Below are 57,671 nucleotides of genomic sequence, written 5' to 3'. Positions count from 1 at the left end.
GCTGCTGCCCCCGATCAGGAACCAGGGCGCGCACCGCCGGTTCGGCCCCGAGGAGCTCGCCGCCGTCGCCCAGAGCCTGGAACTGGAGAGGCGGTTCGACGTCTCCCCGGCCGAGCTGGCGTTCGCGTTGCGCGTGCTGAGCGAACCCGCGGTCGCCCAGGCCGTACGGGACCTGGGGCTGCGGATCGGACGCCTGCAGGTTCCCCGCAGGGCCCTGGACTTCGAGAAGGAGAAGGCGCTGCGCCTGCTCCAGGGCGGCCCCGGCGCCCCCCGCGGCGGCATTCCCGGGGCCTCCCGCGGTGGCACTTCCGTGGCCTCCCGCGGCGGCGTCCCGGGGACCTCCCGCGACGGGCGGCCCTGACGCCCGCGACGGGCGCCCCGAGGAGAACAAGGCCCGTCGGGGCGGCCGGACGGCGTCGGCCGGTCACCGTCCGGTGACCGGCCGGGGTACGGCGGGACGTGCGGTCAGACGGCGCCGGAGGAGGGCGCCGACACGTCGGACCGGTACAGGTCGGGCTCCAGGTAGATGACCCGGGCCGTGGGGACGGCGGCGCGGATGCGCTTCTCGGCCTCGTCGATGCCGCGGGCCACGTCCGCGGCCGTGTCGTCGTGGTCGACCGCGATCTTGGCCGCGACCAGGACCTCCTCGGGGCCCAGGTGCAGCGTGCGCATGTGGATGACCCGGGTCACCTCGGGGGCGCTCTCCAGCGCCTGCATGATGGCGACCTCGACCTCCGGGCCCGCGCCCTCGCCGAGCAGCAGCGACTTGGTCTCGATCGCCAGGATGATCGCGATCACCGCGAGCAGAACGCCGATCATGATGGTGCCGATGCCGTCCCAGATCGGGTTGTCGGTCACCACGGCCATCGTCACGCCGAAGAGCGCGAAGATCAGGCCCAGCAGCGCGCCGAGGTCCTCCAGCACGATGACCGGCAGCTCGGGCGACTTGGAACGGCGGATGAACTGCACCCAGGACTGGTTGCCCCGGACGTGGTTGGACTCGATGATCGCCGTCCTGAACGAGAACGACTCGGCGATGATCGCGAAGATCAGCACGCCGAAGGCCCACTGCGGGGAGGTGAGCTTCTCGGGATGCTGGAGCTTGTGGATGCCCTCGTAGAGGGAGAACACCGCGCCGATGGTGAACAGCACCACCGCCACGACGAACGCGTAGAAGTAGCGCTCCCGGCCGTACCCGAAGGGGTGCTGGGGCGTGCGCTCGCGCTGCGCGCGCTTGCCGCCCAGCAGTAGCAGTGCCTGGTTGCCCGAGTCGGCCACCGAGTGGACCGATTCGGCGATCATCGATGACGAACCGGTGAACAGGAACGCCACGAATTTGGCCACGGCGATCGCCAGGTTGGCGACCAATGCCGCGATGATTGCCTTAGTACCGCCGCCCGCGCTCACGGCAGCCTCCGCTCAGCTCGTATGGTCGAAAGACGAGACAGGAATCCTATTGGGAAATTCTCGCCCTGAGTTCGGTGATGGCCGATACAGGGGTCGGGTCGAGCCCGTACCCGAGTGCGAGGTATGTACTCGCGAAATCTCCGAGCGCGATCAGCGTGGCCAGTCGCTCCAGCGGGTGCAGCCCCTCCGCGGCGATCTGGGTGACCGGGACACCGCGTCCCTCGGCCAGCCGGACCGACGCCTCCCTGCGCCGTAGCAGCCGGGGGTCCTCCTCCACGTCGCGCAGCAGGAACAGCCGGAGCGACCTGCCGCTCTCGTCGGCGAAGATGTCGCGCTGGGCGAGCGGGCCGTCAAGGGCGGCGACCTGGTTGTGGCCGGTCTCCGACAGCTCCCCCCACATCGCCGGGTACCTGCCGGTCGCGCCGAACTGGCAGGCCCACCGGTGGGCCGCGACGGTCGCCACCGGCGAGGACCCCCAGATCATCGGCACGGTCTCGGCGACGTCCATGGCCAGCGACTTGCCGGGGTTGATGAAGGACTCGCTGGCCGGGCGGCAGCGGTTGGCCAGGTCCTCCAGCCGGCCGGCGACCCCTTCGAAGATCTCCTCCCCGGCCTCGACCAGGCCGAGCTCGGCCGCGGCGACCACCAGGGGGACCGCCAGCGCCCACAGCGCGGCACGCGGACGCGTCCCCTCGGCGACGGGCACGAACGGCGCCCCCGCCTGCCTGGCGATCGCCTGGAGCGGCGAGCCGGGCGCGGCGACGGCGAGCAGGCGGCACCCGCGCCGGACGGCCTCGGTGGCCGCCGTGAGGGTCTCCTCGGTCCCGCCGGAGCGGGAGACGGCGATCACCAGGTCGGTCGCGCCGATCCAGCCTGGAAGCCGATGGGACCTGACGGTCACGATCGGCAGCGGGGCGCCGGGGCCGCACACCACGTTGAGGATGTCACCGGCGGTGCCCGAACCCCCCATGCCCGCGACCACGATCGCCCGGGGGCGGCCCTGGCCGGTGAGCGAGGACAGGCCCGCCTCCACGGCGGCCCTGCGGGAGGTACGGATCTGCGCGGCCGAGTCGGCCACGGCTCGCAGCATGCCCGAGGGGTCGCCCTCGGTCAGCCACTTCTGGTCGTCGAGCCGATCCGGCTCCCAGTTCACGACTTCCGGGCCTCGTCGACCAGCAGGACCGGAATGTCGTCGCGGACCGGGTAGACCAGGCCGCAGGAGGCGGAGGTGCAGGACAGCTCGTCCACGGCGGGCTCGGCCCGCAGCGGGGACTTGCAGTTGGGGCAGGCCAGGATCTCCAGCAGCCAGTCGTCGATCTTCACGTGTTCAGCTCCTCACGAGGGCAAGGACCTCGTCCCTGATCGCTGCCATCTGGGTCTCGTCGGCCGCTTCGGCGTTCAGCCGGAGCAGCGGCTCGGTGTTGGACGGACGGAGGTTGAACCACCATCCGGGGCCGGAGACGGTCATGCCGTCCAGCTCGTCGAAGGCGACGCCGTCGCGGGAGGCGAACGCGGCGCGGACCCGCTCGGTCGCGGCCGCCTGGTCGGCGACCGTGCTGTTGATCTCCCCGGAGGCCGCGTAGCGGGAGTACTCCGCCAGGACCTGCGACAGGGGCCGCTCCTGCTCGCCCAGCGCGGCCAGCACGTGCAGCGCGGCCAGCATGCCGGAGTCGGCGAACCAGAAGTCCCGGAAGTAGTAGTGGGCGGAATGCTCGCCGCCGAAGACCGCACCGGTCCTGGCCATCTCGGCCTTGATGAACGAGTGGCCCACCCGGGTGCGGATCGCCCTGCCGCCGTGCTCGGCGACGATCTCCGGGACCCCACGGGAGGTGATCAGGTTGTGGATGATCGCGGCTCCCGGGTGCCTGCCCAGCTCGCGGACCGCGACCAGCGCGGTGATCGTGGACGGGGAGACCGACTCCCCGCGCTCGTCCACCACCCAGCAGCGGTCGGCGTCGCCGTCGAAGGCCAGCCCGAGGTCGGCGCCCACGTCCAGCACGGCCTTCTGCAGGTCGCGCAGGTTGTCGGGCTCGATGGGGTTGGCCTCGTGGTTGGGGAAGGTCCCGTCCAGCTCGAAGTACAGGGCGGTCAGCTCGACCGGAAGCCTCGCCAGCACCGTCGGGACCGTGTGCCCGCCCATCCCGTTGCCGGCGTCCACCACGACCCGCAGCGGCCGGATGCCGGACAGGTCGACCAGGGTGCGCAGGTATTCGGCGTAACCGGCCAGCAGGTCGCGCTCGGAGACCGTGCCGCCCCCGGGGCCGCCCAGGGAGCCGGAGGCGAGGATCTCGGCCGCCCGGTCGCGGATCTCGACGAGCCCGGTGGCGCCGCCGATCGGCACGGCACCGGCCCTGCACATCTTCATGCCGTTGTAGCGGGCCGGGTTGTGGCTGGCGGTGAACATCACGCCGGGGAGCCCGAGGCTGCCGCTCGCGTAGTAGAGCATGTCCGTGGAGCCCAGGCCCGCGTTGATCACGTCCGCCCCGCGGGAGACGACCCCTCGGACGAAGGCCGCCGTCAGCGGCACCGAGGAGGCCCGCATGTCGTGCGCCACGACCGCGGTCCTCGCGCCCGTCACCTCGGCGAAGGCCGCGCCCACCGCCTCGGCGGTCGCCTCGTCGAACTCGTCCGGCACGACGCCACGAACGTCGTACGCCTTGAAGATCTTGGCGAGGTCGCCCACTCCAGCTCCACCCTTTGCGTCGTGTCCGGCGCCCCCCAGCCTAGTAGGGTCAGCGGTCACGCTGGGGCTGAGCCGAGCGGAGCACCCTCAGGTGCCCCCTGCGGCCGACCTCGACCCCCTGGCCGACCGGCTCGGTGCCGCCGCTCGGCGCGGGTCTGGCGGCCTCGCGGACCGCGTTCGCCAGGGCCTCCAGGTCGTCCGTGCTGGGCGGGGTGCCGTCGGTCGGAAGGCGGACCACCTCCCAGCCGCGGGGGGCGGTGAGCCGCTCGGCATGCTCGGCACACAGGTCGTAACAGTGCGGCTCGGCGTACGTCGCCAAGGGCCCGAGAACAGCGGTCGAATCGGCGTAGACGTACGTGAGCGTGAAAACGGCAGGCTGACTGCACGCGGTGCGGGAACAGCGGCGGACGGGGCTCACGGTGGGACCGTATCCGGTAAGCGTCCGGGGCGCCACTATCTGAGCGCTCTTAACGAGCGTGTCGCCACAATTCGGACACGTGTCCTGGCTTCCACCCGCCTGTACGGCTTCACCCCCTGTCCGCACGCCCCCGGATCCCCCGGATCCCCCCGGGATCTCCCTCGGATCTCCCCGGGAGGTCCCGCCGTCCACGACCGGCGCCCTCCCGTGCCCGCCCGGGTCGCGTCTAAGCTGGGGCCGTGAGCCCGGCACCCGGCAGACCTCGTTCTCCCCGCAGGCGCGACAGGCACGGCCGCGGCCTGCGCGGCCCGCTGGCGCCCTCGCACGTGCCGATCGCCAAGGCCCGCAGCGAGCGGTTCGACGACCTGGTGCTGGACGCGGTCGACCGGCTCAAGCCCCGCTGGGGCAAGCAGCTGGCGGCCGTGGAGTTCGCGGTCGAGGAGGTCCCGCCGATCAGCGAGCTGGGCGACGGGCCGGGCCTGCTGACCGGGGAGCCGATCCCGTTCGGACGGTCCGAACCGGCCGCGGGGAGCCGCCCGGCCGTCGTGATCATCTACCGCCGCCCCCTGGAGAGCCGGTCGCGCGACCGCGACCACCTGGGCGCGATGGTGCACGAGGCCGTGGTGGAACAGGTCGCGGGCCTGCTGGGGCTCTCCCCCGAGTCGGTCGACCCCGGCTTCGACGACCACGACTGACCCCCGGCACGACCGCCACCGGCATGGCCACGGGCTCAGGGACGCGCGGGCTCAGGACGGCCCGGCACGGCTCAGGGCAGCACGGTCGCGGCGGACTCGGCGATCGGCGGGACCAGCGCCCACATCCGGGCCGCGGCCAGGGGTTGCACGGTCAGCGCCGTCCCCCCCTTGAGCCGCTCCTCCATCACGCGCCCGCCGTGGACCGGCCCCGAGCCGGGCAGCGGCTGCACGACCACCGCGAAGGCCCCCTTGATCTTGGGAAGGTCCACCTGCCGGGTGCGTTCCGCGGAGATGTCCACCTGGAACGGCTCGGGCGCCTCGTCCGTACCGGTCACCACCTGCACGCTCACCGAGCCCGCGGTCTCCGGCGCGGTCAGCAGCAGCCGGGAGGCCGTCTTGCCGCCCGTACGGTTCTCGGCCACGACGCTGCCCAGGTCGATGGGGGCCGACCCGGCGGTGAACGCCACGTCCGGCCGCGCGCCGGTGCCGGTGGCGACGAGCCCGGCGACGACCGGGCTGTCCGAGGTGAGCAGCAGCGCGGCGGGCTGGCCGCCGACCCCGGTGGACAGGTCCAGGGTGGCGACGGAACCCGCGGGCACCTCCACCAGCTCGCGGCCCTTGAGAGCGTAGGTCCCGTCGGGGGTGAGCGCCCTGATCTCGACCAGCGTGTCCGCCTCCTCGGGGGAGGCCACGAGCAGCTCCCGCTTCCCGCCCCCGCCGGGGATGGCGGGCACCACGACGCGGGTGGCGGGGGCGGCGGAGACCGGCAGCCAGTCCACGCCGCGCCCGTCGTTCATCAGCGCGCGGGCCGCCGCGGTGACCCGCCCCGAGGTGGTACGTACCTGGATCGCCATGACCAGCGCCGAGGGCGCCAGATCGGCGACCTTGACCGTGCGGCTCTCACCGGGCTTGAGGGTGAACACGCTCCCGCGGTCGGTGATCACCGGGCCCTCACCGGAGTAGACCATGACCTCGGCGATGGCCGCGGCCGGATCGGCGTTGGACAGGTACAGCGTGACGTCGGCCGCGGCCGGTCCCGGCCCGACCAGCCAGGTGCTCGCCGCGGGCTCGGCGCAGCGCACCCCGGCCAGCCCCCGCTGCCCGCCCGAGGTCTCCTTCCGGGTCTGTGACGCCTCCAGGCCCGCGGCCATGCTCCCGGAGGCCGTGACGACGAGGGACGGCGACGAGGCGGGCACCTCCTCGCGCCAGAGGCGTCCCGGGGTGTCCAGGGTGGCCAGGGTCTTCTCCCCGGTGACGAGCGAGGCGGCGCCCGCCTGTCTGCTTCCCGGGGGCGCGAGCACGCCGACGGCGGCCTCGCCGGGCGCCGGGCAGACGGCCGTCACCGAGGCGACGGGCACCCTCTCGGGGCGGGGCACCGGGGTGGCGGCGACCTGTGGCCGGCTCGCGGCGGCCGTCCCGTACAGGGCGAGCAGGGCCACCAGCACCAGGGCCAGCAGGCCGAATCGGTTCTCGATCAGGGATCTCACCGGGCGACCGGCTCTCTACGGGGTTCGGGCAGGTCCACGGGGACCGCGGGTTCGTCGTTCTCGCCGCGGCCGGGCGCCGCCAGCACCATGACGACGATCACCAGCACGGTCTGGACCAGGAGCCAGCGGCCGTGCCAGGGATCACCGGGCGGGGCGGGCGGGACGGCCACGGGCCGGGTCAGCCGCCACACGCCGACCGAACGGGACAGGCTCATCCTCGCCAGCGAGGGCTGCGAGTCGAGCGCGGCGCTGACCTCAGGATCGACGGGCGCGGTCACCACGACGAAACGGACGCCGTGGGCGGCGAGCACGCGGGCGTCGTCCCCGCCCCTGCCGGACACCAGCCCGGCGGCTGCCAGGCGGACCCGCTCCCTGGGACCCTCCGGGACGGGGATGTCGGCCTCGCCGACGATCGGCGTGCGCCCGCTCAGCACGGTGAAGAGCAGCCGGTCCGGCGAGGCGCGCAGCAGCAGGGTCCGCTCGCCGCCCGCGGAGTTCACCGCGGCCAGGGCGGGGACGACGTCGCGCACGGTCCCGCGGATCGGGCCGTCCGCGCCCCTGGCGATCCACATGCCCGCGGCGAGCAGCGGCGTGGAGAACGCCACCACGACGACGCCGAACGCGACGAGCCTGCGCGTCCCCCCGGCGGCCCGGAACTCGGTGATCCGCCCGGCGGTGAGCGCGGCCACCACCAGCATGCCGGTGGCCGCGAAGGCCAGCGGCACCCCCGGCCAGGCCGGGGCCTCCACGTCGCCGTTGATCGAGGTGACCCAGGTCCTGCTGACCAGGATCGCCGTCAGCAGCCCGAAGAGCGCGACGCCCCAGCCGACCGCGATGACCATCCGGTTGCGCCGCATCAGCAGCGCGAGCAGGCAGGCCACGATGAGACCGGCCGTCACCCAGAGCGGCGGCATGCCCGGCCCTCCCGGGCTCAGCAGCAGCAGCGACTCGGCGCTCAGCGCGGGATCGACCAGGGAGGGCTGGTGCAGACCGGCCTCCAGCAGCAGCCGTCCCGGGGCCACGGCCATCTGGACCAGCCAGGGCAGCAGCAGGGCCACCGGCACGGCGAACGCCACCAGCATCGAGACCGCGACGCCCCGGCGCGGGAAGGCCAGCGCCGCCAGCGCGCCGAGCACCGCGGCGAGCGGGTAGACCAGCGGCGCGAAGGCCGTGCCGACCGCCAGCAGGAGTCCCAGGGCCCAGGCGGCGCGACGGGCCCGGCGCCGTTCCCCGGCGAGCACGACCGTGGCCAGCGCCGCGTAGACGGGCAGCAGGACGAACACCACCGCGGTGCCCAGCCGCCCCGCTGCGACGGCGCCGGTGGCCACCGGCAGCAGGGCGTACGACGAGCCCAGCCAGACCCGGGTCCAGCGGCCCGGGATCATCCACCGGGTGGCCGCGTAGGCGGAGATCCCGGCCAGCGGCACGCAGCCGAGCAGCAGCACCGAGACCGCGAGCCAGGTCTTGCCGAACAGCACCGTGGACAGCGCGGCCAGCACCGCCACGTACGGCGGGGCCCAGGCGTCGGTGCCCAGGCCGGTCCGGTGGTAGCCCTCGCGGTAGAGGTCCCACAGGTCCGAGGCGCCGCCGATCGCCGGGACGAGCGCGCCGCCGCCCAGCCGGGCACCGCCGTTCAGGGCCCGCTCGGCGATCAGCGTGACCAGGGTGAGCGCCAGGAAGAGCAGCACCCCCGGGTTGCCGAAGACGCGCTGCATCACCCCGGTGTCGGCGAGCAGTTCCTCGCCGTCCTCCTGCGGGCGCTGGGCGGCCACGGCGTGGTGGCGGCCCGCGGACTCCACGAACCCGGCCCCGGCCAGGTAGTTGCGGGCCCGGTCCACGAGCCTGCGGTAGCCCGCGCCCGCGGGGGTGAGCAGCCTGGCGGCCGCCACGGCCCCAGATCCACGTCCCCTGGACCGGGCCCGCCTGGCCTTGACCATCCGTACCGGGTGGCCGAAGACCGAGCCGAAGGCCAGGAACTCGTCCAGGGCGTTGGCCGGCTGCTTGGCCACCAGGAACAGCACCGTGCGCAGCAGCGACCCGAACAGGTTGCGGACCAGCGCCCACGGCAGCGCCCGCGGGGGCAGGTTCACCATGACGACGAACAGGGCGTTGCGGCGGTCCAGGCGGCGGGGATGGTCGCCGCTGGCGGTGATGCGGCGCCTGCGCCGGGTGGCGGCCTCGGCGTGCCAGGCGACCGCCCGGGTGACGTTCTGCACGCGGTACCCGGCGGCCCTGACCCGCCAGCACAGGTCGAGGTCGTCGCGGAAGAGCGGCAGGGCGGGGTCGAGCCCGCCCACCTCCTCCCAGACGTCCCTGCGGACGAGCATGCCCGCGGTGGAGACCGCGAGCACGTCCCTGGTGCCGTCGTACTGTCCCTGGTCGAACTCTCGGGCCTCCAGCCCGGTGTCCCTGCGGCCGGTCCGGTCGACGGTGAAGCCGACCTCCAGCAGCAGCCGCCGGTCCACCCAGTCGCGGAGCTTGGGGCCGAGCACCGCCGCCTTGGGATCGGAGTCCGCGGCCTCCAGCAGGGTCTGCAGGGCGTGGGCGTCCGGGGCGCAGTCGTCGTGCAGCAGCCAGATCCACTCCCGGCCGCCGCCGGGCCCGAGCCGGTCGAGCACCTCGGTGACGGCCTCGCCGAACCCGGTCGAGCGAGGCAGGGTCAGGACGGCACGGGGGCCGAGGGATCGGGTCAGCAGGTCGGCGCTGCCGTCCCTGCTGCCGTTGTCCACCCCGACGACCCGGTCCACCGGGCGGGTCTGCCGGAGCAGGGCTTCCAGGGTCTCCCCCAGCCAGCGGGAACCGTCGTGGGAGACGACGATCGCGGTGACCGTGTGCTGGGGGCGAGGGGGGCGCTGGGGGTCGTTGATGGACATACGTCCCGTGTTCAGGAGGGGGTGATGATCGGCGCGACCACGATACGGCACCCTATGTCGGTGTATGTCTTACACCTGATGACGCCCAGGAAAAAGGGCCACGCGACCGACGTCACGTGGCCCCGTGGGCATATTCGTCAAGCCCCCGTGAGGGCGTCACGTGTTCTCTGTCGGACCGTCCGGACCTTTCCGGTGGCCTTGCGGCACCCGCACGGTGCCCTGCACGGCACCCGTTCGGTACCGGTCGGATGTTGTCAGGTGTTCATCGGTGCTCGGACTCGCGTACCGTCCGGATCCTCGGTGTGCTCCGGCCTGCCGGCCGGCCCTCGTCCGGACGGGTCAGACGGCCTCGCGCTTGATCCGGCGGCGTTCACGCTCGGACAGTCCACCCCAGATGCCGAACCGCTCGTCATGTTCCAGTGCGTACTCAAGACACTCGGCACGCACCTCGCAGGAGCGGCAAACCTTCTTGGCCTCGCGGGTGGAGCCTCCCTTCTCCGGGAAGAACGCCTCCGGGTCGGTCTGCGCGCACAAGGCACGCTCCTGCCAGCCAAGCTGCTCTTCAGCGATGCTCTCCTGTGCGATGACCAGGTCGGCCACTGCACACCTCCCTGCCGCACGCCCGCAAAATGGAGCCCCCCTATGAACGCCTGCCCCTTACCCACCCAGAGGAAGGCGTAACAACACGTGTGTAATTACACGCGCGTGCCCGGTGTGACGTCAAGCGGCATGCTGGTATCCGGGGAAAGACCTGCTCTCCCCGGTTGTGGGTCGTCTGCCTGCCACGACGGCAATTGCACCAGGTGATCGCTGTCACCGCCAGGGGCTCAGCGCTCTCGGCGGTCGGAACCGTACCAGGAGATGTTCTGATCCTGACCGGGGCCCACCTTCTCTGTATCCGGCGTTTCCTCATCCGTGACCTGTCCCCGGCGTTGCTCGGGACGATAGATCGCGGTGGGATCTATCGGCTTCGAGTCCCACGTCTCGGGGGCGTGGGCGGGGGCCGCCGGGGGCGGGGCCGGGGCGCCCAGCGGGTCGTCCCGGTAGGCGGCCGGGTCGAACCGGAGCGTCGCCTCGGACTCGGGCTCCCACCGCTGCTCATCACGCGGCGGGTACTGCTGCGCCGGGTCGTACGGGGGCTGCTGCGCCTGGGAGTACCGGTCCTGCGACGACGGGTCGTACGGGGGCCGGGCCTGCGAGTACTGGTCCTGGGAGGGCTGGTCCTGGGAGTACCGGTCCTGGGGGGACTGCGGCTGGAAGGGCTGTGCCTGCGGGTACTGCTCCTGGGGGGCCTGAGGGGACGGGGTCTGCGGGTACCGGTCCTGGGAGGGCTGCGGGTGCTGGGACGCCTGCGGGGTCTGCGGGTGCCCGAGCGGGTCGCCGTGGCCCGGGGCCCCGTACTCCGGAAGACGGAGCGGTGACTCGTTGCCGTGCGCCTGCTGGTAGTTCTTCGCCTGCTGGTAGGCCTGGGCCATCTGCTGGGACCTCAGGTCCACCGGGTCGGGCGTCGGGTAGTGCAGGTCCGGCGCGGTCGAGTAGGCGGGGTCCGCACCCGGGTGGCCGGCGACCGGCCCGCCGTAGTTCTCCGGAGGCGTGGGGAAACCGTGCGGCGCCCGGTCCTCGAAGGGGGAAGGACGGTCCTCGAACGGGGAGGGACGGTCCTCGAACGGCGACGCGGAGACGTCGTCGGGCGCGAGAGGCACCCCGGCCTGACCACCGGGAACCTGCCGCTCCGGCCGGTGCGCCCGGGGGGCGGCCTGAAGGTCGGGGGTGTACGGGCCCTGCTGCCCGAACCCCTGCGGGTCCTGCCGGTACTCGGATCCCTGGGATCCGGGGTGCGGCCGGTCCTCCGGCTCCGGCCGGAGGTAGCCCTGCGGCTCCGGGAATCCGTGCGCCTGCGGCTCGGACCCGTGACCCTGCTCGGGACCCCCGCGGGCCCACTGCTCGGACCGGTCGGCACCCGGCGCCTGGGAGTCGGTGTACCAGCCCGAGGGCTCGGCGGGCGAGGGCTCCTGCCGCCCGTACGACTCCTGCGGTCCCTGGTCGCGCGGCTCGGGCCGCCCGTACGCCGACTCGGAGGAGAGCGGGTCCGGCAGCCGCGGGTTCGAGGTGAACGACTCGGACGAGAGCGGGTCCGGCAGCCGTGGGCTGGAGGTGAACGACTCCGGAAGCGGGTCCGGCAGTCGCGGGTTCGAGGTGAACGACTCGGACGAGAGCGGATCGGGCAGCCGCGGGCTGGAGTGGTGCTGCCCGTACCCGGACCGGCGGGACTCGGCTCGCCGTCCCTGCTCCTGCTCCTGTGCCTCGGTCCGTCGCCGGTCGTCCGGCCCGGTCTGCGCGTACCCCTGGGTCTCCGGCTGCGCATACCCCGCCGTCGCCCACTGCTCGGTGCGCGGGTCCGCCTGCTGCTCGGCCTGCGGGTACGAGCCCTGCTCGGTCCGTCCGGTGCCCTGCGTCTCGGAGTGACGGCCGGAGGATCCCGGCGAGGTCGCCTCCTGCCACCCGTAGGCCGGGGCGTCGCTCCGGTGCCCGGGATCCTGGGGGTCGGGCCGCCCGTAGGCCGGGTCGGAGGACGACTGCCCGTACGCCGGGTCGGGCCGCCCGTGCGAGGGGTCCGGGGAGTACGACGGGTCGAAGGAGAGCGGGTCGGGCAGGCGCGGTTCCGTCCGGTCCTGCTGCTCCGCCGGCGCGGAGGAGGCGGAGGAGAGGGACGGCGCGTCGTACGGCGTGGCCGGGGGCGGGGCGTCCGCGGTGGTGTACGGGCTCGGGGCGTGCCCCACGGGGGGAGCCGACAGCGGGACGGACTCCTGGGCGGGCCGCTGCGACGCCTGCTGCTCCGGCGTCCGCGACCGTCCCGGCCAGGTCTGGTCCTCGGCCTGCTGCCGGTTCTCCGCCTGCCGGGGGTGACCGGCCTGGGAGTGGTGCCCGTCCCCGGCCTGCGCGGAGGAGTGCCCGTCGTACCCCCCGGAGGGGACGTTCTGGGCGGTGTTCTCGGCGGGGGTGCCGGTGGAGGCGTGCGCGGGGGCGGGCGGGAGGGCCGGGCGGCCGTACGGGACGTGCGGAGGCGGGGACTGCGCGGGCTGCATCTCCTGCGCGGGCCGGTCCTGCGGGTGGAACCCCTGCTGGGGAAGGTGCTGCCCGGTGTGGGGCCCCTGTCCGGGGGCGCCCTGGAAGTGCGGGCCCTGGGAGTGAGGACCCTGGCCGGGGGCGCCCTGGGGGTGAGCGTAGCCGTCCCCGCTCTGGGGTTGGGGGTAGCGGTCCCCGTCCTGGGGATAGCCGTCGCGCGGGCCCCGGCCGTCCGGAGCGCCCTGGAACGGGGCGTGCTCGCGGGAGGGACCCTGCCCCTGGCCCTGCCCCTGGCCCTGCCCCTGGAAGGGACCCTGCCCGCCCGCCGGGCCGTACCCGGGGACGGGACCGTGTCCCTGCCCCCCGAACAGCGGGCCGGACACGCCACCGGCCCGGGAGGCGGCCGGGATCGCCCTGGGCAGCACGTACAGCAACGCGACCGCGGCGAGCGCGAGGGAGGGCAGGTGGACCAGGAGGAGCTCGATCTTCTCCCGGGCGCTCGTCGCGCCGCCCAGCACCCCGGCCAGCAGGGCGATCAGGCCGAACAGCACGCAGAGCCCGAGGGTGACCGTCACCAGCAGCGCCAGCGGGCGCAGCCGCGCGATCACCGGGCCGAGGTGGGTGGCCAGCACCACGGCCCCGACGAGCAGGGCGACGGTCACCGGCGAGGTGAAGGTGCCCAGGCGGGCCGCGGCGCGCGCGGCGAAGGACGAGTCCCCGAACGCGGACCCTCCGAACAGCAGGCGTTCGATGCCGACGAGAACGATCGCGGACGCGACGGCGGCCATGAGCCACGCCGCCGGTTCCCGAAGCCGGCTCGCTTCGACATTGATCACAACTACCCCCATAGGGTCTTTAGGTAAACCCGGGTCAGTTTTGCACATGGCTGACTTTGCCGCCGGTGGTCCCAGGAAGCCCACCACCCCCATAAGTGCTCCATTGTCCCCCATACATGCATATTTCCGACAGGCAACTCGCACGTACCGGCGGTGTGACGGCCCGCCCGGACGGCCCCCGGGCGCCCCGCCCGGACACCCCCGAACGCCCCGCGCGACACCCCGCCCGCGCCCGTGACGACCTAGTGGAACACTGGACGGCATGCGCATCGTGTCCCTCGCCGGTGGAATCGGCGGCGCCCGCTTCCTGCGGGGTCTCCGCACCACCGCCCCCGACTCCGAGATCACCGTCATCGGCAACACCGGTGACGACATCAGCCTCTTCGGCCTGCGGGTCTGCCCCGACCTGGACACCGTGATGTACACGCTGGGCGGCGGCATCAACGAGGAGCAGGGCTGGGGGCGGCGGGAGGAGTCCCACGTCGTCAAGGAGGAGCTGGCCGCCTACGGCGTGGAGCCGCAGTGGTTCGGCCTCGGCGACCGCGACTTCGCCACCCACATCGTGCGCACCCAGATGCTCGACGCGGGATACCCGCTCTCGGCCGTCACCGAGGCGCTGTGCGCGCGCTGGCAGCCGGGCGTCCGCCTGATCCCGATGAGCGACGACCGTACCGAGACCCACGTGGTCATCTCCGACGAGCGCGGCCGGCGCGCCGTCCACTTCCAGGAGTGGTGGGTACGGCTGCGCGCCTCGGTGCCCGCCGAGCAGATCATCCTGGTGGGCGCGGAGCAGGCCGTCCCCGCCCCCGGGGTGCTGGACGCCGTCGCCGCGGCCGACGTGGTCCTGCTGCCGCCGTCCAACCCGGTCGTCAGCATCGGCACGATCCTGCAGATCAAGGGCATCCGCGAGGCCCTGGAGGGCAGGACGGTCGTGGGCGTCTCGCCCATCGTCGGCGGGGCCCCGGTCCGGGGCATGGCCGACGCCTGCCTGACCGCGATCGGCGTCCCCACGACCGCGCAGGCCGTCCTGGAGCTGTACGGACCGGCGCTGGTGGACGGCTGGCTGGTCGCCGAGGAGGACGCCGGGGTCGCCCTCGACGGCGTGGAGGTGGAGGCCCGCCCGCTGATCATGCACGACCTCGACTCCGCCGCGGCCCTGGCCCGCGCCGCCCTGGACATGGCCGTCCGGCTCGCCTCGCCCGCCACCTCGCCCGCCGCCTCGGCCACCGCCGCGGCCCCCGCCACCTCGTCCGGCGCCGCGGCCCCCTCCCCCGCGGGCGCCCCCGGCGCGGACAGCCCCGCCACGGACGCCTCCCCCGGGGAGGGGGCGTGACGGGCCGGGCCGGGCGCGGGCCCGGACGGGCCGGACGCGAGCCCGGGGACGTCAAGGTGGAGATCTTCGCCGTACCCGGGATGCCCGAGGTCCGCGAGGGCGACGACCTCGGCGAGCTGATCGCCACGGCCCTGCCCGGCCTGCGCGACGGCGACATCCTGGTGGTCACCTCCAAGATCGCGAGCAAGGCCGAGGGCCGGGTCCTGCACGGCGTGACCCGCGCCGAGGCCGTCGAGGCCGAGACCAGGCGGGTGGTCGCCCGCAGGGGTGAGACCGTGATCGCCGAGACCGCGCACGGGTTCGTCATGGCCGCCGCCGGGGTCGACGCCTCCAACACCCGGCCGGGCACGGTGGTGCTGCTCCCGGCCGACCCGGACGCCTCGGCGTCGGCGATCCGGGCACGCCTGGCCGAGCTGCTCGGCGTCTCGGTCGGCGTGGTGGTCTCCGACACCTTCGGCCGGCCGTGGCGCAACGGCCAGACCGACATGGCGGTCGGCCTGGCCGGGGTCACGCCCGCCCTCGACTACCGGGGCATGTCCGACGACCACGGCAACCCCCTGGAGGTCACCCTGACCGCCGTCGCCGACGAGTTCGCCGCGGCCGGGGACCTGGTGAAGGGCAAGGTCGCCCAGACGCCGGTCGCGGTGATCAGGGGCCTGGCCGAGTACACCACCGAGGAGGACGGGCCGGGCGTCGGCGAGCTGGTCCGCCCGTCGGCCGAGGACATGTTCCGGTACGGCTCGCGCGACGTGGTCTTCGCCCGCAGGACGATCCGGGAGTTCTCCGCCGCTCCGGTGGACGGCGCCGCGGTCCGCAGGGCCGTCGAGGCCGCGATCGCCGCGCCCGCCCCGCACCACACGACCCCCTGGCGGTTCGTCCTGCTGGAGTCGGCCGCGATCCGCGAGAAACTGCTCGACGCCATGCGCGAGGCCTGGATCGCCGACCTGCGCGGCGACGGTTTCTCCGAGGAGTCGGTGGCCAGGCGCGTCAGGCGGGGCGACGTGCTGCGGGCGGCCCCGTACCTGGCGGTGCCGTGCCTGGTCGCGGACGGCGCGCACACCTACCGCGACGACCGGCGCAACGCCGCCGAACGGGAGATGTTCGTGGTCGCGGCCGGTGCCGGGGTGCAGAACTTCCTGGTCCAGCTCGCGGTGGAGGGCCTGGGCTCGGCCTGGGTGTCGTCCACGATGTTCTGCCGCGACGTGGTCCGCGAGGTGCTCGACCTGCCGTCCGGCTGGGACCCGATGGGCGCCGTCGCGATCGGCCACCCCGCCGCCCCGCCCCGCGACCGCGCCCCTCGGCACGCGGCCGACTTCATCGCCGTGCGCTGAGCCGCCGCACCCGCCACCTCCGCGCTCCTGACCACCGCGCACCGGGCCACCGAGCCCGGGACCGTTCGGACACGACCGATCGGCCGGGACCGTTCGGACACGACCCGGACGGTCCCGGCCGGACGGGACCGGTCAGGCCGGGGTGCGGCAGGTCGGGTGGCACAGCCGCCGGGCCAGCGCCGACAGGAAGACGTCGATGATCTCCTCGGGACGCCGGGCGACGTGCAGGGAGCCGTTGGTGACGGCGGCGACCCGGCTCAGGCCGTCCCGGTCAAGGTCGGTGCCGAAGGCCAGGACGACCACCTGGACCGGCGCCTCGGGGTCCCACTCCTCGCGCAGCGCCTTCTCCAGCTCCCCGGCGGAGATGCCCTTGCCGTCGTCCCTGCCCGCGGTGATGACGAGCAGGGTGTTGTTCATGCTCTCGTCGTAGGCGCCGGTCAGCTCGCGGAACCCGGCGAGGATCGAGTCGTGCAGGGCGCTGGGCCGCCGGGTGTCGGCGCGCAGGGTCCGGCTCACCTCCTCCAGGCGGCCGCGCCGGACGAGCCGCCCGCCGTCGGGCTCGGTGATCGGGCCCAGCCGCACCCGCTCCCGCTGGTCCGGCCCCTCGGCCGAGGAGAACTCCCACATGCCCATGTGGGTGGAGTCGGGGAAGAGCTGCAGGCCCAGCCGGGCGGCCTCCAGGGCGACGGTCAGCCTGGTCCTCCCCTTCCTGCCGCTGATCGGCTCGGCCATGTGCCTGCCGGTGTCGGCCAGCACCAGGATGTTGGTCGGCGGGGCGAGCCTGCTCCAGGCCTCCAGCGCCTCGTCGATCCGGGCGGGCAGGATGCTCGGGCGGGTGCGGGGCGCCTCGGCCGGGATCCCCGGGCCCGGCGCGTACGGCCCCTGGGAGCCGTCGGCCGAGCGGAAGCCCGCCCGGCGGACCGCCTCCTGGATCTGCGGGGAGCGCAGCCACGCCGCGAAGGCCCGCGACCCGCTCGCCCTGACCTCGTCGGAGGAGGTCACCACGTACGGGTAGTCGAGGTTGACGGTTCCCTCGCGGGGATGCAGGGCGACCACCGGGTCGTCGGACGGGAGGCGGTTGTGCTGCCAGACCGACTGCTCGGGCACGATCACGACCGGCCGCCGCCAGAAGGACCGGTCGTCCACGGCCGCGAGCATGCTGCGGTAGTCGGGCGCCGACCCGGCCTGCGCCCAGCGGACGAACGCGGTCAGCGCGCGGTCGGCCTCGGCCCCGGTGCCCACCACGTCCCTGGCCGCGGCCACGGTGGCGATCCCGGCCCCGGCGAGCGACGGGTCGGGGACGCGGACCACGTCGGGTTCCTTCTCGGTCGGCCGGATCCGGCCGCGGGTGGTCGCCGGGAAGACCATCCGCCAGTTCATGTCGGTCCTGCCGACGGCGAAGCGCCGGGCGAGGGAGGTGCGGGTGGCGAAGACCAGCGGCGAGGTCGCCATCACGGTCTCGGTGGCGGCCAGGTCCGCGGCCCCCTGCTTGCGGGCCAGCCTGATCCACGCCGAGGAGTCGGAGATCCAGCCGTCGGGGCGGCCGGCGAGCACCCCCGCGGTGCCGCCCAGCAGGGTGCGGAGCACGGTGGCGGGCGGCTGCTCGGTCACCTGCACCAGCACGCACCTGCCTTCGACCCCCGTCCGGTCCCGGTTGAACCTCAGGGCGGCCTCCATGACGGCCGGGGCGATGTCGACGGCCGCGGCGACGTCGACCAGCACCGGGTCGCGGGTGGAGCACGGGCCCCCCGTCCGGCCGGTCACCAGCACGAAGGTCCCGGTCAGGGCGACGGTGATCGCGACCGCCGCCAGGGACAGCCGCAGACGGACCTGCCGCCGGCGCCGGGCGGCGCCGGCGGCCACACGGTGCCGGCCGGAGGAGGACACGCGGACACCTCTCGTCGGAGGGGGATGACGATTCTCCCAAGCGGCCCCGCCCGGGCGGCAAGGAAATATAGAACTTGTTATGACTTCGCAGACGGCTCCGGCATGAGCAACGGCAGACCGGCCCCGCGCACGCTGCGGCAGACGCCGTCGCTGGCCGCGGCTGCGGCCAGGCGCTCGGCGTCCGGCACGCCGTAGGAGGTGGTCCGCTGGCGCACCGGCCTTCCGGTGTGGGCGACCATGGCCTCCAGCTCGCTGATCGTCTTGAACGAGCCGTTCTCCGACCCGGCCATCCTGCTGATCGTCTCCTCCATCAGCGTGCCGCCCAGGTCGTTGACCCCGCCCCGCAGCACCTCGCGGCAGAGGTCGTCCTGGAGCTTCACCCAGGAGCACTGGATGTTGGCGATCGCCCCGTGCAGCAGGATGCGGGCCAGCGCGTGCACGGCCCGGTTCTCCCGTGCCGTCGGCCCGGGCCGGGCGATCCCCGCCAGGTAGATGGGCGCGCTGTGGTGGACGAACGGCAGCAGCACGAACTCGGAGAACCCGCCGGTCTCCTCCTGGATGCGGCGGATCAGCCGGATGTGCGCCACCCAGTGGGCGTGGGTGTCCACGTGGCCGTACATCATCGTGGAGGTCGTGGGGATGCCGGTCCGGTGCGCGGTCGAGATGACCTCGACCCACTCGGCGGTGGGCAGCTTGCCCTTGGTCAGCACCCAGCGCACGTCGTCGTCGAGGATCTCGGCCGCGGTGCCCGGGAGCGAGTCCACGCCCGCCTCCCTGGCGGCGACCAGCCAGTCCTCGATGGACAGGCCGGTGCGGCTGGCGCCGTTGATGACCTCCATCGGCGAGAACGCGTGGACGTGCATCCCGGGCACCCTCGCCTTGACCGCCCTGGCGATGTCGAAGTACGCCGTACCGGGCATGTCCGGGTGGATGCCGCCCTGCATGCACACCTCGGTCGCCCCGGCCTGCCACCCCTCCCAGGCGCGGTCGGCGACCTGCTCCAGCGAGAGCGTGTAGGCGTCGGCGTCGGTACGGCGCTGCGCGAAGGCGCAGAAGCGGCAGCCGGTGTAGCAGACGTTGGTGAAGTTGATGTTCCGGTTCACCACGTAGGTGACCTCGTCCCCGGCCGCCTGCCGGCGCAGGCCGTCGGCGATCCGGCACAGCTCGTCCAGCGCGGCGTCGTCGGCGCCCGCGCCGCGCTGGTCCCCGGCCAGGCCAAGCAGGACGAGCGCCTGGGCGTCGCTCAGCCCGGCCGGGTCGGTCTCGGCCGCGCGCAGGGCCTCCCGCACGTCCGCCGCGACCCGGCCCGCCGTGCCGGTGGCGCCGGCGGCCCCGATGGCACCGGCGGCGGTCCCGGCGCCCGCCGAGGGCAGCCGTTCCCTGATCGCCTCCCAGTCGCCGTAGACGTCGTCGAAGTCGGCGCGGCGGTCGGCGCTGCGCCCCTCGGTGTCGACGGCCGTGTGCAGGTCGACCCGGCCCAGTGAGACGAAGCCGCCGTCCGGCTCCTGCCAGGGACGGCCGGTCACGACCGCGTCCTCGCGGGCCAGGCCGGTCCGCGGGTCGGCCAGCGCGGCCACGTGCGCGTTCAGCCTCGGGTCCAGCCAGGGCTCCCCGGCCAGCACGTACTCGGGGTAGATGGTCAGCCGCTCGCGCAGCGCGAACCCGGCGGCGGCCGTACGGGCGGCCAGGTCGTCGATCTGCGGCCAGGGGCGCTCGGGGTTGACGTGGTCGGGCGTCAGCGGCGAGACGCCGCCCCAGTCGTCGATGCCCGCGGCGATCATCAGTTCGTACTCGGAGTCGACCAGGTTCGGCGGGGCCTGCACCCGCATCCTCGGCCCCATCACCAGCCGGGTCACCGCGATGGTGGCGGCCAGTTCCTGCAGGTCGGCGTCGGGCATGCCGCGCATCGCGGTGTCCGGCTTGGCGCGGAAGTTCTGGACGATGATCTCCTGGAGGCCGCCGTACTCGCGCGCCACCCTGCGCAGCGCGAACAGCGAGTCGGCGCGCTCGGCGACGGTCTCGCCGATGCCGATCAGGATGCCGCTGGTGAACGGCACGTTCGTCCGCCCGGCGTCCTCCAGCACCCGCAGCCGCACGGCGGGGTCCTTGTCGGGCGAGCCGTGGTGGGCCTGTCCCTTCTCCTCGAACAACCGCCGCGAGGTCGTCTCCAGCATCATGCCCATCGAGGGCGCCACCGGCTTGAGGCGCTGCAGGTCCTGCCAGGTCATGACGCCCGGGTTCAGGTGCGGCAGCAGCCCGGTCTCCTCCAGCACCCGCACGGCCATCGCGCGCACGTAGGAGAGCGTGTTGTCGTAGCCGTGCGCGTCCAGCCACTCGCGGGCCTGGTGCCAGCGGTCCTCGGGCCGGTCGCCGAGGGTGAACAGCGCCTCCTTGCACCCCATCGCCGCGCCCTGCCGGGCGATCTCGAGCACCTCGTCGGGGCTGAGGAACATGCTCTCCAGCTTGTGCGGGGCGGTGGCGAACGTGCAGTACCCGCAGCGGTCGCGGCACAGCCGGGTCAGCGGGATGAAGACCTTGCGGCTGTAGGTGACGACCCCCGGGCGGCCGGCCGCCTCCAGCCCGGCGTCCCGGACCCGGCCGGCGTGGCCGAGCAGGGTCTGCAGATGGTCGTCCCGCGCGTGCAGCAGAACGGTCGCTTCGGTCATATCAAGAGCTTTGCCGTCGCGGGCCCTGGCCAGAGCCCGGCGCATCGCGGTGTCGGTGGGGTTGGAGCTCATGACCGCACAGTACGGCGCGGCGGGCACCCGCGGGGCGGCGGGTGCCCGCCACCCGGGCCGACACTTCAGGATCCCTAAAGTGTCGCGCAAGCAGATCTCGATAGACATAAATGCTTGCAGCTACATAGATTAGAGGCATCACCCCGGCCCGCACCCGCGGGAACCGGCCGGACAGACGGGGCACCCGCCCCGGACCTCGACCCAGGAGCCGACAATGATCTGGTTTCTTCTCGCCCTCGTCGCCGTCGCCGTCCTCGCCCCGATGATCGGGGCCGACACCCGCGACGGGCGCGACTGGCAGAGCCACGAGCCCTCCCCCGAGGAAGGCGAGCTCAGAACCACCGATGATCGCGTACGGGTGCCCGCGGCCCGCGAGCGGGTGGCCGCGCACCGCCCAACCGCAGTAACCGGCTGACCCGGTGCCGGTGCCCCCGGTAGGGAGCGAGCAGCGTGAGCATCCGCGCGTCGTCCGCCCGTTCCCCGCTCAGCGACCAGCCGACCAGCGACGGCAGGTGGAAGTCCCCGACCGAGACGGCGTCCGCGTCGCCGTGCGAACGCTGTCGCACCTCGGCGGACGTCCACACCCCGATCCCGGGCAGCGCCCGTAGCAGCCTGTCCAGCTCGGCGCTGCCCCCGGCCGCCTCCAGCTTCGCGGCGTGCCCGGCCGCGTTCACGATCGTCCTGGCCCGTACGGCCTCCGCGCCGGCACGGTGCCAGTCCCACGACGGGATCGACCGCCACACCTCGGGGCCCGGGAAGACGCGCATCCCCTCGGGCGCGGGCCCCGGCGCGGGATCCCCGTAACGGCCCAGCAGCCACCGCCACGCCCGCCTGGCCTCGGCGACGACCACCTTCTGCTCCAGGACGGCCGGCACCAGCGCCTCCAGCACCCGCGACGTCCGCCCGATCCGCAGCCCCGGATAGCGCCTGGCCGCGTCCCGCACCACCTCGTGCCCGGGGACGAACCCCGAGACGTCGTCGTCGGCGCCGAGCAGCGCCGGAAGCGTCGCCAGCATCCACTCCGCCCCCGGCCCCCACGCCGTGGCCGCCACCCGGCCGGACACCCCCGCCACCCGCAGCGTCCCCGGCCCGTCCGGGGTGCGCGAGGTGCGCCAGAAGGCCCCGCCGGGCTCCGCCCTCATCGTGGGATCCCCCGGGCCGCGCCGGTACGGGCCCAGCACCAGCGCCGGGTCCACCGGCCACGGGGCACTCCACCGGCGTTCCCGCACCGCGGACCGGCCGGAGGTGACCATCGACGACCCCGCCGTCCGCGCCGTGACCGTCAGATGTCGCTGGAGAAGCGGATCGCGGACTCGGGGAGCACGACCCCGGGCCAGACGCGGCTCCCGGCGAGCAGCTCGTTCCCCGGGCCGACCACGGCCCCGTCGCCGACCACCACGTCCCTCAGGACCGCTCCACACTCGATCCGCGCGCCGATGCCGACCACCGAGTCGACCACGACGGCCGCCGAGTGCACCTCGCAGTCGTCCCCGAGCACGCTGCCGCTGACCTGCGCCCCGGACTCCACGAGCGCGCGGGCACCGATCACCGATCCGCCGGAGACCTTCGCCTCGGGAGAGATCATCGCTCCGGGCAGGGCCAGGAAGTCGCCGGTGGGGCCCGGCAGGGCGGGCGAGGCCAGGCGGCCCAGCACCAGGTCGCGGGAGCCCTGCACGAAGGCGGCGGGCGTGCCCACGTCGAGCCAGTAGGACGCGTCGGCGTACCCGAGCACCAGGGCGCCGTCCTCGATCAGCCCGGGGAACGTCTGGCGCTCGACCGAGACGACCTCGCCCGCCGGGATCGTGTCGATCACCGAGCGGGTGAAGACGTAGCACCCGGCGTTGATCCGGTTGGTGACCGGGTTGGGGGTCTTCTCCAAAAAGGCCGTCACCCGTCCCTGCTCGTCGGTCGGCACGCAGCCGAAGCGCGAGGGGTCGTCCACCTCGGTCAGGTGCAGGGTGACGGCGGCCCGGCGGGCGACGTGCGTGGCGACCTGGTCGCCGATGTCGTGGCCGGAGAGCACGTCGCCGTTGAGCACCAGCACCGGATCGTCCGGGCCCGCGGTCAGCGCCCGGGAGGCGTTGCGGATCGCGCCGCCGGTGCCGAGCGGGAGGTCCTCGGTCACGTACTCCAGGGCGAGGCCGAACGCCTCGCCGTCGCCGAACGCCTCGGAGAACATCTCCGCCCGGTAGGAGGTGGCGAACACGATGCGCCGGACGCCGAACGCCCTGGCACGGGCGATCTGGTGCGCCAGGAAGGGCACTCCCGCCGTGGGCAGGAGCGGTTTCGGCGTGCCCAGCGTCAGGGGACGCAGGCGCGTTCCCTGCCCACCGACGAGAAGGATCGCCTCAAGATCCGGCAAAGGGGTCTCCGTCATTCCGCGAGGTTAACTCACTGCTCGGCCGCACGCTGGTAGGAGAGCATATGCGCCTCCGCCGACGCCTCCCAGGTGAACTCCTTGGCACGGGCGATCCCGGCCGCGGACAGCGCCTTCCTGCGCTCGGGCGAGGACAGCAGCGTACGCAGCGCGTCCGCGATGCTCTCGGCGTCCGGCTCGGTGTAGGCGACCGCGTCGCCGCCCACTTCGGGCAGCGAGGTGCGGTGTGTGGTCAGCACGGGCGCGCCGCAGGCCATGGCCTCCAGCACCGGAAGGCCGAAGCCCTCGCCCCGGGAGGGGAACGCCGCGACCGTCGCCCCGCCGAGGAAGCCGCACAGGTCGGCGAAGGACAGGAATCCGGGGCGCAGCACCCGCACGGTCGCGGGGACCTCCTCCACCGCGGCGTCGACCTGGGCGTCACGGACGCCCCCGGCGAGCACCAGGGCGGGCGGGTCGGCGAGGTCCTCGACGGCGCGGACGAAGCCGCGGATCAGGTTCGGCACGTTCTTGCGGGGCTCCAGCGGGCCCAGGAAGGCCACGTACGGGGCGCCGTGCAGGCCGAGCCGGTCGGAGGCGTGCTCGATCTCGCGCTCGGACGGCGGGTGGAACAGCGCCGGGTCGACCCCGTGGTAGGCGACGTCGATGCGGGTCGGGTCGGCCGACAGCAGCCGGATCAGCTCGTCCCTGGTGGCCTTGGAGGGCACGATCACCCGGGTGGCGTGCCGGACCGCGGTGCGGGTCGCCGCCCGGAAGAACGCCGCCTTGACCGCGTCGTGCTGCAGGGGCTCGGTGAAGGAGGTCAGGTCGTGCACGGTGGCGACGGTCGGCAGGCCCGGGCTCAGCGGGATCGAGTAGAAGGGGGCGTGGATGACCTCGGCCCCGGCATGGCGGGCCAGGAACGGCAGCCCCGTCTGCTCCCACGTCAGGCGCGCGGCCCGGTTGGTGATCCCGTGGGGCCCCGGCACGATCCGGGCCGAGGGCGCCAGCGCGGCGTAGCGGGCCGCGTCGGCACGCTGGCAGACGACCGCGAGATCGGCGCCCGCCCGGTCCAGGGCGGCGACGAGCCCGTCGACGTACCGGATCAGCGCACCGCGATCGGCCGGGACCGCGGCCGCGTCGACGAGCACTCTGGGCGACAAGAAGGATCGCTCCCCTCATGATCCACTCGGGACGACAGTCCCCTTCTTCTGCTCACTCTATTGCCCGCAGCTCCGGAAACGTGGGGGAAATCACACGGCTTTTCCCGAAGCGTGGTCCTTCCGGGACCCCCCGGCGCGGCGCACGGCCAGACCGGCCAGACCGGCGCAGAGAAGATCACCGACGATGATCACGATCCTGGAGCAGAGCGCCACCGCGATGGCCGGTCCCCGGTCCAGGACCGGCGCCAGGACGGCCACCATCGCGACCTCCCGCACCCCCGCCCCGGCCGGGACGACGAACGTCATGATGCCCAGGCACCAGGAGAGCGCGAACGCCCCCACGCAGAACACGGCCACCGACAGGGCGGAGAACCCCGGGGACCCCCCGGAGTCGAGGTCCGCGACGATCGCCGCCAGGTGCAGCCCGTAGGCGACCCAGCCGGCCAGCGCCCAGCCCAGTGCGGTGAGCAGGCCCCTGCGGGTGAGCGGGCGCTCCAGCGGCTCGCGTCCCAGCCTGCGCAGCCCGAACCCCAGGACGGCGTTGACCACCCTCGGCTGGAACGCCACCGCCAGCACCGGGATCAGCAGGAACGCCCACGCGTACGGCGCGACCGAGCCCGGCAGGGTCGCCGACAGCGTCACCCCGGCCACCACCAGCCCGCTGCCGAGCTGTACCGGCAGGGTCAGGAAGAACGCGGCGGCGCTGCGCGAGCGCGGCACGCCCAGCTCCCGGCCCATCTCCATCTGGGCGATCACCGGCCAGAGCGAGCCCGGGATGTACTTGCCGAGCTGCCCCACGAAGAAGACCCTGGCCCCGGCCCGCAGCGGCAGCGGCGAGCCCAGGTCGGCCAGGAGCGCCCGCCAGGTCATCATCCCGCCGCACAGCGCGGCGACCACCGCGACCAGGGACAGCGTCAGCGACGTCCAGGACAGCAGGGCGAACCCGTCGCGGATCTCGTCCCACTGCCTCACCACCACCCAGGCGCCGAATCCCAGCGCGAGGGCCAGGAAGGCGATGCGGGCCAGCCGCTTCACCGCGGGCGCACCGGCTCCGGCGGCCGGGGCAGGGACGGCCCGGCCGGGCGGCGTCCCCCCTTGGTCGCCACCCACAGGTAGGTGGGCACCACCGGCAGCAGCGCCCGCAGCACCGGCCGCGGCAGCCGCGAGAGCACGGCCCCGGCCACCCGCCCCACCGGGCCGGGGAAGAGCTCGTTCCCGGCGAAGGCCGCCGGGGTGACCAGCACCGGGAAGGTGTAGTCCCACACCCTCAGGCCCCGCACCATCAGGCGCAGGCCGCGCCGGGTGCGGTAACGCTCGTAGTAGCTGTCGGCGCGGCCGAAGAGCCGCACGTAGCGGTCGGCCAGCGCGGGCGGCAGGTAGGACAGGAACGGCAGTCTGTAGTGCGGCTCCATCACCCCGAGCCGGTTGCCCAGCCCCAGGTACAGGACGCCGTCGTCGGAGAGCACCCGGCGCATCTCCGCCATGATCGCGTCCGGGTCGACCACGTGCTCGTAGATGTGGTTGAACACCAGCACGTCGATCGAGCCGTCCGGGAAGGGCAGCGCGGTGCCGTCGGCGCAGACGAACTCGACCCGCTCGCCGAACCGCCGGGCCGCCTTGCGCAGCCCCGGCACGTCGATGTCGACGCCGAACGTCCGGTGGGCGCCCGCCGCGGCCAGCTCGTCGGCGATGAAGCCCGCCGAGCAGCCGATGTCGGCGACCGTCAGACCGGCCAGCACGTCGGTGTCGCGGCCGAGGAAGTGGCCGAGCACCGCGACGATCTTCGCGGCCTTCCTGCGGCGCTTCTCCTCGTCCAGCATCGCCGCCTGGAACTCGGAGTACTCCAGCTGCGCGACCCGCTCGGCGCTCATCACTGCCTCACCGCTCCTGTTCTCCCGTCCGGGCGGCGCCGGGGCGCCACGCCGCACAAGAGTACCGGTGGCCCGCCGCCCTACCGCCGTGTGACAACGCCGTCGTACCCTGGGCGGATGCTCAGCCGACTGCGGTCAAGCCGCCTGCTCCGCGTGCTGCTCGCGCTGGTCGCGCTGGGTTTCCTCGGGTACGGCCTGGCCGGGAACCGCGAGCAGACGGCCGCGGCGGTGGCACAGCTGTCGGTGTGGACGCTGGTGGGCTCCTACCTGTCGGTGATGGTCGGGATCGCCGTGATGGTGCTGGCCTGGCGGACCGTGCTGGCCGGCATGGGCTCGCCGCTGCCGCTCGGTGCCGCCGCGCGGGTGTTCTTCGTCGGCCAGCTCGGCAAGTACGTGCCGGGCAGCGTCTGGGCGTACGCCGCGATGATCGAGCTGGGCCGCGACCACCGCGTCCCGCCCCGGCGGATGTTCGGCTCGATCTCCCTGGCGCTGCTGATCTCCCTGGGCTGCGCCCTGCTGGTGGCGGCGGTGACCCTGCGCGAGACCATGGCCCAGGCGTGGTACCTGACGGCGCTGATCCCCGTCATCGCCGTCTGCCTGCACCCCAGGGTGCTCACGTTCGGGCTGGAGACGGCCCTGCGCGTCGCCCGCCAGGAGCCGCTCGGCCAGGGCCGGCTGCTCGGCGGCAGGACCGTGCTGGCCGCGGTCGCCCTCACGGTCACCGGCTGGCTGGCGTACGGCCCGCACCTGCTGCTCCCCCTGGCCGACCTGGGCGCCCTGGGAGAGGCGGGCTCGCTGTACGCGGTGGCCACCGGCGCCTACGCGCTGGCCTGGGCGACGGGCATCGTCACGGTGATCGTCCCCGCCGGGATCGGCGTCCGCGAGGGGGCGATGGTGCTCGCCCTGGCACCGGTGCTGGACTCCCCCAGGGCCCTGGTGGCGGCGGTGGTGTCCAGGGTGATGTTCACCCTGGCCGACGTGAGCTGGGCCGGGATCGGCTTTCTGTGGGGACGCCTCTCCCGCACCGGGACCGCCCGGCAGGACGGCGGCCCCTCCGAGGACACGCTCCGCGACCGGGCCGCTCAGCGCGACAGCAGCGCCTCGACGTAGGCGGCCCAGTACGGCTCGGGGTCGACGGGCTTGACCCCGGCGCGCAGCCGCTCGGGCTCACCGGGACGGTAGAACGCGGCCAGCACGGCGCGCAGGTCCTCGACCGAGCCGGGCTCGGCCAGCAGCCCGTCCACCCCGTCGGTGACGTGCTCGCCCAGCGTCCCCGCCCGGGTCGCGATCACCGGCACCCCGTGCTCGTGGCCCATCCAGACCTGCTGACTGGCCGTCCCGCTCCGGTAGGGCAGCACCAGCGCGTCCACGTCCGCGAACAGCCCCGGCACGTCCGCCGCGGCCACGTACCCCGGCCGCAGCTCCACCCGATCCGACACCCTCAGCTCGGCGGCCAGCTCCCTGGTCCGCTCCTCCAGGCCGCCCCAGAACTCCCCGGCCACCCGCAGCGACACGCCCTCGGGCAGCGCGCGCACCAGCAGGTCCAGCCCCTTGTACGGCCGGACCAGGCCGAAGAAGAGCAGCCGCCGGTGCACGCCCCCGGTCGTCGCGGCGCGCCCGGCGTGACCGGGGGCCCGCGCGGGCAGGTGCGGCGCCATCTCGGCCGTCCGCACCGACCGGGCACCCAGCTCCCGGGCCTTGGCCGCCTGCCCCTCGGAGTGGACCAGCACCGCGTCCACCCGGCGCAGCAGGGCCCTCATCAGCGGCCTGTCGTACGGCTTGGGCTCGTGCGGGAGCACGTTGTGGCAGAGCGCCACCGTCCGGGTCCCGCGGCCCAGCCCGGCCAGGACGCCCAGGTAGGGCGGGACCTGCACCGGGCTGAGGACGGTCAGGACGACCAGGTCGGCGTCGCGGAGCCTCCGCCCGGCGCGGACCCAGCCGTCCGGGCGGCGCCAGTCCAGCTCGCGCCGCACGTTCCCGAAGGGCTCGCCGTCGGGCGTGTCCGCGGTCTGCCTGCCCGGATACAGGAAGGAGGGGTACTGGGCCCGCCAGGACTCGATCACCACGTCGTGCCCGGCGGCCCGCAGCCGGTGGGCCAGCTCGGTGGTGTGCGCGGCGCCGCCGCCCTTGTAGGGGTACGTCGGCCCGACCAGGACGACGCGCACCTACTCGCTCCGGGAGCGCACGATGAGGTCGGCCAGCAGCGCCAGCGAGCCGATGAGCAGGCCGGAGATGAAGATCAAGGTGGTGTTGCTGGCCAGGTAGAAGGGCGTCCTGACGTTGTCGTAGATCCCCTTGGCCACCCCGACGCCGATCAGCCAGAGCGCGGGCGGCATGAGCACCTTGAGCGGGTTGAAGTACATGACCATCCGCAGCACCTGCAGGATGTAGCGGTAGGCGTCGGAGACGAAGCTGAACTTCGACTTCCCGGCCCGCTTGCTGTAGCCGATCGGCAGGTAGTAGACGTCGTGCTGGTTCGACAGGAACGACAGCGTGATCGTGGTGACGCAGGAGAAGCCGGGCGGCAGCAGCCGCAGGTAGGGCTTGGCGACCGACCTGCGGAACGCCCGCAGCCCGCTGTTGAGGTCGGGGATCTTCTGCCCGGCCAGCCGCTCGGCCACCTTGCGGATGAACCACTTGGCCGGGACCCGCAGGAACTTGTGCGAGCCCTCCTCGCTGGTCCGCGCGCCCACCACCTGGTCGATGGCCGGGTCCTTCTCCAGGATCTGGACGAGCTCGGGGATGCGCTCGTTCGGGTAGGTCATGTCGGCGTCGGTCCACACGACGATCTCGCCGCGCGCCTCCTGCGTGCCGATCCTGCGCACCGTGCCCGAGCCGCCGTTGCGGTGGAAGGCCCTGATCCGCATGTTCGGGAACCGGGGCGCGGCCTCCTGCAGCCTGGCCAGGGTCTGGTCGGTGGAGCAGTCGTCGACGGCCACCAGCTCGTAGGTGTACCCGCTGTGGTCCATCGCCTCGCAGATCCGCTCGACCTCGGCGATGACGTGGTCCTGCTCGTTGTAACACGGCAGGACGATGGTCACGTACGGTGTTGCGTCCACGGCTGATCCACTCTCGGGCTCTCGGCATGCTTCTCGACGGGCGAGAATACTCTGCCCGGCCGGGAACCGAGCGCACTACGCCTCTTCCTGGCGGCGGTGACGCCTCGCTCGCGGGCGGGTCCTCCCCTCTATGTACCCGCGGCCGGGACCGCCATCCAGACGTCGGCGGACAGGGACCAGGTGGCGTTCGGCGCGTCGACCAGGGAGCGTTCGTCCTGGCGGACGCGGAGGTTCATGACCTGGACGGGCATCCCGTACGCGAACAGTTGCGTGTCCTTGGCGGCGAGCAGCACCGGGACGCGCCCGGCGGCGCGGACCCGGGCGGCCAGCCGGGCGACGTCGGCGGGGGCGGGCACGTCCGAGCGGGGGGCCAGGACGATCCGGGCGGTGGGGACGTCACAGGTGCCCCGGACGACCTGGGTGAAGCGGTCGGCGGTGACGCGCTCGGCGACGAGCACCGAGGCGCGGGCGGGCAGGGCCGCGCAGAGCGCCTCGACCGCTGCGCGCTCGCCGCGCTCGACCGGGGTGAAGGCCGTCCCCGCGGAGGTGATCACGGGGAAGGCCAGCAGCAGGACGGCGCCGCCCACGGTGATCCGGCGCCGCGCGGCCGGGCCGTACCCGGACCGGCGGGCCCGGTCGCGCAGGTGGCGAAGGCCCCAGACGGCCAGCAGGACCAGGCCAGGGATGATCACGGGGACCAGCCGGCGGGCGGCCCACGGGTGGTCGGGGGTGATGGCCGGACGGTAGAGGGTGCCCGCGGTGGTCCAGAGGACGACGGCCAGCGGAAGCGCCCATCCTGCGGCCGTTCCCCGCACCAGCCTGCGGGCGAGCACCGCCGCGGCGAGCACGGCCAGCAGCGCCGCCGGGATCCCGACGTACCAGGCCACCCAGTGCGCCGAGTTCTCGTAGTAGAGCCGGTACGCCTCGGTCGGCAGGCCGTTGGCCTTCTGGACCGCGGCGATGAAGAGGGAGGTCGTGCGGTCCTCCGGCGTGGTGGGCCGGCGGGTCACGGTCTGCAGCCACGGCCGCACCGCGAAGGCCGCGGCGGCCAGGACGACCAGGCCGGAGGCGGCCCCGGGCAGCCACCGGACCCGGGCGGCCCGCCGCACCGGGCCCGCGAGACGCGGGGCGAGCGCCGCGGCCACCGCGATGAGGAGCACGACCGCGCCGCAGATGAGCAGCAGCGGCACCAGCGAGCCCGACAGGTACCTCAGGTACGGCCGCGACAGCAGGTAGGCGGCGGCCAGCCCCAGCCCGGCCCCGGCCACCAGCCCGCCGAGCAGCGGCACGCCCGCCCGGCCCGCCTCCCGCTCACCGGCCCGGCCACGGGCGATCAGCAGCCCGGCGTAGGCGAGCACCGGGAGCAGGTCGCGCAGCCCGTCGATCCTGACCATGACCGCCAGCCCGATCACCAGCCCGGCCAGGCCCGCGAGCCCCCTCGTTCCCGCGGCCCTCCCGGGGTCCGCCCCCCCGAGGCCCACCGGCCCGGACCCGGCACCCGGGCCGGGCGGGGACCCGGTGACCGCGCGGGACCGTGCTCCGGCGCCGGGCGGCAGGGCGTCGGACAGCCGGGCGTCGTGCAGCAGGGCGAGGCCCCCGAAGATCAGGATCAGGGAGGGTATCTCGCTGAAGGTGGTCCGCGAGGTGTAGAGGATCGGCAGGCAGACGGCGAAGAGCAGCGCGGCGAGCCAGGCCCAGCGGGGTCCGATGAGCCGGGCGGCCATGCCCCCGACGACGAGCACGGCCGCCGCCCCCAGCAGGGGGGGCACCAGCAGCATCCCGGCGATGTCGCCCGCCCAGGCGCCTGCCGCGTGCAGCATCGGCGCCCCGGGCATGAACTGGGGCACGACGGCCCCGCCGAAGTCGTAGAAGCCCACGCTGTCGAAGCGCAGCGCCGGGTCGGCGCCGCCGAAGGCCCACTCCCCGCGGGGCACCGGCAGGGAGCCGTGCCCGGCCAGCCAGAGGGCGTACTGCGCGTAGGTGCCGGGGTCGCGGCGGACGATCAGCTGCTCGCCGTGCAGCAGGCCGTTGAAGATCCCCGAGCCCAGGGCGACCGCGACCACCGAGGCGACCTGCCGGGCGGTGGCCCCGGCGATCTCCGGCACGCGCCGCAGGCCGTACCGGCACAGCAGCGCGACGGTCACCAGCCCGAGCGGGACCGCGGCGAGCGGCCGGAAGGCACCGAGCAGCAGCAGCGGCAGACCGGCGAGCAGCCAGCCCGCCACCGCCAGCGCGGGCAGGACCGGGAGCACGGCGAGCACCCTGCCCGCCGAGGGCGTGGTGCGCGCGCGATCCAGCGGGCCGGTGGTCATGATGCGACCAGAGCGTAGTGCCAACCCCGGGCCGCGACGGGCGCGCCGTGCCCGTACCCGGCCGCGGGCGCGGCGTCGCGGGGAAGCCGGTAGCGTACGCCAGCGTGCGAGGAGGGGGAAGAGTGGTCGGGTGGGCGCGGCTGCGTCGGCGGTTCCCGGGCGTCCGCGGGCTCCCGGGCGGACGCGTTCCCCCCGGCGGGCACGACTCCGCCGGGGAGCAGGACCTCACCGGGGAGCAGGGCTCTTCCGCCGGGCGCGGGCTGCGGGAGCATCGCTGGTTCCTGGGGCTGCTGGGCGCGGGGGTCGTGCTGCGGCTGGTCACCGTGCTCGGTTACCGTCCCGCGCTCTGGTTCCCCGACTCCTACACCTACGTCGTCACCGCGTTGAAGCCCCGCCCGGACCTGGTCCGGCCCGCCGGGTACCCGATGCTCCTGCGGCTGCTGGAGCCGTTCCACGACTTCGCCGTGGTCACGGTGGTCCAGCACCTGCTGGGCCTGCTGGTCGGCCTGCTGGTCTACCTCACCGCGCGGCGGCTGGGCGCGCCCGGCTGGGCCGCGGCCCTCGCCTCCGCCCCCTCCCTGCTGGACGCCTACCAGATCGAGCTGGAACACCTGCTGGTCTCCGACACCCTCTTCACGCTCCTGGTCGTCGCGGCGACCTGCCTGGCCGTACGCGGCCACACGAGGTCCGGGGGCCGGATCGGGCGGCGTACCGCGGCCGGGATCGGCCTGCTGCTCGCGGCGGCGACGCTGACCAGGACCGTCGGGCTGCCGCTGGTGGCGCTCTTCGCGGCCTGGCTGATCTTCCGGGAGCGCGGCCGGGTGCTCGCGGCGGGGATCATGCTGGCCGCCGCGGCGGTGCCGATCCTCGGCTACGGGGCCTGGTTCCACGCGACGTACCAGCGGATCGGCATCGTGGGCGCGAACGGCGTCTTCCTGTACGCCAAGACGATGACCTTCGCCGACTGCGGGGTGATGCGGCCGCCGCCGGACCTGGCCGTGCTCTGCGACCCGCGCCCGGCCGCCCTGCGCCCTCCCGCGCAGGAGTACGTCTGGTCGCAGGACTCGCCGCTGGTGAGGCTGCCCGGCATCACCTTCACCCGGGAGAACGACGCGCTGGCCGGGCGGTTCGCCTCGCTGGCGATCCGCAGCCAGCCGCTGGCCTATCTGGGCTCGGTCGCCTCGGAGCTGGCCCGGTCGTTCACCGTGGGCCGCCCGGTCTACCCGGATCAGGAGATCTACGACTACTACCTTTTCCCGGCGACGCCGCCCGCGCCCCCGGGGCGCTATCCGGCGACGGTGGGGGCCCAGGCCGCGGAACGCTACCAGCGGGGCCCGATCTCCACCCGGATCGTCGAACCGTACGCGGGCTGGATGCGTACCTACCAGGGAGTCGCCGGACTGCCGGGCGCGGCGGTGCTGGTGATCCTGCTGCTGCCGCCCACGGCGGCGTGCGTCCGGCGGTTCCGCCCGGACTCCACGGCGTGGGCGCTGCCCTGGTCGGTGGCGGCGGTGCTGCTGGTGATGCCTCCGGCGGTGGCCGAGTTCGACTACCGCTACGTGCTGCCCGCGGTGCCCGCCGCCTGCCTGGCAGCAGCACTGATCGTAAGTAAACCTAAATTCCGTAACATTCCACTAAATGTCCGTATCTGAGTATGCTGGCCGCCGGATCCCGCAGCGGCCTCAGGGGGCGGTCTTGGCCAAGTTCGCATCATCACGGCTCCTGGTGCGCACCCCATGATCTACTCTTTGGGCGCGATGATCGAGCCGCATCACCACCGGAAGACGCCGCCGAGCGGGAGGACCGCATGAGCGACCACCGGCAGGCCACCGTCAGAGACCGCCGGGCCGAGACGACCTCCCCCGGCCGCCGGGCGACGCGGCGAGCGGGAGCGCAGACACCCACCGAGCCGAGCCCGTCCGCGAATCCGCCGCCCCCCGGGCAGGCCCCGCCCAAGGGCAGGGGCCGCAGGCCGCGGCGCCTCGGCATCGGCGCCTGGGCGAGCATCGCGGCGACCGGGGTGCTGGTGCTCGGCACCCTGGGCGGATACAAGGTCTACCGGGACACGCTGGGCGAGTTCCAGACGGTCGACCTCTCCGGCAAGCTCGGCAACAACCGGCCGGTGAACGCCACGGGCGCGCTCAACGTGCTCATCGTGGGCTCCGACACCCGCGAGGGCGACAACCTCAAGTACGGCCAGAAGATGGCCAACGCGGGCAAGCGCACCGACACGATCATCCTCATGCACATCGCCCCCGACCGCGACAAGGCGACGTTCGTCAGCTTCCCGCGCGACTCCGTGGTCGACATGCCCCCCTGCAAGTCGGAGACGGGCCAGCAGGTCCCGGCCCGGACCGAGATGATCAACACCGCCTACAACGAGGGCGGCATCACCTGCACGATCACCACGCTCGAAGCGCTCACCGACATCCACATCGACCACTTCGTCGAGGTCGACTTCACCGGCTTCAAGAACATCGTGAACGCCCTCGGCGGCGTCCGGGTCTGCCTGACCAAGCCGGTCGACGACAAGAAGGCGAAGCTCACCCTGGCGGCCGGCTGGCACCTGCTGGCCGGTGAGAAGGCGCTGGGCTACGTCCGGCTGCGCAACTACGGCGACGGCAGCGACATCGGCCGCATCAAGCGCCAGCAGGTCTTCCTCAGCCAGGTGGTGAAGAAGGCCACCAGCACCGAGCTGCTGAGCGACCCCGCCAAGATGCTGAACTTCATCAAGACCGCAGCCCAGTCCGTCCGGATGGACAAGGCCCTGGCCGAGGACACCGGCACCCTGCTCCAGATCGGGCAGAGCGCCCAGAAGCTGACCGCCAGCGGCGTCAAGCTGATCACCGTCCCGTGGGGTCCCCACCCCGACGACCCGAACCGGGTCGCCTGGGTGCAGCCGTACGCCAACCAGCTCTTCGCCGCGATCAAGAACGACACCGAGGTCACCCCGCCCCCGGACCCCAAGGCCAAGCCCGCGGTCAAGCGCGAGCAGGTCAGGCTCCAGGTGTTCAACGGCACCGACACGCCGGGCCGGGCCAAGCAGGTCGCCGACGAGCTGGCGGACCAGGGGTTCGTGGTCACCCACGTCGGCAACGCCCGCCCGGCGACCGGCAACGTGCCCACCACCACGGTGCGCTACGCCAAGAAGGACGCCGCCGACGGCGTCTCCTACGGTGACGCCGTGGCCGCGAGGCTCTCGGGCGACAAGCGCGCCCCGGTCGCGGGCAAGGTCAAGCCCCTCACCACGGAGAAGTACGTGCCGACGGTGGCGCCCCCGCCCACCGCCGGCGGCAAGGCCCCGGACGGGCCGGTCATCCAGCTGATCATCGGTGCCGACTGGCCGGGTGTCCGCGCCCTTCCCAAGATCCCCGACGCCCTCACCGACAAGGTCGTGGACAGCAAGACCAACCCCTGCACCTGACGCCCCCGGCCCGGTCCCGGGGCCGGGCCCGCGGCCCGCTCCGGGTCGTCCGGCGGGTCCGTACGATGATGGGGTGCTCGCCGTCCTTCGTTCCCTCTGGGACGAACCCCGCCCCCCGGACGCTCCGCGGCGCGTGTGGCGGGACTGGGTGCTCGTGGGGGTGATCGTCCCGGTCGCGGTGCTCGAAGGGGTCCTGCGTCCGGACCTGCCGTGGCGGGCCGTCTCGGTGGGCGTCGCCGTCGCGCTGGCGCCCACCCTGCTGTGGCGCCGCACCAGGCCGCTGCTGATGGTCGTGATCTGCTTCGCCGTCGGCGGGCTGCCCTCCCTGCTGGTGGGCGAGCCCCTGTCGGAGCTGTACACGATGATCTACCAGCTCATCCTCCCGTACGCGCTGTTCCGGTGGGGGTCGGGACGCGAGGCCGTGACCGGGCTCGTGATCATGCTCGCCTCGGCCGCCCTCACCGTGCTCAGCGTGCACACCACCGTCGCCGACGCGGTCGGCGCGTTCGCCTTCCTGTCCTCGACCGTCACCCTGGGCGGGGCGCTGCGCTACCGGGCCCGGGCCAGGGCGCGCGAGCTCGACCAGGCCAAGCTGCTCGAACGCGAACAGCTCGCCCGCGACCTGCACGACACCGTCGCCCACCACGTCTCGGCGATGGCGATACGCGCCCAGGCGGGCCTGGCCACGTCGGACTCACGACCGGAGGCCGCCACCGACGCGCTGCGCGTGATCGAGGCCGAGGCGGGACGCGCCCTGGCCGAGATGCAGGCCATGGTCCGCGTCCTGCGCACGGACCGTCCGATGGACCTGGCGCCCGGCCGGCGCATCGCCGACATCGAGCACCTCGCGGACCACGGCTCCTCCGGCCCGTCCGTCGACGTGAAGATCTCGGGCGATCTCGGCGACCTCCCCCCGTCGGTGGAGGCCGCGATCTACCGCCTCGCGCAGGAGTCCGTCACCAACGCCAGACGGCACGCGCGGCACGCCACCCGCATCGAGGTCCGCGTCACCGCCGACGACGCGTCGGTGCGCCTGCGCGTGAACGACGACGGCGACGGCGGCCTCATCCGCCCGGTCGCGTCACCGGGGTACGGGCTCATCGGCATGATCGAGCGCGCCCACCTGCTCCGCGGCACCTGCGTGGCCGGCCCGGACCCCGACCGGGGCTGGACCGTGAGCGCCGTGCTGCCCCGGACCGGAGCGGCGACGTGAGCGTACGGGTGCTCGTCGCCGACGACCAGGAGATCGTCCGCACCGGGCTCACCATGATCCTCAACGCCCAGCCGGGCATCGAGGTCGTCGGCGAGGCCGGCGACGGGCGGCGGGCCGTCGAGCTCGCACGGCGGCTGCGCCCCGACGTGTGCCTGTTCGACATCCGCATGCCCGGCATCGACGGCATCGAGGCCACCCGCGCCCTCGCCGGACCGGACGTCCCCGACCCCCTCGCCGTCGTCGTCATCACCACCTTCGACCTGGACGAGTACGTCTACGCCGCGCTCAGGGCCGGCGCCCGGGGGTTCCTGCTCAAGAACGCCGGCGCGGTCCTGCTCTCCCAGGCCGTCCACGCCGCCGCCGACGGTGACGCGCTCATCGCCCCGAGCGTCACCGCGCGCCTGCTCGGGACCTTCACCCGCAACGCGGGCGCGACCCCGGTGCGGCCCGTCGAGGCGCTCACCGACCGGGAGGAGCAGATCCTGGCCGCCGTGGCGCGCGGGCGGACCAACAACGAGATCGCCGCCGAGCTGTACATCTCCCTCAGCACCGTCAAGTCCCACATCGCCAGCCTGATGGCCAAGCTCGGCGCCCGCAATCGCGTCGAGATCGCGATATGGGCCTACGAGACCGGCCGCGCCGGGAGCTGAACCGAGCCGGTGGCCGCTCACGGGACGACCCGGGCCCGGACCCGGGCCGGAACGGTGGCGCTCACGGGACGACCCGGGCCGGGACCCGGCTCGGAACGGTGACGACCCCCGTCAGGATCCGGGCCGGAACGGTGGCCGCTCACGGACGATCACGTCGGGGACGCGGCCTCCCACGGATGATCCGTTCGGCCACCACGACGTTGATCACCCAGCCGGCGGCCATGAGCAGCGCGGTGGTGACCTTGCCCGGCGTCCCGACGATCAGGAACCACGGCATGAGGGTCAGCACCTGCGTGCCCGCGCCCAGCCCGATCGCGTACCCGCGGATCATCCAGGCACGGTGCCGGGCGACGTCCCGCCGCCGGATCGCGGCGACGCCCAGGACGATGGCCACCACCATGGCCGTGCCGAACACGAGCCGGACGGCGGACAGCAGATCGCTCCCCTCGGGGGCGGGCGGATAGAACACCGTCATCCACAACCCCGTGAGCGCCGCGACGAGCCCGGCCGGGACCAGGACCCGCCCGGCGGCGCGGTGCAGGCCGGGTCTGCGCCGGCGGAGACCGGTGGCGAACTGGAACGCCCCCAGAAGCGTGTACAGGCCGACGCCCACGATGTGCAGCACCACGGGCACGGGCGCCGCGAAGAACCGCGCGTTCTCCGGCGTGATCTCCGCACCACCGGTCAGCTCGGTCAGGCGGGCGGCTCCGGCGACCAGGGGGACGACGCCGAGCGCGATCAGCCCGGCGAGCGCGAGCCGGTTCGTCCCGCCCTTTCCGCCTTTCGCCCCGGCGTTCCTTCCACCGTTCGTCCCGGCGCTCGTTCCGCCGTCCGGCCTCGCGCCCGGTCCGGTGGAGGTTCCCCGCGTGTCCCGTCCGTCCGCGGGTCGGTGTCGCGGCGGCTGCTCGGACAGGGTGCGGCCCGTCGGGCTCTCATCGGTCATGCCCCGATCGTGACCGCCGGCACGGCGGCGGTCATCGCCGGAAAGGCCCGCTCCGCACTGGCCGATCATCCACTGATCAGGCGTACTTTCGGCCGATGGACCCTCCGCGCGGGACTCCTACGCTGACCCTGCGTGGCCCGGGACGCGCTCGTCACCGTCCGGCCGCCGGCACCGGCGGCCCCGGCGCTCCACGGGCCGTCCAGCGGCGCGGGCGACGCGCCGATCCGGCCGCTCCATGAGGCTGACGGCCTCCGGCGGGCCGATGTCCCGTCCCGCACCCACGAGGAATGAGGAATGTCATGAAGGCGTTCGTCCTGCGTTCGTACGGCTCACCCGACGTCCTGGATCTCACCGAGATCGACACGCCCGTGCCCGCCGACGACGAGGTGCTCGTCCGGGTGCGCGCCACCTCCGTCCAGCCCTACGACTGGCACCTCATGCGGGGGGAGCCGTACGTCGCGCGCCTGATGGGCGGCGGTCCCGGGCTGCGCGCACCGAAGATCCGCGTGCTGGGCGCCGACATCGCGGGACGGGTCGAGGCGGTGGGCCGGAAGGTGACGGGGTTCCGTCCCGGTGACGAGGTCTTCGGGATGCCCAAGCAGGGCGGTTTCGCCGAGTACGCGTGCGTCCGCGAGGACGAGCTCGCGCCCAAACCGGGGAACCTTTCGTACGAGCAGGCGGCCGCGGTGCCGCTGGCGGCCATCACCGCACTGCTGGCCCTGCGGGACGCCGGGCGGGTCCGGCCGGGGCAGAGCGTGCTCGTCAACGGGGCGTCGGGAGGCGTGGGCACGTTCGCCGTACAGCTCGCCAAGGCGTTCGGCGCGAGGGTCACCGCCGTGTGCGGCACGCGGAACGTCGAGCTGGTCCGCTCGCTCGGCGCGGACGAGGTCGTCGACCGCACCGCGCGGGACTTCACCCGCGACGGGCGGCGCCACGACCTGCTCCTGGACATCGCGGGAAGCCACCCGTGGCGGGCGTACCGGCGCGTGCTGACCCCCGGCGGGACCTGCGCGCTGATCGGCGGGCCGGGCGGGCGGTGGGTGCGGCCCGTCGGCCGCATCTTCGCGACGCTCGCGATGTCGCCGTTCGTGTCGCAGAGGATCGTCATGGTCGACCTGGTCCGGAGCACGGGGATCGGGCGGAACCTGGTGACGCTGACCGAGCTCATCGAGGACGGGCGGCTCACCCCGCTCATCGACCGCCGTTACCCGTTCGAGGAGATCCCGGCGGCCGTCGGGTACCAGGAGCGGGGGCACGCGCCGGGGAAGGTCGTCGTCACGGTCTGACGGCGCGGACGGGAGCCGGCGTGGGACCGTCCCGCGGCGGGACGCGCCCGCCGGGCGTGGCATCGTGAGCCCGTGGTCCCCGGCCGGCCCGTGCCCCGGCCCGCCGTGCCCGCACCGTGCGGCCGGGCCGCCGGATCGTGGACGGTCACGATTACCCGGGAACCTCCGGAATCGAAGCGGGTGTGCGACACAGGGCGCACGGTCGGTTTAGGGTGGTGACGGCGGCACGGCGAACCCCCGCGCATCCGGCCCGCTCCGGGCGCCCCGTCGGTCTGCCCGACCACTCCCCGGCCTCCGAGAGATAGCTGAGCCATCCCCCCGTGAGCGACATCCGATCCTTCCAGGTGCCGGCCCCCCAGGACGACGGCGGTTCCGACGCCGGCCCCGGCCGGTCCACCGGCGGACAGGGCCGGAGGTCCGACCCGGGACCGGACGCGTCCCGGACCCCGCCCCTGGGATTCGAGCCGTCCCGCTCCCCGTGGCCGGAGTCCGGCGGACACCGCCTTCCCGACCCGGAGCCCGGCGACTCCCGGCCTTCCCGATCCTCCGAGCCCTCCGGGCCTTCCGGGCCTTCCGGGCCCTCCCGGCCCGCGTGGCCGGAGCCGCCCGGCCACGGCGCCACCACCTTCGGCCGGTCGCCCCGGCACGGCGGCCCGCGCGACGACGTACGCGACGACACGCGTGACGACCGCCCCGGTGAGGCCACCGAGTGGGGGGCCTACCCGGTGTACCGGGAGGCCCACCCCGGCGAGCCGTACGACTCCCGCGATCCGCTCGACCTGTCCAAGCCGCTGGAGCCCGAGCCGGTGCCCCGGGGCGCCTCCTGGAGCCCCGACGACCCGGCCTGGTCCCAGGAGGGGTCGTTCTGGGCGCGCGACGACCAGTCCTGGGGGCAGGAGAGCCTCGCCTGGGCACAGGATGGCCCGGCCTGGGCGCGCGAGGACCTCCCGGGGACACCCCCCCTGGGAACGCCCGCTCCTCTGGGAACACCCGATCCGCCGGGAGTCGCTCCCCCGCGGACGCCCGAGGACCGCGCCGGCGGGCACGACGACCGGGCCTGGATGCGGGACGCGTCCTGGGCCCAGGAGCGTCCCCCCGCCCCGCGCACCCCCTCGCACGGCTCCGACCCGTACGGCCCGGCGTCGCAGGGTCCCGCCTCCCACGGCTCCGACCCGTACGCCGCCTCCCGGGTCCCCGCCCCCCGGCCGGACCGGGGGGTGCCCCCCGGCTCCCCGCCGCCCGCCCATCCGACTGCCCACCCGCAGCCGGGCGCGCACCCGTACGCCGTGCCCCCGCCGGGTGGGGCGGCCCGGCCCCAGGGGCACGGCCGGACGGCAGGCCCGGGGCACCCGTCGTTCCCCGAGCCGTTCCCCGGTGCCGGACACCCCCACACCGCACCGCAGTCGGCGCCGCAGTCCGCACCGCAGTCAGCACCGCAGACCGGGCGGTCCCTGCCGCGGGCCGCCCCCGTGCCGGGTCCCGTCCCGACTCCGGCTCCGGCTCCGGCTCCGGCTCCGGCTCCGGAGGAGCGTCCCTTCTCCTACTGGGAGAACGCCGGTGGCCAGGGCGAGCCCTCGTTCTGGAACCAGGGGCCCGCGGCCGAGCAGGAGCGGCGGGCCGAGCGCGAGCGCGAGCCGGTCGCCGAGGAGCCCGCCCCCGCGGCCAGGAAGAAGCGCGAGCCCTACCTGGACAACGTGAAGTTCGTCCTGATCGCCCTGGTGGTGACGGGCCACGCGCTGGTGCCCACCCTGAAGGCGCACTCGGCCGAGGCCGCGTACCTGTTCATCTACATGTTCCACATGCCGGCGTTCGTGCTGATCAGCGGCTATCTGGGCCGCAACTTCTGGAACTCCAACGCGAAGATCAACAAGCTGGTCGACACCCTGCTGATCCCGTACGTGGTGGTGGAGATCGGGTACGCGCTGCTGCGCTTCGCGCTGGGCCAGAAGTGGACGCTCACGATCATCGACCCGGCCTGGCTGAACTGGTACCTGCTCGCCCTGGTCCTCTGGCGGATCTCCACGCCCATCTGGACCCGGATGCGGCAGCCGCTGCTGGTCGCCGTGGTCATCTACATGGCCGCGGGCTTCTCCGAGATCTCCGGCGACTTCAGCATCGACCGCTTCTTCGGCCTGCTCCCGTTCTACGTCTTCGGCCTGCTGCTCAAGCCCGAGCACTTCGACCTGCTCAAGCCCCTGTGGGTCAGGATCACCTCGGCGGTCGTCCTGGCCTGCGCCGCCGGGGTGGCGATCGTCATCGCGCCCCGGGTGCCGCTCGACCCGATCTACTTCCGCTACAGCTTCAAGGCCATGGACATGACCTGGTGGCTGGGGTTCGGGGTGCGCGCCGCCGTGCTGGTCGCGGCGCTGGTCATGACGTTCGCGGTGCTCGCGCTGGTGCCCAGGCGCGAGACCTGGTTCTCCGACCTGGGGACCCGCACCCTGTACGCCTACCTGCTGCACGGCGTCGTCGTGGTCATCGCCAAGGACCAGGGCTGGCTGAGCTTCCCCTGGCTGTACGGCCCGCTGGGCGTGGCCGCGATCGCGTCGAGCTCGCTGGCCCTGGCCATCGTGCTCTGCCTGCCCGAGACCCGCAGGCTCTTCAAGTGGCTGCTCGAACCCCGCCTGGTCTGGCTCTACCGCCGCCCGTCCCCGGCGCCCGCCGACGCCGCCGCGACGTCCGGCCGACCCGCCGGACCGGAGGGGCCCGCCGGAGCTGCCGGGCCCGCCCAGGAGAGTTCAGCGGCGGTTCCCCGGTAGTTAACCCAACCCCTCCGGGGAGGACGGAACAAACGCCCACCATCGGCGTATGCGGGTATGTGTCGCCACGATCGTTCATCACCCGGAAGACGCCCGGATCATGCACCGGCAGATCCGGGCGCTTCTGGACGCCGGCCACGAGATCACCTACGTCGCCCCCTTCACCGACTGCAACGTCACCCCGGATCCGCCGATCCGCGCGATCGACGTGCCGCGGGCGATCGGCAACCGCCGCGGGCGCTCGATCAAGGCCGCCCGCAGGGCTCTCGCCCGCGGGGTGGAGGGCGCCGACCTGCTGATCGTGCACGACCTGGAGCTGCTGTTCCGGCTGCCTGGACGCCGCCCCGTCACGGTCTGGGACGTACGCGCCGCCGCCGTGCAGGACGCGGGCTCCGGCCCCGCCTGGCACCCGCGCCGGGCCCTGTCCGCGCTGGTACGCCGCGTCGAGGCCCGCGCCGAACGCGACCTGCGCCTCATCCTGTCCGAGGAGTCCCTGCGCGACCGGTTCGACCGGCCCCACCCGGTGGTGCCCGACGCCGCCTACGTGCCGGCCCTCCCGCCCGCGCCGCCCGGTCGCAACCGGGTGGTCCACATCGGCCACCTGTCCGAGGCCGGTGGCGTGGACGAGCTGATCGGCATGGCCCGCGCGCTGCTCCCGTACGGGATCAGGCTCGACCTCATCGGCTCGGCCGACGCCCGGGTCAGGCCGATGCTGCGGGACGCGCAGCGGCAGGGCCTGCTCGACTGGTACGGCCACGTGCCCAACCGGCACGCGCTGCGGATGGCCGAGGGCGCGATCGCCGGCCTGTCGCTCCCCCGCCGGGCGCCGGGCCGGCCCCCGCTGCCGGCCAAGGTCATCGACTACATGTCGCGCGGGATCCCGGTGGTCACCACGCCGCTGCCCGCCGTGACCGCGCTGGTCGAGCGGACCGGGTGCGGGACCGTCGTCCCCTACGGGGACGCGGACGCGGCCGTACGCGCGGTGCTGGCCCTGCGGGACGACCCGGCGGGGGCCGCGGAGATGGGGGCGCGCGGTCACGCCGAGGCACTGGCCCATCACAACTGGCCGGACAAAGCCGGTGAATTCATAGGAATGCTTGAGGAATGGGCAGGTAAAACAGTGACGTCACGGCTGGAGATTGGTGTACTGGAGGCATGGCACGTCATCTGATCCAGGGACGCGAGGTCGCCATGCCGGTGCGCATCCGCGACGTCGCGGTCTGCGCCGCCTCCTACCTGGTCCGGGCGGACGCCGCGCGAGCCGTGATCGCCTACTCGAACCTGGACGTCGCCGAGGTGCTGCCCCGTAAGGCGCTGTGCACGCTGATGTTCGCCGACTACGTCGACGGCGACCTGGACCCGTACCACGAGTTCGGCATCGCCTTCCTGGTCCGGCCTCCCGGGTCCGGCCACGCCCCGGGCGGCGGGCTGCGCGCGAACCTGGCCGAGCTGCGCACGGCGGGCGCGGGGGCGTTCGTCCACTGGCTCCCCGTCGACCAGGGCTTCACCCTGGAGGCCGGCCGCTCGATCTGGGGCTTTCCCAAGGAGCTCGCCGACATCGACCTGCGCCTGTCCACCCCCTACAAGCGGTGCATCCTGCGCAAGGACGGCCGCATGGTGCTGGACCTGCTGATCAAACCCGGCGTCCCGGTGCCGGGCACCGGGATGATGACCGCCATGGACGCCTACAGCCACCTGGAGGGCGTCACCCGGCGTATCCCGTGGTCGATGACCCCCCGGGGCGTCCGGGCACGTCCCGGAGGCGCGCTGATCCGGCTGGGCAACCACTCGATCGCCAAGGAGCTGAGCGAGCTCGGCCTGCCCAGGCGCGCCCTGATGACGACCACGGTCTCCCACATGGCCATGTCCTTCGGCGAGGCCAAGGAGCCCTGACCGGCCACGGGACCGGCCGGTCGGCGAGCGGGAAGGGCCTGCGCGAAGGGGTTCCTCCGGCCGAACGCCGCCCCCGGCCCGTCCACGCCGGTCAGCGAGGGGGAAGGGCCCTGCGCGGCGGGACCGGGACGCGGCCGAGGTCGCGGGCGACGACCACGTCCCCACCGAACACCGCGGCCGCCTGGGCGGCGAAGCGTTCCTCGTCCTCGGCGCGGTACCGCTCGGAGAAGTGGGTCAGGACCAGCCGCGCGACCCCGCCCTCGGAGGCGACCCGGCCCGCCTGCCCCGCCGTGAGATGCCCGTGGTCCCGGGCCAGGGCGGCGTCCTCGTCCAGGTAGGTCGACTCGATGACCAGCAGGTCCGTGCCGTCGGCCAGCTCGAAGACCGGGTCGCAGAGCCGGGTGTCCATGACGAAGGCCATCTTCTGGCCGGGACGGCGCACCCCGCACTCGGCCAGCGTCACCGTCCGGCCGTCCGGAGCGGTGACCCGGCCGTCCCGCTGGAGCCGCCCGATGTCGGGGCCGCGCACGCCGCGGGCGGCGAGCTCGTCCGGGAGCATGGTGACGCCGTCGGGCTCGGTCAGCCGGTAACCGTACGCCTCCACCGGATGGTCGAGCCTGCGGGCCGTCAGCGTGAAGGGCGCGCCGCCGGTGTCGAGCTCGGCCACCGGCCCCGAGAGCGGGTGCTCGCGGATCCGTACGACGTCGTGGAAGACCGTCGCGTGCCGCAGCCGCTCCCAGTACCGTTCGCCGCTCGCCGGGAAGGCCGCGTCCGCCTCGGTCACCCCGTCCCGCGACATCCGCTGGACGATCCCCGGCACCCCCAGGCAGTGGTCGCCGTGGAAATGCGTCAGGCAGATCCAGTCGACGTCGTGCACGCCCACGCCCGCGTGGATCATCTGCCGCTGCGTGCCCTCGCCGGGGTCGAACAGCAGGCCGTACCCGTCCCAGCGCAGCAGATGGCCGTTGTGGTTGCGGCGGCGGGTGGGGACCGCGCTGGAGGTGCCCAGGACGACGAGTTCTCGGTTCGACACGAAGGCGATGGTAGGCGCTCACGGGCCGGGCACACCCGCGGGGGCGGGGGTCAGGCGTCGAGGTCCAGCAGCGGCAGCTCGGTCCTGGTCGGCAGGCCCTGCCAGTCGCTGGGGCCCGACGAGGCGAAGGCCCCGAGCAGGAAGCCGCGGCGCAGCCGGTCCGCGGGGTGCAGCCCTTCCAGCAGCGCGCTGAGGTAACCCGCCACGAAGGCGTCCCCCGACCCGTTGCGGTCCACCACGGGCGTGGACAGGCCGGGCGCGTCGTGACGGACGCCGTCCACCCGGACGCTCGCCCCCCGGGTGCCGCGGATCACGATGACCTCGCGGTCCCCGGTGAGCGCGGGTTTGACCAGGTCGAGCTCGCTCTGCCGGACGAAGAGCACGTCGGCCGAGCACGCCAGCACGCTGAGGATCTCCTCGGCCTCGCGCAGGTCCGGCCAGAGCCGGTCGTTGTAGTCGATCGCGACCGAGACCGCGACCCCGGCGGTCCGCGCCGCCCGTATCGCGGCGTTCATGGCGTCGCGCGCGCTCAGCGCGGCCGTGATCCCGCTGACGTGCAGCAGGCGGGAGGCCGCGATCCGGTCGATCGGGACGTTGCCCTGGGCTAGCCTGACCCCGGTGCGGTAGTAGGTGACCCAGGGGGGCTGGCCGAGCCTGGACTCCCGCAGGAGCAGACCGGTCGGCGCCGCCTCGTCCACCCTGACGTCGGAGACGTCCACGCCCTCGCCGCGCAGCGCCGTGAGGATCCGCGCGCCCAGCTCGTCGTCGCCGACCTTGCCCAGCCAGCCGACCCCGTGCCCGAGCCGGGCCAGCCCGACCGCGACGGTGAACTCCGCGCCGGTGACGTCCAGCCTGGCCTCGTGCTCGTGGCGGATCCGGCCGCTGGTGACGACGCCGAACGCCTCGCCCAGGGTGTACACGTCCACGGTGGAGGGGGTCAGACGATCGGGGGACGGCCGAGGCGGAGCATCCGCCAGGCGGTGTTCCAGCCCATCGGGCGGCGCTCTCCGGCGGGCTCGCGCAGCCCCTCGACGAAGCCGGTGAACCAGGCGCGCAGGGCGGAGCGGGAGCGCTCGCGGACCAGCGTCAGGACGATCCAGTTGAGCAGGTACAGCACCGCCAGGACCCAGGGGAGGTTGCGGCGGGCCAGCCAGACCCGGTTGCGGGCGTTGAGCCGGTAGAAGTCGGCGTGCCGGGTGGGGGGGACCTGCGGGTGGTACATGACGGTCTTGGCGTCGTACTCGATGCGGTAGCCCTCGCCGAGGAGCCGCCAGGCCAGGTCGGTCTCCTCGTGCGCGTAGAAGAACCGCTCGGGAAGCCCGCCGACCTGGAGGAACGCCGAACGGCGGATCGCGCACGCGCCGCCCAGGAAGGTGGTCACCGGGGAGGAGCGCTCGGGGTCGCCCGCGCGCAGCCGGGGGACGTGCCGGCGCTGCCCGACGCCCCCGTCGGGGTCCTTCACCCGGAAGGAGACGACCGCGAGGTCGTGCTCGGTGGAGAAGCGCTCCCGCAGGTGGGCCACCAGGCCGGTGTCGGCGTACCAGCCGTCGTCGTCGAGGAAGAGGACGACGTCGCCCGAGCACTCCTCGACGCCCCGGTTGCGGCCCGCGGGGATGCCCGCGTTGTGGCTCAGCCGCACGCTCCTGATCGAGGCCGAGGAACCGGCGGGCACCGAGACCGACAGCTCGGGGACGTCGGCGCCGTTACCGACGATCACCACCTCGACGTCGCCGTCGACCTGGTTCAGCGCGGACTCCACCGCCCGGTCCAGCTCGGGGACCCGGTTGCCCATGGTGAGGATGACGCACGAGATCTTCAACGGGTCATCGCCTTGACGCGTCGAGAGCACGTGCGGAGCATACTTTCATGATCACCGAGTCTGCTGGATCGGGCACATCTGGCCGGGCCTGGGGTTCTGCGTTTACCGGGGAACAAGCGTATCGGAACCGCCGACGAACACCCACCAAACAAAGGGGTGCCCGCTCCTACGACGCGCCCGGCCGCCATCCGGTTCCTCACGAAAGCCGCCTGGAGGCGAGAATGCTGATCAGGTGCAGGACCATCTGCAGCACCGCCACCACCACGCAGGCCACCACCAGCACCCTCGTCGCGGCCAGGCCCCCGTTGATCGCGTCCCAGATCGCGGCGACCACCACGAGCAGCGAGAGCTCGACCGCCTGCACGATCCGGTGGAAGCGCAGCGCCGCGGCGGCCCTGCGCGCCATGCCCAGCCCGCGCGAGCCGAACTGCTCGGCCGAGGACTCGGTGGCCGCGACCAGGCCCGACCGGGCACGGGCCACGTCCACCAGGTCGGTCTCCGCCTTGATCAGGATGGCGCCGAGCGCGGCGGCGAAGCCCGCGACCGTGTACCAGTCGGGCAGCACCTGCGAGGCCCGGAACCCCAGCCCGATCAGCAGGGCGGCCTCGGCGAAGTAGTGGCCGACCCGGTCGAGGTAGACCCCGGTGATCGAGGTGCGCCGGGTCCAGCGGGCCAGCTCCCCGTCGGAGCAGTCGAGCAGCAGGTAGAGCTGGACCAGCAGGGCCGCCAGCACGGCCGTCCACAGGCCGGGCAGCGCGAGCACCACCCCGGCCAGCACCCCGGTGAGGATCATCAGCCAGGTGGTCTGGTTGGGCGTGATCGGCGTCTTGGCCAGCACCCAGGTGACGTAGATCGACAGCTTGCGCATGTACAGCGAGCCGGCCCAGTGCTCGCCGCTGTTGCGGCCCATGGTCGACTGCGGCTGGGCCACCGCACGGAGCTCAGCGACCGACGGCCCGGACATAATCCTCCACCCGCTCGCGAATCTCCGGTTCCGACAGGCGCAGGTGCTCAAGGATCGTGTAACGGCCGGGGCGGGTGGACGGCGCCAGCGCGACCGCCTCGGTGAACTGCCCGGCGGACAACCCCACGTCGGCGGGGGTGACCGGCAGCTCGTGCCCGCGCAGGCAGTCGACGACCTGGGTGAGCCTGCGCGAGTCCTCGCGGAGGAAGAAACAGAACGCGGCACCTATCCCGGCGAGCTCGCCGTGATTGGAGGTACCGGGAAAGAGCTGATCCACGGCATGCAGGATCTCATGATCTCCGCCACTGGAGGGACGGGAGGACCCGGCGACCACCATCGACATGCCCGACAGGATGAGCGCCTCGGCCAGCACGGTCAGGAACGCGTCGGACTCGATCGAGTCGCCCCGGCCGATCACCGCCTCCGCCGCGGTACGGGCCATCGCGCAGGCCAGGCCGTCGATCGGCTCGCCGCGCTCGCCCGCGCCGAGCTGCCAGTCCTCGATCGCCGACAGGTTGCTGACCACGTCGCCGACACCGGAGCGGACCAGCGAGGCGGGCGCGTCGTGCACGAAGTCAAGATCGACCATGATGGCCAGCGGCATGGGCACGCCGAACGAGCCCTTGCCTCCGTCGTGCGTGAGCGAGGCCACCGGCGAGCAGATCCCGTCGTGCGACAGGTTGGTGGCCACCGCGACCATCGGGATCCCGGCCAGCGACGCGGCGTACTTGGTCACGTCGATGGTCTTGCCGCCGCCGATGCCCACGACCGCCTCGTAGGCGCCCTTGCGCAGGTCCGCGCCGAGCGAGACGGCCGCGTCCACCGAACCGTCCGGGACCCGGAAGACCCGGGCCTCGCCGAGCGAGGGGGCGATCACCGAGGCGATCCGGTCCCCCTGGCCCGCGCCCACCGCCACCGCCACCCGGCCGGAGGTCGCCACCCTGCTGTCGGCCAGCAGCGAGCCGAGCTGGGCGACCGCACCGCGCCGGACCTCCATCGACAGGGGGGCCGGCAGCATCCTGGCTAGTATCGGCACGCGATCTCCCGCGCCTTGGCGAGGTCGTCGTGGTTGTCGACCTCGACCCAGGGGACGTCCCCGATGGGGGCGATCGCGATCTTCTCGCCGCGGGCGACGAGCTCCTGGTAGCCGTCCTCGTAGTACAGCTGCGGGTCGCGCTCGAAGGTCGCCTTCAGCGCGTCGGCGAGGCGCTCGCCGATGCCGGAACGGATCAGCGTGGCGCCGATGTACTCACCGGCGGCCTCGGACGGGTCCATCAGCTTGGTGATGCGCCGCAGGTGACGGTCCTCGTCGAGGGTCACCTTCATCTCCTCGTCGGCGAGCTTCTTGACGTCGTCCACCGCGAGCAGGATGTCGCTGGTCGCCGGCGCCGACAGCAGCGTCTCCTCCACCGAGACCGGGTGCACCGTGTCGCCGTTGACCAGGAGCACTCCCTGGTCGAAGTACTCGCGCGCGCACCATAGCGAGTAGGCGTTGTTCCACTCCTCGGCCTTGTCGTTGTGCACGAGGGTGAGCTTCACGCCGTGCCGCCGTTCCAGCTCGGCCTTGCGCTCGTGTACGGCCTGCGCCTGGTAGCCGACGATGACCACGACGTCACGGAGATCGGCGGCCGCGAGGTTCCGCAGCGAGATGTCCATGATCGTGGTGTCGCCGTCGACCGGCACGAGAGCCTTGGGCAGCGTGTCCGTGTACGGCCGCAGGCGTCGTCCGGCCCCGGCGGCCAGCACCATTCCCAGCAACGTGCACTCCTCATTCGGGTGAGAGCCTCCCGGCGGGCACTCCTAGGCCCCAAAGGTTAGTTGCCTTCGGGGCCTGATCGTGTAATCCGGAGTTTGCCGGATGTTCCCGATCGTGCGTCACGGGGGTCCTCAGTCGTGCGCGCCGAGGTCGGCCGCGTCCACCCCGACCCGGGGGGCGGCCAGCCAGCAGGTGACGCTCTCCCAGGAGAACAGGCACCACAGGTACAGCGCGAGCAGCGCGAAGACGGCGGTGACCTGCCCGGCGAGGCCGCCCAGCGCGACCAGCAGCATCCGGCCGTCCCAGCCGAGACCGGCCGAGGCCAGCCAGGACGGCGGGTAGACCCGCTGCCGCAACCGGTAGACCAGATCGTAGTGATGGAACGCCATCGCGCCGAGCAGCATGAAGATCAGCACCGGCGGCACGTCGTGCGCGAAGCCCACCGAGGCCACGAAGCCGTACTCGGTGAGGCGCAGGATCGGCGGCACCAGCCAGTCGAGCCTGCCGTCGTGCGGGTGGGAGCTGCCCGGACCGGTCAGCAGCAGCACCACCGCCGGGGCGAACACCGCCGGGCCGTCGGTACCGGCCACGCCGACCAACAGCAGCACCCCGGTCACGAACATCCCGACGACCGCCGGCGGCAGCGGCGGGAGCTGCCCCGCCACCAGCGCGCCCATGCCCCGCGACAGCACCCCGTCGTCCCGGTACGCGACCACTGCGCTGCGCGGCACCGGCGTCATGTGCACGGACATCGCGATCACACCCGTTCCCCCGTTCGTGTCGGTGTCCCCCGTGGTGTCCCCCGTGGCGTTCCCCCCGGTGTCCGCCGTGGCGTTCCCCCCGGGAGGGATCCGGACGGAAGCGCGGGCCGCCGGCCGGGGCGCCCGCCGCGCCCACCGCGCCCACCGCGCCCACCGTGCTCGCGGCGCCCGCGGAGCTCACGGCGCCCGGCGTCGTGTCCGATACCGGTCATCGGTTCAGCGACCTGCCGATCCGGCCCGCGAGGATGTAGACCATCGCGACCCCGCCCCAGGCCAGCAGGGCGAGGAAGGTCACCCGGGCGTTGAAGAACGCCGCGGTCAGCGCGATCAGCGCCATCCGTTCCCCGATGGGCAGGACGACGATCTTCTTGAGCCAGCGGGCGAGGGAGACCTTCTCCATGGTCTCGGAGAGCCGCACGACCGCGTTGTCCCTGTCCGGCTCGATCGCGCGCGTGGGGATCCCGGAGCCGCCGGCGGTCCCGGCGGTCCCGGCGGTCCCCGTGGTCCCGCGCCGGTCCCCCGCGTCGTTCCCGGTGAAGCCTGCGGTGCTCCCGGGCACCGCCCCGGCGGCGTCCGCACCGGCGTCCATGACGCCCGCCCGCCCGCCGGCGGATCCTCCGGTGCCCGTCCACTCGTCCAGGAGGCTCCCGGTGCCCGCCCGGTCGTCCAGGACGGGTGCCGGGCCGTCCCCGTGCTCGGCCGTCGCCGGTACCTGCTCCGCCTCGGGCGAGGCGAACGCGGCCCGCCACTTCGGCTCCAGCAGCGGCACCGGCACCGGCCACCCGGACAGGCCCTCCGGGCGGGCGGGGTCGGCGGGATCGGCCGGGTCGGCCAGGGCGGCCCGCGAGACCGTCGTCCCGGGCTCCGAGGTGTCCCACAGCGCGTCCTCCAGGCCGGTGCCCGGGTCCCTCCTGCGGGAACGCGGGACTCCGGAGCCCTCCGGCGCGGATCGGGCGGCCCTGGCCCGGGCGGCGTCGGCACGCGCCCCGCCGTACGAGAAATCGATCATGTGGCGGAGCATCTGCAGGATCAGCGCGGCCACCGCCAGCGCCCAGATGCCGTCCGGGCCGCCTCCGGTGCTCTCCAGCCCGGCCGCGTACCCGAAGGCGAGGCCCACGTAGACGACGTACTCCTTGACGCGGTCGAAGGTGGCGTCCAGCCACGCCCCGAGCGGCGAGAAGGCGCGGGTGTAGCGGGCCAGCTGGCCGTCCACGCAGTCGAGCACGAACGACAGGTAGAGCAGCACCCCTCCGGCGATCATGCCCGGCCGGGTGCCGGTGGAGAACCAGACCGCGGCGAGCGCGGCGAGGCCGACGGACATGCCGGTGACGGCGTTGGGCGTCAGCCGGAGCTCGTCCGCGAGCCTCACCAGATGCCGCGACCAGGAGCTCACCGCGTAGGTGGCGAAGAAGCCGTCGTTGCCCTTGACCGCGTCGTCCAGCCGGGCCTCGGCCTCGTCGACCTTCTCCAGCCGCCGTACGGCCGCGTCGGTGTCCGCCTGCCCGTCCATCCGGTCGCCGTGCAGGCGGCCGAGCCTGGCCGCACGCACCCGGACGCCCGAGCGGACCAGGCCGGTCAGGAGCAGGCCCGGCGCCTCGGCGCCGTCCATCGGGCCGAGGCGGCCGGTCTCGGCCAGCTCGGCGAGCGCCTCGGCGACCTCGGCGAGGAGCGTCAGGTCGGCGACGCCGATCTGCAGCGCCCCGCGGAAGGTGCCGTTGGCCGCGCCGACCCGGTGGAAGGAGGTGCCGGCGGCGGTCACCGCCCCGCCCTCGGTCCTGACCGGCGGGCGCGACGGGCCCGGCCCGTCCCCCTCGTCGCCCACCAGCGCCGCGGTGCCCTGCGAGGGGTGCCCGACCAGCAGGGCCAGAGCCTCGGTGTGCGCGAGGAGGTCACCGGCGACCACCAGCACCGGGCCGGGGGACGAGCCGGCCGCCTTGGCGACCCTGCGCAGGTCGTCGGCGAGCCCCCGGGAGCCCTCGGTCCCGATCATGTAGGTGCCGCCGGGCGCGTGGATGATGTCGCTGGAGCGGGCCACCACGTGCACGTCCCGCACCGGCAGGGTCGACAGCTGCGCGGTCAGCCGTTCGAGCAGCGTCCCGTCCGGGCAGCGCAGGTGGGACGCCTCGGTGGTGGCGAGCACGACCGCGACCGTCCGGGGCGTGCCGGGCGAGGCGGTGGCGCGAGGGTCGGGCATACGGGCTCCTTCGTATCCGACGGCGTCACCGTACGAATCGGGGAGTGCGCACTCAGCGTAGCTAGATCTTGACGGGATAGCACGGGAGCGCGCCGGACGATCGGGTACGCACCCGTTACGCTCGCCATATCCGAACTGTCGAAGGAAGGCGAACGTGGCCGAACGCGCACCCCGTCCCCGAACCGTCGCGGTGGTCCTGGCGGGGGGTGTCGGCCGGCGCGTCGGCCGCGGCACCCCCAAGCAGCTGCTGGAGATAGCCGGCAGGACGATCCTGGAGCACACGATCGCCCTGTTCCAGGGGGTGCCGGAGATCGACGAGATCATGGTGCTGATGGCGCCCGGCTTCACCGCCGAGGTGGAGCGGATCGTGGAGCGCGGCGGCCTCACCAAGGTCACCGCGGTGCTGGAGGGCGGCGAGACCCGTCCGGAGACCACCTGGCGGGCGCTGCGGGCCCTGGGGGCGCGCGAGTGCGACGTCCTGCTGCACGACGCCGTACGCCCGCTGGCCGAGCCCCGGATCATCGCCGACTGCGTCGAGGCGCTGCGGACCCACCGGGCCGTCGAGGTCGCGATCCCCAGCTCCGACACGATCGTGGTGACCTCCTCCGGGCCGGACGGGGAGTTCGTCCTCGACGTCCCCGACCGCTCCACCCTGCGCCGCGTGCAGACCCCGCAGTGCTTCCGCCTGTCGGTGATCCGCGAGGCGTACGAGCGCGCGTTCGCCGACCCCGGGTTCGGGGACCGGCCGCCCACCGACGACTGCGGCGTGCTGCTGCGCTACCTGCCCGAGGTGCCGATCCACGTCGTGCCGGGCAGCGAGCGGAACATGAAGGTGACCCACCCGGTCGACCTGCTGATCGCCGAGACCCTGCTGCGGGCCGCGGCGGCCGGTGACCGAGGCCGTCCGGACTGAGGCCGTCCGGACAGGGGACGCGCGGATCGGGGCCTTCCGGACAGGACCTTCCGGACAGGGGCCTTCCGGGCAGGGGGTCAGCCGCCCGCGCGCTCCGGCTTGCCGAGCCTTCGCGGGCTCGTCAGGAAGCCCCAGCCCCACGACATGTGCATGGTCATGTAGACCAGCGGCAGCCGGGCGAGCGCGGGAGCGGGCAGGCCGCTGCCGGTCACCGCCGACCCCGCCAGGATCGCCGCGACGTACCCGCCGGGGATCAGCAGGCCGGGCCGGAAGAACGGCGAGACCAGCAGCCCCGCCAGGATGGCCAGCACGGCCAGCGGCGGCGCCAGGTAGCGCAGGTTGATCGTGCCCTCGTGGGTGCGGGCGACCACCCGGCGCCAGCGCCCGTAGTGGAAGTACTGCCTGGCCAGGGCGCCCAGGTCGGGCCTGGGCCGGTAGGAGACGCGCATCCGCGGCTGGAACCAGACCAGGCCGCCCGACTCGCGGATGCGGTGGTTCATCTCCCAGTCCTGGGCCCGCTGGAAGTGCTCGTCGTAGCCGCCGACCCGCTCCAGCGCGGAGCGGCGGAACACCCCGAGGTAGACCGTGTCGGCCGGGCCGGCCGTGCCCCCGGTGTGGAAGCGGGCACCGCCGACGCCGATCTTGGAGGTCATCGCACGGGCCACGGCCTGCTCGAACGGCGTGACGCCCTCGGCCGCCATGACGCCGCCCACGTTGTCGGCGCCGGTCTCCTCGAGCGTCTCCACGGCGATCTGGAGGTAGTCGTCGGGCAGCATCGCGTGGCCGTCGACCCTGGCGACGATCTCGTTGCTGGAGGCGGCGATGGCGGCGTTGAGCGCGTTGGGGGTGCGCCCGGTCGGATTGGGTACCACCACCACACGGGGGTCGTCGGCGGCGATCTCGTCGGCCACCTCCTGGGTGCGGTCGCGCGAGGGGCCGATGGCGAGGACCACCTCGATCGGCCCGGCGTACCGCTGCGACAGGACCTGGCGCACCGCCTCCCGCAGATGGCGCTCCTCGTTCAGCACCGGGATGACGATGGAGATCGGGGGCCAGACGCGTGTCTCGGAAGACGACGCCGGCGCGGGCGAGTCGGGGAACTGCTTCATGGCGTCGCTCACGCTACTGTACGAACGGGTACCTGATCGACCCGGCTGGAGGCTAGGGGGCCATGCATGCGCGACCCGGAGGAGGATTCGGGTGTGCACGTGGGCGGCGACGCCTACGGCAGCGTCAGGGTGAGTCCACGGCGTGACCGCAGGTCGGCGAGGGGGGCACGCGCCCGCAGCCGCGGCCTGGTGATCGCCGGCGCGCTCTCCTGCCTGGTGCTGGGCAGCTCCGGGGTGACCTGGGGGCTGACGAACTACGCGACGGCGAAGATCAGACCGGTCGACGCGGGGGTGTCGGGGACGCACGCGAGCACCGGCGCGATGAACATCCTGGTGGTCGGCGTCGACAGGCGCGACGACCTCACCCGCAAACAGCAGAACCGGCTCAAGCTGGGCCGCGAGAGCGGTGAGCGGACCGACACCATGATGGTCGTCCACCTGTCCGAGGACCACCGCAAGGTCACCGTGGTCAGCCTCCCGCGCGACACCTGGACGACGATCCCCGGCAAGGGCCAGCACAAGATCAACGCCGCCTACCAGCTCGGCGGCCCCAGGCTCGCGACGCGCGCGGTGCAGGCCGCCACGGGCCTGCCCCTGCACCACTACATCGAGGTCAACGTGCTCGGCTTCATCGACGTGGTCGACGCGCTCGGCGGCATCTCGGTGTGCACCCCGGTCCCGATCAACGACCCGAAGACCGCGCTCTACCTCAAGCCGGGGACCTACCCCCTCGGTGGCGTCGAGGCCCTCGCCTACGCCCGGACCAGGGCCACCGCCCGCTCCGACCTGGACCGCATCGACCGCCAGCAGCAGGTGATGTCCGCCCTGCTGAACCAGGCCCTCAGCGGTGACACGCTCACCAACCCGCTCAGGCTGGCCGACTTCGTCGACACCTCGCTGAAGACGATCCGGGTGGACGACGCGCTCCGCAAGGACCTGCTCGGCCTGGCCGACCAGCTCAAGAACGTCTCCACCGACGACGTGGCCTTCGCCACGGTCCCGCTCGCCGACGTCGACTACAAGACGCCGACCGGCGAGTCGGCCGTGCTCTGGGACCAGGCGGGCGCCAGGGAGCTGTTCCGCCGGATCAACGCCGACGAGACGCTCGTCGCGCCCACCCCGCGGGTCAAGACCCCGAAGCCCACCCCCTCGGCCTCCCCCTCCGCGCCCGCGCTCACCGTGCCGCCGTCGCGGATCACCCTCAGGGTGCTCAACGGCACCACGATCACCGGCCTGGGCGCCCGGACCAGGGCCGAGCTGCAGAAGGCCGGGTTCCTGGTCCCCGAGATCGCGGGCAACACCCCGCAGAAGGACTTCGACAGGACCGTCGTGCGGTACGGCCCCGGCCGCGAGGACTCGGCCCGTACCGTCGCCGCGGCGCTGTCCGGAGCGGAGCTGCGGCCGCTGGCGAGTCTCGGCGACGCCATCGAGGTGGTGGCCGGTCGCAGGCACCCGGTCGCGAAGAAGATCACGGTCAAGGAGCCGGTCGCGACCGCGACCGCGACGCCCTCCCCCTCGGCGACACCGTCCGCCAGAACAGCAACGGACAATATCTGCAAAAAGTGAGTGAAGCGCTTAACAAGCTTTCATCCGGGCAGGAAAAAAGGCACGGAGGTGATGATCGTGATCTCGACATTCGATGTTCAGACATGGCGCAGCGGTCCCTGCGCGGTCGTACGGGCAACGGGCGAGCTCGACATGTCCGTCGCTCCCCGGTTGCGCGCGGAGATCGACCGCGCCCTGGAGGCGTCGGGCGCCCCGAACCTGGTGCTCGACATGACCGGCGTGCCGTTCTGCGATTCCGTCGGGCTGGGCGTCCTGGTGGGCACGCTCACCCGGACCAAGGAGGCGGGCGGCCGCCTCATGCTGGTGGTGAGCCCCGGCATGATCACCCATCTGCTGACGATCACCAATCTCGACCGGCACTTCGAGGTGCGCGGCGACCTGCGCGAGGCCCTGGACGCCATGGCCCCGAGCCACTCCACCGGCTGACCCCCGCCCTGCCACGCCCGCCGTCCCGCCGGTGCCCGACAGGTGCCGTACGGGGACGAAAGGGCAGGCGAGGGCGGTCGACCGGCATGATCGGCACGCTCTTTCCTGGAATAGCTGGCACATGTGCGGGTTGGCATCTACACTTCGCTTCGAAGCTATACGATCACGGAAAGCGATGATTCGCACCGTTAGGGAGTATCGTGGCTTCAGATCGTCCGTTCCCCGCCACGCCCGCACGACGAGGCCCGGAACGGTGAGCTGAGGCCAGGCGTCCGCACGACACCCCCTGGCCGGATACGTACATTCACGTGAGCCTGCAGGGAAGTGGGCGATGAACGCACTTCAACTCACGAGCGAACACGCGAGTGACTTCGTGGTCATCACGGTGGCCGGTGAGCTCGACCTCGCCACGCGGCCGTACCTGTTCGCCTTCGCGCAGGACATCATCGACACCTCCCCGGGAACGGTCGTCGTCGACCTGTCCGGGGTCACCTTCATCGACGCCTGCGGCCTGAGCGCGCTGATCGCGATCAGACGGCACGCCGGGGAACGCGGCACGCCCCTCCTGCTGGCCGGGGCCCCGCCCGCGGTCCTCAAACTGCTCAAACTCACCAACCTGGACGCGTCCTTCACCGTGGTCTCCCGTTCCGCGTCCGCAGGCCCTCCGCCGGGCGGCGCCCAGGACGCCCCTCCCCTGCGGGCCGGTCTCCCGTTCGCCGACCGGTAGGCCGCCCTCACGGGCGGTGCCCGCGCACGACGGCCGTCAGGCGGGCTCCCGCGTCACCGCGGCCGCCTCGGGCGTCCGCGAGCCCACCGGCCGGTCCGTCCCCGCGAGCCACGTCGCTCCGCCGAGCGGCAGATCGGCGGCCGAACGCCCGGCGAGGACCGTGAAGGCGCCCTCCTCGACCCGCCAGCCGTGATGCTCGGCCGACCAGTGCCGGAAGGCCCGTGCCGACACGTCCACGACGACCTCGACGACCTCGCCCGGCCCGGCGTCGGCCAGGGCGTACCCGGCCAGCCAGCGGACCGGGCGGACCACGTCCGTGTCCGGCCGGGAGAGGTAGACCTGCACGACCTCCCGTCCGGCGCGGTGGCCGGTGTTGCGCAGCCGGACCCTCACCGGCACCGGGGCGCCCGGCAGCGCGTTCCAGGGCACCGAGAGCCCCTCGTAGGACCAGGACGTGTAGCCGAGCCCGTGCCCGAACCAGTACGCGGGGGGCGTGGACCGCCGCAGCCAGGCCCGATGGCCGATGTCCAGGCCCTCGGTGTAGGGAAGCGTCCCGTCGCGGGGGAGCGTGGAGACCAGCGCCCGGTCCGCCCAGGTGGTGGGCAGCCGGCCACCCGGTTCGGCGCGGCCGAACAGGACGTCGGCGAGGCCGTGCCCGGCCTCCTGCCCGGGGAACCAGCTCAGCAGCACGGCCGGCACCTCCTCGCGCCAGGGCAGGTCCAC

The 57,671-nt window shown here is 73.6% G+C and carries 47 protein-coding genes (2 of these 47 only partly in view); 17 read left to right on the top strand and 30 right to left on the bottom strand.

The window, feature by feature from the left end:
- A protein-coding gene (locus ACZ6RT_RS16440) for a MerR family transcriptional regulator (protein WP_470154252.1) crosses the window boundary here: on the top strand, positions 1–361 show its 3' portion. 71 nt of this gene lie to the left of the window's left edge; the window shows 361 of its 432 coding nt (coding positions 72–432); its start codon lies beyond the left edge, outside the window; the stop codon is at positions 359–361.
- Between the two features lie 104 nt (positions 362–465).
- Here the strand turns inward: ACZ6RT_RS16440 and ACZ6RT_RS16435 are convergent, their stop codons facing one another.
- Genes ACZ6RT_RS16435 through ACZ6RT_RS16415 form a run of 5 tightly spaced genes read right to left on the bottom strand, consistent with a single transcriptional unit; the run spans position 466 to position 4,508 of the window.
- Positions 466–1,407, bottom strand: coding sequence for a cation diffusion facilitator family transporter (locus ACZ6RT_RS16435; RefSeq protein WP_470154250.1), 942 nt, complete (start codon positions 1,405–1,407; stop codon positions 466–468).
- A 46-nt stretch (positions 1,408–1,453) separates the two neighbouring features.
- A complete protein-coding gene (locus tag ACZ6RT_RS16430) occupies positions 1,454–2,560 on the bottom strand; it encodes an SIS domain-containing protein (RefSeq protein ID WP_399185974.1) in 1,107 nt (368 codons plus the stop codon).
- Positions 2,557–2,730, bottom strand: a complete 174-nt coding sequence (locus ACZ6RT_RS16425) for a Trm112 family protein (RefSeq protein ID WP_344889341.1) — start codon at positions 2,728–2,730, stop codon at positions 2,557–2,559. The genes ACZ6RT_RS16430 and ACZ6RT_RS16425 overlap by 4 nt, the downstream gene beginning before the upstream one ends.
- 4 nt (positions 2,731–2,734) lie before the next feature.
- Positions 2,735–4,090 (bottom strand): phosphomannomutase/phosphoglucomutase, encoded by a 1,356-nt coding sequence (locus ACZ6RT_RS16420; protein WP_470154248.1) that lies wholly within the window; start codon positions 4,088–4,090, stop codon positions 2,735–2,737.
- A 49-nt stretch (positions 4,091–4,139) separates the two neighbouring features.
- A complete protein-coding gene (locus ACZ6RT_RS16415; RefSeq protein WP_344889347.1) occupies positions 4,140–4,508 on the bottom strand; it encodes a DUF3499 domain-containing protein in 369 nt (122 codons plus the stop codon).
- Between the two features lie 239 nt (positions 4,509–4,747).
- Here ACZ6RT_RS16415 and ACZ6RT_RS16410 point away from each other — a divergent pair, with 239 nt between their 5' ends.
- Positions 4,748–5,203: a metallopeptidase family protein gene (locus tag ACZ6RT_RS16410; protein ID WP_344889350.1), complete on the top strand. Its 456-nt coding sequence runs from the start codon at positions 4,748–4,750 to the stop codon at positions 5,201–5,203.
- Between the two features lie 71 nt (positions 5,204–5,274).
- On the opposite strand, the gene ACZ6RT_RS16405 is transcribed toward ACZ6RT_RS16410, so the two are convergent.
- The 4 genes from ACZ6RT_RS16405 to ACZ6RT_RS16390 all read right to left on the bottom strand — a co-directional run bounded on the left by ACZ6RT_RS16405 (position 5,275) and on the right by ACZ6RT_RS16390 (position 13,465).
- Positions 5,275–6,690 carry a DUF5719 family protein gene (locus ACZ6RT_RS16405; protein ID WP_399185972.1) on the bottom strand — a complete coding sequence of 472 codons (1,416 nt, stop codon included), beginning with the start codon at positions 6,688–6,690 and terminating at the stop codon, positions 5,275–5,277.
- Positions 6,687–9,563, bottom strand: a complete 2,877-nt coding sequence (locus tag ACZ6RT_RS16400; protein ID WP_470154245.1) for a glycosyltransferase family 2 protein — start codon at positions 9,561–9,563, stop codon at positions 6,687–6,689. The genes ACZ6RT_RS16405 and ACZ6RT_RS16400 overlap by 4 nt, the downstream gene beginning before the upstream one ends.
- Positions 9,564–9,902: 339 nt before the next feature.
- Positions 9,903–10,163 (bottom strand): WhiB family transcriptional regulator, encoded by a 261-nt coding sequence (locus tag ACZ6RT_RS16395; protein WP_037969494.1) that lies wholly within the window; start codon positions 10,161–10,163, stop codon positions 9,903–9,905.
- A 227-nt stretch (positions 10,164–10,390) separates the two neighbouring features.
- Positions 10,391–13,465, bottom strand: coding sequence for a hypothetical protein (locus tag ACZ6RT_RS16390; RefSeq protein WP_470154243.1), 3,075 nt, complete (start codon positions 13,463–13,465; stop codon positions 10,391–10,393).
- A 262-nt stretch (positions 13,466–13,727) separates the two neighbouring features.
- Between ACZ6RT_RS16390 and cofD the strand changes: the two genes are divergently transcribed.
- Positions 13,728–14,798, top strand: a complete 1,071-nt coding sequence (gene cofD, locus ACZ6RT_RS16385) for a 2-phospho-L-lactate transferase (protein WP_470154241.1) — start codon at positions 13,728–13,730, stop codon at positions 14,796–14,798.
- Positions 14,795–16,129 carry a coenzyme F420-0:L-glutamate ligase gene (locus ACZ6RT_RS16380; RefSeq protein WP_470154239.1) on the top strand — a complete coding sequence of 445 codons (1,335 nt, stop codon included), beginning with the start codon at positions 14,795–14,797 and terminating at the stop codon, positions 16,127–16,129. Before cofD ends, ACZ6RT_RS16380 begins: the two co-directional genes overlap by 4 nt.
- 132 nt (positions 16,130–16,261) lie before the next feature.
- Here ACZ6RT_RS16380 and ACZ6RT_RS16375 read toward each other — a convergent pair whose 3' ends face one another.
- The 7 genes from ACZ6RT_RS16375 to ACZ6RT_RS16345 all read right to left on the bottom strand — a co-directional run bounded on the left by ACZ6RT_RS16375 (position 16,262) and on the right by ACZ6RT_RS16345 (position 26,141).
- Complete coding sequence (locus ACZ6RT_RS16375; protein ID WP_470154237.1) at positions 16,262–18,016, bottom strand: substrate-binding and VWA domain-containing protein; 1,755 nt, start codon at positions 18,014–18,016, stop codon at positions 16,262–16,264.
- 77 nt (positions 18,017–18,093) lie between these two features.
- Positions 18,094–20,727, bottom strand: coding sequence for a bifunctional FO biosynthesis protein CofGH (locus ACZ6RT_RS16370; protein ID WP_470154267.1), 2,634 nt, complete (start codon positions 20,725–20,727; stop codon positions 18,094–18,096).
- 359 nt (positions 20,728–21,086) lie between these two features.
- On the bottom strand, positions 21,087–22,007 hold the full coding sequence (locus ACZ6RT_RS16365; RefSeq protein WP_470154236.1) for a DNA-3-methyladenine glycosylase family protein: 921 nt from the start codon (positions 22,005–22,007) through the stop codon (positions 21,087–21,089).
- Between the two features lie 29 nt (positions 22,008–22,036).
- The gene (gene manB / locus ACZ6RT_RS16360) at positions 22,037–23,131 is read right to left on the bottom strand and encodes a mannose-1-phosphate guanylyltransferase (protein WP_399185965.1); all 1,095 of its coding nucleotides are present in this window, start codon (positions 23,129–23,131) and stop codon (positions 22,037–22,039) included.
- Between the two features lie 14 nt (positions 23,132–23,145).
- Positions 23,146–24,270 carry a glycosyltransferase family 4 protein gene (locus ACZ6RT_RS16355; protein WP_470154234.1) on the bottom strand — a complete coding sequence of 375 codons (1,125 nt, stop codon included), beginning with the start codon at positions 24,268–24,270 and terminating at the stop codon, positions 23,146–23,148.
- 90 nt (positions 24,271–24,360) lie between these two features.
- Positions 24,361–25,305: a lysylphosphatidylglycerol synthase domain-containing protein gene (locus tag ACZ6RT_RS16350; protein WP_470154232.1), complete on the bottom strand. Its 945-nt coding sequence runs from the start codon at positions 25,303–25,305 to the stop codon at positions 24,361–24,363.
- Positions 25,302–26,141, bottom strand: coding sequence for a class I SAM-dependent methyltransferase (locus ACZ6RT_RS16345; RefSeq protein ID WP_470154230.1), 840 nt, complete (start codon positions 26,139–26,141; stop codon positions 25,302–25,304). Before ACZ6RT_RS16345 ends, ACZ6RT_RS16350 begins: the two co-directional genes overlap by 4 nt.
- A gap of 117 nt (positions 26,142–26,258) precedes the next feature.
- Between ACZ6RT_RS16345 and ACZ6RT_RS16340 the strand changes: the two genes are divergently transcribed.
- Positions 26,259–27,251 carry a lysylphosphatidylglycerol synthase domain-containing protein gene (locus ACZ6RT_RS16340; RefSeq protein WP_470154228.1) on the top strand — a complete coding sequence of 331 codons (993 nt, stop codon included), beginning with the start codon at positions 26,259–26,261 and terminating at the stop codon, positions 27,249–27,251.
- On the opposite strand, the gene ACZ6RT_RS16335 is transcribed toward ACZ6RT_RS16340, so the two are convergent.
- The 3 genes from ACZ6RT_RS16335 to ACZ6RT_RS16325 all read right to left on the bottom strand — a co-directional run bounded on the left by ACZ6RT_RS16335 (position 27,224) and on the right by ACZ6RT_RS16325 (position 31,512).
- A complete protein-coding gene (locus tag ACZ6RT_RS16335) occupies positions 27,224–28,306 on the bottom strand; it encodes a glycosyltransferase family 4 protein (RefSeq protein WP_470154226.1) in 1,083 nt (360 codons plus the stop codon). The two genes, ACZ6RT_RS16340 and ACZ6RT_RS16335, sit on opposite strands and share 28 nt — an antisense overlap.
- Positions 28,307–29,200: a glycosyltransferase family 2 protein gene (locus ACZ6RT_RS16330; RefSeq protein WP_399185959.1), complete on the bottom strand. Its 894-nt coding sequence runs from the start codon at positions 29,198–29,200 to the stop codon at positions 28,307–28,309.
- Positions 29,201–29,328: 128 nt separating this feature from the next.
- Positions 29,329–31,512 carry a hypothetical protein gene (locus tag ACZ6RT_RS16325; protein WP_470154224.1) on the bottom strand — a complete coding sequence of 728 codons (2,184 nt, stop codon included), beginning with the start codon at positions 31,510–31,512 and terminating at the stop codon, positions 29,329–29,331.
- Between the two features lie 122 nt (positions 31,513–31,634).
- Here ACZ6RT_RS16325 and ACZ6RT_RS16320 point away from each other — a divergent pair, with 122 nt between their 5' ends.
- From ACZ6RT_RS16320 to ACZ6RT_RS16305, 4 genes are all read left to right on the top strand, one after another.
- Positions 31,635–33,164, top strand: a complete 1,530-nt coding sequence (locus ACZ6RT_RS16320; protein ID WP_470154222.1) for a phospholipid carrier-dependent glycosyltransferase — start codon at positions 31,635–31,637, stop codon at positions 33,162–33,164.
- 155 nt (positions 33,165–33,319) lie between these two features.
- Positions 33,320–34,936 carry an LCP family protein gene (locus ACZ6RT_RS16315; protein WP_399185955.1) on the top strand — a complete coding sequence of 539 codons (1,617 nt, stop codon included), beginning with the start codon at positions 33,320–33,322 and terminating at the stop codon, positions 34,934–34,936.
- Positions 34,937–35,009: 73 nt separating this feature from the next.
- Positions 35,010–36,149, top strand: a complete 1,140-nt coding sequence (locus ACZ6RT_RS16310; protein ID WP_470154221.1) for a sensor histidine kinase — start codon at positions 35,010–35,012, stop codon at positions 36,147–36,149.
- Complete coding sequence (locus tag ACZ6RT_RS16305; protein ID WP_399185953.1) at positions 36,146–36,799, top strand: response regulator; 654 nt, start codon at positions 36,146–36,148, stop codon at positions 36,797–36,799. Before ACZ6RT_RS16310 ends, ACZ6RT_RS16305 begins: the two co-directional genes overlap by 4 nt.
- A 139-nt stretch (positions 36,800–36,938) precedes the next feature.
- Here ACZ6RT_RS16305 and ACZ6RT_RS16300 read toward each other — a convergent pair whose 3' ends face one another.
- The gene (locus ACZ6RT_RS16300; RefSeq protein WP_470154220.1) at positions 36,939–37,742 is read right to left on the bottom strand and encodes a DUF2306 domain-containing protein; all 804 of its coding nucleotides are present in this window, start codon (positions 37,740–37,742) and stop codon (positions 36,939–36,941) included.
- A 299-nt stretch (positions 37,743–38,041) separates the two neighbouring features.
- Between ACZ6RT_RS16300 and ACZ6RT_RS16295 the strand changes: the two genes are divergently transcribed.
- The 4 genes from ACZ6RT_RS16295 (at position 38,042) to ACZ6RT_RS16280 (ending at position 43,680) form a co-directional block, all read left to right on the top strand.
- Positions 38,042–39,028, top strand: coding sequence for an NAD(P)-dependent alcohol dehydrogenase (locus tag ACZ6RT_RS16295; protein WP_399185951.1), 987 nt, complete (start codon positions 38,042–38,044; stop codon positions 39,026–39,028).
- A 320-nt stretch (positions 39,029–39,348) separates the two neighbouring features.
- The gene (locus ACZ6RT_RS16290) at positions 39,349–41,787 is read left to right on the top strand and encodes an acyltransferase family protein (RefSeq protein WP_470154217.1); all 2,439 of its coding nucleotides are present in this window, start codon (positions 39,349–39,351) and stop codon (positions 41,785–41,787) included.
- 100 nt (positions 41,788–41,887) lie between these two features.
- Positions 41,888–42,958 carry a glycosyltransferase gene (locus tag ACZ6RT_RS16285; RefSeq protein ID WP_470154215.1) on the top strand — a complete coding sequence of 357 codons (1,071 nt, stop codon included), beginning with the start codon at positions 41,888–41,890 and terminating at the stop codon, positions 42,956–42,958.
- Positions 42,943–43,680, top strand: a complete 738-nt coding sequence (locus tag ACZ6RT_RS16280) for an acetoacetate decarboxylase family protein (RefSeq protein ID WP_399185948.1) — start codon at positions 42,943–42,945, stop codon at positions 43,678–43,680. The genes ACZ6RT_RS16285 and ACZ6RT_RS16280 overlap by 16 nt, the downstream gene beginning before the upstream one ends.
- Before the next feature lie 91 nt (positions 43,681–43,771).
- On the opposite strand, the gene ACZ6RT_RS16275 is transcribed toward ACZ6RT_RS16280, so the two are convergent.
- From ACZ6RT_RS16275 to ACZ6RT_RS16240, 8 genes are all read right to left on the bottom strand, one after another.
- Positions 43,772–44,713, bottom strand: coding sequence for a ribonuclease Z (locus ACZ6RT_RS16275; protein WP_470154213.1), 942 nt, complete (start codon positions 44,711–44,713; stop codon positions 43,772–43,774).
- Between the two features lie 50 nt (positions 44,714–44,763).
- Positions 44,764–45,639 (bottom strand): sugar kinase, encoded by an 876-nt coding sequence (locus ACZ6RT_RS16270; protein WP_399185946.1) that lies wholly within the window; start codon positions 45,637–45,639, stop codon positions 44,764–44,766.
- A gap of 11 nt (positions 45,640–45,650) precedes the next feature.
- Positions 45,651–46,532, bottom strand: a complete 882-nt coding sequence (locus tag ACZ6RT_RS16265) for a glycosyltransferase family 2 protein (protein WP_399186097.1) — start codon at positions 46,530–46,532, stop codon at positions 45,651–45,653.
- Positions 46,533–46,728: 196 nt separating this feature from the next.
- The gene (locus tag ACZ6RT_RS16260; protein WP_399185945.1) at positions 46,729–47,496 is read right to left on the bottom strand and encodes a CDP-alcohol phosphatidyltransferase family protein; all 768 of its coding nucleotides are present in this window, start codon (positions 47,494–47,496) and stop codon (positions 46,729–46,731) included.
- Positions 47,474–48,514: an iron-containing alcohol dehydrogenase family protein gene (locus ACZ6RT_RS16255; protein WP_399185944.1), complete on the bottom strand. Its 1,041-nt coding sequence runs from the start codon at positions 48,512–48,514 to the stop codon at positions 47,474–47,476. The genes ACZ6RT_RS16260 and ACZ6RT_RS16255 overlap by 23 nt, the downstream gene beginning before the upstream one ends.
- 5 nt (positions 48,515–48,519) lie before the next feature.
- Positions 48,520–49,254 (bottom strand): phosphocholine cytidylyltransferase family protein, encoded by a 735-nt coding sequence (locus ACZ6RT_RS16250; protein WP_399185943.1) that lies wholly within the window; start codon positions 49,252–49,254, stop codon positions 48,520–48,522.
- 129 nt (positions 49,255–49,383) lie between these two features.
- The gene (locus ACZ6RT_RS16245) at positions 49,384–50,004 is read right to left on the bottom strand and encodes a DUF5941 domain-containing protein (protein ID WP_470154265.1); all 621 of its coding nucleotides are present in this window, start codon (positions 50,002–50,004) and stop codon (positions 49,384–49,386) included.
- A gap of 217 nt (positions 50,005–50,221) precedes the next feature.
- Complete coding sequence (locus ACZ6RT_RS16240; protein WP_470154209.1) at positions 50,222–52,207, bottom strand: CDP-alcohol phosphatidyltransferase family protein; 1,986 nt, start codon at positions 52,205–52,207, stop codon at positions 50,222–50,224.
- Between the two features lie 154 nt (positions 52,208–52,361).
- Here ACZ6RT_RS16240 and ACZ6RT_RS16235 point away from each other — a divergent pair, with 154 nt between their 5' ends.
- Positions 52,362–53,120 carry a 2-C-methyl-D-erythritol 4-phosphate cytidylyltransferase gene (locus tag ACZ6RT_RS16235; protein WP_399185941.1) on the top strand — a complete coding sequence of 253 codons (759 nt, stop codon included), beginning with the start codon at positions 52,362–52,364 and terminating at the stop codon, positions 53,118–53,120.
- Positions 53,121–53,197: 77 nt separating this feature from the next.
- Here the strand turns inward: ACZ6RT_RS16235 and ACZ6RT_RS16230 are convergent, their stop codons facing one another.
- A complete protein-coding gene (locus tag ACZ6RT_RS16230) occupies positions 53,198–54,229 on the bottom strand; it encodes a glycosyltransferase family 2 protein (protein ID WP_470154263.1) in 1,032 nt (343 codons plus the stop codon).
- A gap of 66 nt (positions 54,230–54,295) precedes the next feature.
- Here ACZ6RT_RS16230 and ACZ6RT_RS16225 point away from each other — a divergent pair, with 66 nt between their 5' ends.
- From ACZ6RT_RS16225 to ACZ6RT_RS16215, 3 genes are all read left to right on the top strand, one after another.
- A complete protein-coding gene (locus tag ACZ6RT_RS16225) occupies positions 54,296–55,795 on the top strand; it encodes an LCP family protein (protein WP_470154207.1) in 1,500 nt (499 codons plus the stop codon).
- Positions 55,796–55,852: 57 nt separating this feature from the next.
- Complete coding sequence (locus ACZ6RT_RS16220; RefSeq protein ID WP_399185939.1) at positions 55,853–56,221, top strand: STAS domain-containing protein; 369 nt, start codon at positions 55,853–55,855, stop codon at positions 56,219–56,221.
- Positions 56,222–56,552: 331 nt separating this feature from the next.
- Positions 56,553–56,948 carry an STAS domain-containing protein gene (locus ACZ6RT_RS16215; protein WP_399185938.1) on the top strand — a complete coding sequence of 132 codons (396 nt, stop codon included), beginning with the start codon at positions 56,553–56,555 and terminating at the stop codon, positions 56,946–56,948.
- Between the two features lie 36 nt (positions 56,949–56,984).
- On the opposite strand, the gene ACZ6RT_RS16210 is transcribed toward ACZ6RT_RS16215, so the two are convergent.
- A protein-coding gene (locus ACZ6RT_RS16210; protein ID WP_470154262.1) for a glycoside hydrolase family 3 C-terminal domain-containing protein crosses the window boundary here: on the bottom strand, positions 56,985–57,671 show its end. The gene runs 1,974 nt beyond the window's last position; the window shows 687 of its 2,661 coding nt (coding positions 1,975–2,661); the start codon falls outside the window, past its right edge — the gene reads right to left on this strand; the stop codon is at positions 56,985–56,987.

It is taken from the genome of Streptosporangium sp. NPDC050148, from assembly GCF_055586505.1.
This window is presented reverse-complemented; position numbering and strand designations above follow the sequence as displayed.

Coding starts and splice junctions, on each gene's coding strand:
- cofD (WP_470154241.1), top strand. CDS start 13,728: ATGCGCATCGTGTCCCTCGCCGGTGGAATCGGCGGCGCCCGCTTCCTG.
- ACZ6RT_RS16345 (WP_470154230.1), bottom strand. CDS start 26,141: ATGAGCGCCGAGCGGGTCGCGCAGCTGGAGTACTCCGAGTTCCAGGCG.
- ACZ6RT_RS16325 (WP_470154224.1), bottom strand. CDS start 31,512: ATGACCACCGGCCCGCTGGATCGCGCGCGCACCACGCCCTCGGCGGGC.
- ACZ6RT_RS16280 (WP_399185948.1), top strand. CDS start 42,943: ATGGCACGTCATCTGATCCAGGGACGCGAGGTCGCCATGCCGGTGCGC.
- ACZ6RT_RS16215 (WP_399185938.1), top strand. CDS start 56,553: ATGAACGCACTTCAACTCACGAGCGAACACGCGAGTGACTTCGTGGTC.
- ACZ6RT_RS16260 (WP_399185945.1), bottom strand. CDS start 47,496: ATGTCCGGGCCGTCGGTCGCTGAGCTCCGTGCGGTGGCCCAGCCGCAG.
- ACZ6RT_RS16340 (WP_470154228.1), top strand. CDS start 26,259: ATGCTCAGCCGACTGCGGTCAAGCCGCCTGCTCCGCGTGCTGCTCGCG.
- ACZ6RT_RS16400 (WP_470154245.1), bottom strand. CDS start 9,563: ATGTCCATCAACGACCCCCAGCGCCCCCCTCGCCCCCAGCACACGGTC.
- ACZ6RT_RS16315 (WP_399185955.1), top strand. CDS start 33,320: ATGAGCGACCACCGGCAGGCCACCGTCAGAGACCGCCGGGCCGAGACG.
- ACZ6RT_RS16370 (WP_470154267.1), bottom strand. CDS start 20,727: ATGCGCCGGGCTCTGGCCAGGGCCCGCGACGGCAAAGCTCTTGATATG.
- ACZ6RT_RS16365 (WP_470154236.1), bottom strand. CDS start 22,007: ATGGTCACCTCCGGCCGGTCCGCGGTGCGGGAACGCCGGTGGAGTGCC.
- ACZ6RT_RS16230 (WP_470154263.1), bottom strand. CDS start 54,229: ATGAAGCAGTTCCCCGACTCGCCCGCGCCGGCGTCGTCTTCCGAGACA.
- ACZ6RT_RS16225 (WP_470154207.1), top strand. CDS start 54,296: ATGCGCGACCCGGAGGAGGATTCGGGTGTGCACGTGGGCGGCGACGCC.
- ACZ6RT_RS16240 (WP_470154209.1), bottom strand. CDS start 52,207: ATGCCCGACCCTCGCGCCACCGCCTCGCCCGGCACGCCCCGGACGGTC.
- ACZ6RT_RS16285 (WP_470154215.1), top strand. CDS start 41,888: ATGCACCGGCAGATCCGGGCGCTTCTGGACGCCGGCCACGAGATCACC.
- manB (WP_399185965.1), bottom strand. CDS start 23,131: ATGACGGAGACCCCTTTGCCGGATCTTGAGGCGATCCTTCTCGTCGGT.
- ACZ6RT_RS16245 (WP_470154265.1), bottom strand. CDS start 50,004: ATGTCCGTGCACATGACGCCGGTGCCGCGCAGCGCAGTGGTCGCGTAC.
- ACZ6RT_RS16255 (WP_399185944.1), bottom strand. CDS start 48,514: ATGCTGCCGGCCCCCCTGTCGATGGAGGTCCGGCGCGGTGCGGTCGCC.
- ACZ6RT_RS16300 (WP_470154220.1), bottom strand. CDS start 37,742: ATGACCGATGAGAGCCCGACGGGCCGCACCCTGTCCGAGCAGCCGCCG.
- ACZ6RT_RS16295 (WP_399185951.1), top strand. CDS start 38,042: ATGAAGGCGTTCGTCCTGCGTTCGTACGGCTCACCCGACGTCCTGGAT.